Genomic DNA, 55,513 nt, shown 5'->3' with positions numbered 1-55,513 from the left:
CAGGAGCTGACCGAACTGCTGCGGCACGACCACGACGTGGTGACCTTCGACCTGCGGGGCCATGGCCTCGCCTCGGCCGCCGACCGGTACTCCTTCGAGGCGTTCCTCAGCGATCTCGCCGCCGTCATGGCCGAGCTGGAACGCGTTGACCTGCCCTCTGCGCCCGTGCTTGTGGGCTACTCGCTGGGTGCGGATCTGGCCGTGCACTATGCCTCCGAGCATCCTGGCACCGTCGCTGAGCTTGTTCTCATCGACGGGGCGAACCCGGTGCCCGAACCGTTCATCACCGAGGCCGACGTGCCGGCGTTTCTCGTGATGTGGGAGGAGCTGGCGGCGCAGCAGGAGGCCATGCGGGGTACCGCGCGTCAGGTGTTGCTTACCGCCCGAGAGATTCTCGACCTGAACGTCGAGATCGATGCAGTTCGATCCCGGGTCCTCCATCGATACAAGACGATCGACCGGCCCATCAGCATGATCATGTCGACCTCGATGGCCGGCGACAGCGGCGAGGAACATGCGCTGCGGTTCAACCAGAACTGGCGTGTCGGCGTCGAGCGGCTTCTCCGCGAGCAGCCGCACATCGCCACGTTCTGGCTCGACGCCGACCACCAGTTGGTCTTCACCCACGCCGCGGAGATCGCCCGAATCATCCGGGGCGCACAAAGCACAGCCGGCCTGGCCGACTCCTTGAATACCCTGTAGAGACTGGTCTGATGCTGACTATCGGTGAGCTGGCGTCGTATGCCGGGTGACCCGTGCGTACGGTGAGGCACTATCACGCCAAGGGGTTGCTGCCAGAGCCGGAGCGGGACCACTCCGGCTACCGCAGGTACGACGCCGGCGCCGTGGTCGAGCTGATCAAGCGCCGGAGTTCGCCAAATATTTGCCAAGTCGGCGGGCCGGCCGCTGTCGTCCCGACTCGCGCTACGTCGCTGCCAGGCAGGAGGTGACCCAGACCTACGCCGAGCGTGCGGTCGGGCAGTTCCTCGTCTTCTTGAAGGCGTACGCCGACCGTGTGGACCAGCCCGACTTCGGGATGCCTCTGCCGACCGGCGAGTCCTACCGGGTCGTGCCCACCCGGCCGGTCGACGCCGTATGGCATGCAACCCTCCAGATCAGCGAGCCCTACACCGCCGTCTGCAAGGAGATCGCCGGCCACTACGTACACCACCGGCCGATCCTGACCGAGGCCATGCAGGACGGCAGCGCCATCACCTACACACTCGCGGCGCTGCACGACACCGGCTACCGGGTCGACATGGAATTCTGGGGTGGTGAGGCCGAGTCCTGCTGCCCGCCGAACCCGCCTCAGCCCGGCAAGTAGCAGAGAAGAGAGCCGATGCGTAGCGACTGGACCGCTCTGCCTGAGAGTGTCACGGCAGGGATCGCCGAACGGATCGGCGGAGCCTTCGACGTAACCCCGGCTCCCAGTGGCAACCACGCGGAGATCGCCTCGACGGTCACCGGGCCCGCCGGACCGGTCTTCGTCAAGGCGGCCTTGGGAGAGTTGAACGTTCGGTCACTGCGCTACGAGCTGACGGCAACCCGGGCCATCGACCGGCACCCACCCGCAGTTCTGTGGCACTTCGAGTCAGATGGCTGGCTGGTGGTGGGGACCGAGCATCTTGCCGGTCCCCACCCCGACCTGTCACCCGGCAACGCGGATCTCGATCTGCTCGCAGTCACGCTGAAGGCACTTCAGGAGACTCCCGCGCCGGGCGAGCCATGGTTCACCCCGACAGCCCGACTCGGGTTCGCCCACCCGGCGATGGACGGCGAGACACTCATCCACTCCGACCTCAACCCGGCCAACCTGATCGTGACCACACACGGCCTACGGATCGTCGACTGGGCGTGGGCAACCAAGGCCGCACCATGGGTCGAACTCGCGTTGCTCGTCCAGTGGCTGATCGGCAGCGGCCACAGCGCCGAACAGGCAGAAGAATGGCTAGCGCAGTTTCCCGCATGGACGGCGACTGACCGCGACGTCCTGGACAACTTCGCGTCAAGGAACGCATCGAAATGGTCGGCGAAGTCCCGGCAGAGCACCGAGAGCTGGGTACACGACCTCGCGATGTGGACCGGCGAGTGGGCGGCCCACCGGACCGACGGCCACCAGTCACACCGGTGAGCCATAGCGGGCCACCAGTTCGTCAGGCGCGTGCCGGTCACGGTACCTCCGGCTCCACGATCAGCCGGCGGGCGCGGTCCGGGACGGTAACCAGTACCGCCGCCGGGCGGCCAACGGCGGTGGACAGCTAAGCCGAACCGCCTGCTCCCAATTTAAGGGGCAACAGCGCGGAAGCCCGTTACCGGCCGAACCGGTGACGGGCTTCCTACCTGCGTATATCTATGGTGGGCGATACTGGGATCGAACCAGTGACCTCTTCGGTGTGAACGAAGCGCTCTCCCGCTGAGCTAATCGCCCTCAGCGCCGATGACTCTACCTGATCGAGACCGCGGACCAAAAACCGGGTCTCAGTGCGTCGCGAGGTAGTGCAGGGCCCTCGCCACGAGGTCGATCCCGAGGCTGTACTTGAGCGACAGCCACAGCACGACCGACACGAACACCAGCCCGGCGGCCCCCAGGGCGCACCGCACGGGCAGCGACCGGCTGGTCGCCCACCGTGTCCACGCGTTGACGTGCCGGCGGGTGAAGGCGAGCAGCCGTCGCGCCCAGTGGAACTCGACGGCCCAGACGCCGAGGCCGGCGATCACCAGCAGCCAGCCGGGGCCGGGCAGCGGGATGAGGGCGATCCCGATGGTGACGACGATGGCGCCGAGCAGGCCGATGAAGATCTTGAGGGCGACCCGGCCGGTGGGATTGGCCCGGATCAGTTCGAGGGTGGTGTGCAGGCGCCCCCGCCATCCGGTGTGGCGCCGCTCGGCGACAGCGGTCCCCGGACCCCCTTCGACAGGCACCTCGTACCCCCGACTTTTGGCTGCTCGGGCCGCACCTTTCGGTGGGCCGGCCGTGGTCCTCGCTTCCACCGAGGAACCCCTCGTGACCATTTCCACCCCCAGTGTCGCCCGGGACCGTCACCCCTGCTGAGGACTGGACGTTACCGGAGTAAGTCGACGACTGAACCACCCGTTGCCGGGCGGGATGACGGATCGGGCGGAAGCGGAAATCCTACAAGAATTTTCATGTTCTCGAAGGCTTTCCGACCCCCTTCCCACCACTGGGTGAAGTCAGCGTATGGCGGAGCGTAGCCAGGAGCAGCACCTGAGTATGGGAAAAGCGGGACACGCGCGTTCCGCAGCGGTGCCGGGGGGAGAACGTCCATGAGTGTCATCCGACCGACGACCGTAGAGGTCGAGACGTCGCTAAGGCTCGTCGCGCCTGACGCCACCGCCTTGCCGGTGCGTGCCAGTCTGCGTTACGACCCTGCTGACCCGTATGCGGTCCATGTCCTGTTCCACGCCGAATCCGCCGGCGGCGAGGCGGTGAGCTGGTCGTTCGCGCGCGAACTGCTGGTCACCGGTCTCGACGAGCCGGCCGGCATCGGCGATGTCCGGGTCTGGCCGTGGGCCACCCCGCGCGGCGACTTCGTCGCGCTCGCGCTGTCGTCGCCGGACGGCAACGCCCTCTTCGAGGTCCCGCGCAGCGTGCTCGTGCGCTTCCTGCGCCGGACCTACGTCGTCGTCCCGCGCGGCCGCGAGGCCGAGCACCTGGACGTCGACACGGCGGTGAACCGGCTGCTCGCCGGCCGCTGACACGGCACACCCGGGGCCGCGCGGATCTGCCGAGTCCGCGCGGCCCCGGGCCGTCATTCCCGGGGTACGCCTCAGCCGTGCGTGGTGATCCCACCGTCGACCGGGATCACCGCCCCGGTCAGGTACGCGCCGGCGCGCGACGACAGGTAGATCGCCGTGCCCGCCATGTCCTCGGGACGCCCGATGCGGCCCAGCGGCACCTGCTGCTCGATGGCGGACCGGGAGGCCGGGTCGTCCAGCGCGAAGGCCATCATCTTGCTCTCGAACGGCCCCGGCGCGATCGCGTTGACGGTGATCTGCTCGCCGGCGAGCTGGTGGGCGAGGCTGCGGGTGAGCATGTGCACGGCCGCCTTGGTCGCCGAGTAGGCGTACACCTCCATCCAGGGCACCCGGATGCCGTCGATCGAGCCGATGTTGATCACGCGGGCCGGGTCGTCGGGGGTCGCCGCGGCGCGCAGCGCGGGCAGCAGCGCGGTGGTGAGCCGGAAGACGGCCTTGACGTTGACCGCCCACAGTTTGTCGAACGCGGCCTCCGGGTAGGACTCCAGCGGCGCGCCCCAGGTGGCGCCGGCGTTGTTGACCAGCACGTCGAGCCGGTCCGTGCGGTCCCGCACGGCCTGCGCCAGCCCGAGCGCGCCCCCGTCGTGGCCGAGGTCGGCGGGGATGGCCTCGCAGTGCCCCTCGGCGGAGAGCTCCTTGGCCACGGTCTCGCAGACGTCGGCCTTGCGCGAGGAGATGATGACCTTGGCGCCGGCGCGCACGAAACCCCGGGCGATCATCAGGCCGATCCCCCGTGAGCCGCCGGTGACCAGCACCGTCTTGCCTTCGACCGAGAACAGATCCGTCATGCCCATCCCATCGCCGGTGTGCGGGGCCGCGGGTCGGTCGGGCGACCCCGGCGCTACCGATCGGTAACCTAACCGTCCCTGGTCAGTGCCGACAAGACCGGCCGGAACCGTCGGGATGCAACGTGCGCGCCGGGCGGTTACCGTCGGGACGATGGTCACTACCGGTCAGCCCTCCCCGGCAATCCGCACCGACCTGTCCGCTCCCGTCGACGCCGACGAGATCGTCACCGGTGCGCTCGCCGGCCTGGCGCCCGCGTCCGGCTGGTCCCGGCCGGTCCTGCTCGACGCCGACCTGCTGATCCTGGTCACCCACGGGCACGGCACCGCCGAGCTGGACTTCCGCGCGCTGCCCTGCCGCCCGGGCACGCTGCTGCGCGCCCGCCCCGGTCAGGTGCTGCGCTGCCTCGGCCCGCAGCTCGACGCCACGGTGGTGCGGTGGGGTCCGGAGACGCTGCGCGGCCTGGACGTCGACCCGGACGCGGTGCCCGCGTACCGGCAGCTGGCCGGCGAGGACGAGGACGCGGTGATCAGCGAGGTGACCCAGCTGGCGGTGGACGCCGACCGGCACGCCGGCGTTCCGGCCGCGGTGGCGCTGCTGCGCCACCAGCTCGCCGTGCTGCTGCTGCGGTTGAGCCTGCTGCCCGGCGCCCGGGAGCGGACGACGCCGCGGTCCGAGACGGAGACCTTCCGCCGGCTGTGCCGGGAGGTGGAACGCGGCTACCGGCACACCCGGCGGGTGGAGGACTACGCCGCCCAGCTCGGCTGCTCGGTGCGTACCCTCACCCGGGCCTGCCTGGCGGTGACCGGACGCAGCGCCAAGCAGGTGATCGACGAGCGGGTGGCGTTGCAGGCCAGCCGGCTGCTCGCCGCCACCGACGAGCCGATCGCCCGGATCGGCCGCCGGCTCGGCTTCCCGGAGCCGACCAACTTCGGTCGGTTCTTCACGCGGGAGGTGGGGGTGAGCCCGGGCGCCTTCCGGGCCGCCCGGGAGCAACCACTGCCCGTCCGCATGGTGCGCCCTCGCCCGCCCGCCGACTCCCCCGCCCCCGCCGGGCGGGCATGATGGCAGGGTGCAGATCTCCGCGCGCGGCGACTACGCGGTCCGGGCCGCTCTGAGCCTGGCCACCGCGTACCCCACCCTGGTGTCCACCCAGGCCATCGCGGCCGAGCAGGACATGCCCCGCAAGTTCCTCGAGGCGGTCCTGGCCGACCTGCGCCGGGCCGGCATCGTCCGGGCCCAACGCGGCGCCGAGGGCGGCTACACGCTGGCCCGCCCGCCGCGCGACATCACCATCGGGCAGATCCTGCGCGCCGTCGACGGCCCCCTCGCCGGGGTACGCGGGCTGCGCCCCGAGGAGACGCGGTACGAGGGCGCGGCGGAGAACCTGCCCCGGCTCTGGGTGGCCGTCCGCGCCGCCGTCCGGCAGGTGGTCGACGAGGTGAGCCTGGCCGAGATGGCCAGCGGGAAGCTCCCGGGGCACGTCCGCAAGCTGATCGCCCGCCCCGACGCCTGGGAGCCCCGCTGACGCCTCAGAGGGTGCTGACCACCTCGGCGTAGTCGAGCCGGGGCAGCCGCTCCCGCCAGGCGTCCGGCGCCGGCCGGCCGATGTTCATGAGCAGCAGCACCCGGTGCCGGCCGTCCGGGAAGAACTCCCGCTCCACCCCGGCCGTGTCGAACCCGGCCATCGGGCCGGCGGCCAGCCCGGCGGCGCGCACCCCGACCAGCAGGTAGCCGATCTGCAGCGCGGCGTTGAGCCGGGCCTGGGCCTCCCGGCCGGCCGGGTCGCCGGTGAACCAGTCCCGCGCGCCGGGCCGGTGCGGGAACAGCTCGGGCAGCCGGTCGTGCCAGTCCACGTCGGCGGCGAGCACCGCGGTCAGCGGCGCGCCCGCCGTCTTGTCCCGGTTGCCGGAGCTGAGGTACGGCAGCAGCCGGGCCCGGGCCGGCGCCGAGCGCAGCAGCAGCACCCGCAGCGGCTGGGCGTTCATGGCGGTCGGGCCGTTGCGGACCAGGTCGTGGATGGCCCGGACCTGCTCCTCGTCGACCGGTTCGTCGGTGAACGCGTTGGCCGTGCGGGCCGCCCGGAACAGCAGGTCCTGGGCGGCCCGGTCGAGCGCGAGCAGCGCGGTCGCGGGTGCGTTCACCACGTCTCCGGCCAGGCCCCGAGGGTGGTGGTGTATCCGCCGCGGTGGTGCACCAGCGGGTCGCCGTCCTCGCCGGCACCGAGCGCCAGGGGCTCGGCGAGCACGAGGGTGTGGTCGCCGGCCTCGATCCGGCGGACCACCCGGCAGAGGAGCACGGCCAGGGCGTCGCCGATCAGCGGCACCCCGAGCGGTCCGGTCTCCCAGCCGGGGTGGGCGGCGAACCGGTCGATCCCGCTGGTGGCGAAGATCTTCGCGACCTCCTGCTGCCCGGAGGCGAGCAGGTGCACGGCCACGTGCTCGGCGTGGGCCACGGTCGGCCAGCTCGACGACTCCCGGCCCAGGCAGAACGACACCAGCGGCGGGTCCAGCGACACCGAGGTGAACGAGGTGGCGGTGAATCCGGCCGGGGGCAGCGCCGGCAGGCGGCGGCCGCGGTGCAGGCCGGGGGTGGTGACCACGGTGACCGTGGAGGCCTGCCGCCGCAGCAGTCCGCGGAACGTGCCGGTGTCGACCGGACGCAGCTCGACGGTGCCGGCCCCGGGCCGGTCCACGGTGGTCACGCGCCCACCAGCTCGCGGTCGGCCCAGGTGCTGGCCGGGCGGGGCAGGCCGTAGTGCTCGCGCAGGGTCCGGCCGGTGTACTCGTGCCGGAACAGGCCGCGCCGGCGCAGCAGCGGTACGACGTGGTCCACGAAGGCCTCCAGTCCGTGGGGCAGCAGGGGTGGCATGACGTTGAAGCCGTCGGCGGCGCCCTGGGTGAACCAGAGCTCGATCTGGTCGGCGATCTGCTCGGGGGTGCCGGCGACGACGCGGTGCCCGCGACCGCCGCCGAGCCGGCCGATGAGCTGCCGGATGGTGAGCTTCTCCCGCCGGGCCAGGTCGACGACGAGCTGGTAGCGGCTCTGGTGCGACTGCACCGCGGTGACGTCGGGCAGGTCGGGCAGCGGCCCGTCCAGCGGCAGGCCGGTGAGATCGAGACCGGTCATGCCGGAGAGCTGGGCGAGGGCGTGCTCGGGCACGATGAGCGCCTCCAGTTCGTCGGCGAGGGCACGGGCCTCGGACTCCGTACCCCCGATCACCGGCGCGATACCGGGCAGCACCTTGACCCCGTCGGGGTCGCGGCCGGCGGCGGCCGTCGCCCGCCGCAGCTCGGCGTAGAACGCCTGACCGTCGGCGATGGTCTGCTGGGCGGTGAACACGGCCTCGGCGTAGCGGGCGGCGAACGCGATGCCGTCGGCGGACGAGCCGGCCTGGACCAGCAGCGGCCGGCCCTGCGGCGGCCGGGGGGTGTTCAGCGGGCCGTGCACCTGGAAACGGTCGCCCCGGTGCGCGATCTCGTGCACCCGGTCGGTGTCGGCGAAGACGCCGGCCGCGGTGTCGAGGACCAGCGCGTCGTCCTCCCAGCTGTCCCAGAGCTTGATCGCCACGTCGACGAACTCGGCGGCCCGGCGGTACCGCTCGGCGTGCGCCGGGTGGTCGGCGAGGTTGAAGTTGCGGGCCTCCCGGGCCTGCGCCGAGGTGACGATGTTCCAGCCGGCCCGGCCGCCGCTGAGGTGGTCCAGCGAGGCGAACTTGCGGGCCAGGTTGAACGGCTCGTTGTAGGTGGTGGAGGCGGTGGCGATCAGGCCGATGTGCTCGGTGACCGTGGCCAGCGCGGCGAGCAGGGTGAGCGGCTCGAAGACGGCCTGGATGTTGTGCCGGACGGCCGGTCCGACGGCGAGCCCGTCGGCGAGGAACACCGAGTCGAGGGTGCCCCGCTCGGCGATCCGGGCCAGTTCCTGGAAGTGCCGGACGTCGGCGACCCGGCGCGGGTCGGTGCGCGGGTGCCGCCAGGCCGCCTCGTGGTGGCCGACGCCCATCAGGAACGCGTTGAGGTGCAGGGTTCGGGACATGGGGGGTCCTCTCAGGCGGTGACGTCGACGCGCCAGGTGGAGAAGCGGCGTTCCCCGGCGACGAGGAGCTGGTTGACGACCAGGCCGATGGCGGAGATCGTGATGATCCCGGCGTACATGTCGGGGATCGCGAAGTTGTACTGCGCGTAGTTGATGAGGTAGCCGAGACCGGCCTTGGCGCCGACCATCTCGGCGGCGACCAGCACGAGGATCGAGTACGCCCCGGCGAGCCGGACGCCGGTGAAGATGGTCGGCACGGCCGCCGGCAGGATCACCTTCTGGAACAGGCGCAGGTGGTTGAGCCCCATCGAGCGGGCCGAGCGGACCAGCAGCGGGTCCACCCCCTTGACCCCGGCGATGGTGTTCAGCAGGATCGGCCAGGAGCAGGCGTAGACCACCAGGGCGATCTTGGAGGTCTCGCCCAGGCCGAGGATGAGCACGAAGACCGGCAGCAGCGCCAGCGCGGCGGTGTTGCGGAACACCTCCAGCAGCGGGCTGAGCAGGTCGGCGAGCGGCCGGTACCAGCCGATCAGCAGGCCCAGCGGGATGGCGGCGGCCACCGCCAGGGCCAGCCCGGTGAGCGAGCGGGTCAGGCTCGCGCCGACGTGGTCGGCGAGCTGCCCGGTGCGCAGCAGCGTCCACCAGGCGGTGAGCACCTCGGACAGCGGCGGCAGGAAGACCCGGTCGACCAGCCCGGCCCGGGGTGCGGTCTCCCAGACCGCGGCCAGGGTCAGCAGCGCGACGCTGCGGTGCAGGGCCCGGCCGCCGAACCCGAGCAGCCGCCCGGGCAGGGTGGGCGCGGCGGCCGCCGGGGTCCCGGCGGTCCGGGCCGCCGGTGTCGGGGGCTGCGCGGGACGGCCCGCCGCCCCCGCGGGCCGTTCGGCGATGTCAACCAACGCGGGCCTCCTCCCGTACGGCGGACTGGGCGGCACGCACCTCGTCGCGCAGCAGCGTCCAGATCCGGTGCCGGTGGTGCCGGAACGCGTCGGAGGAGCGCAGGTCCTCCTCCGCCTCCCGGTCACCCAGTTCGATGTCGATGACCTCCTTGATCCGCCCGGGGCGGGAGGTCATCACGGCGACGCGCTGACCGAGGTGGACGGCCTCGTCGATGCCGTGGGTGATGAAGACGACCGTCTTGCCGGTGGCCTGCCAGATCCGGACCAGCTCGTCCTGGAGCGAGTCGCGGGTCTGCGCGTCGAGTGCCGCGAACGGCTCGTCCATGAGCAGCACGTCGGGGTCGTACGCGAGGCTGCGGGCGATGGCCACCCGCTGCTTCATGCCGCCGGAGAGCTCGTGCGGGTAGCGGTCGGCGAACCCGGCGAGCCCGACCAGGTCGAGGTGGTGGGCGATCAGGTCGGCGCGGTCGGCGCGCGGCACGCCCTTGGCCTCCAGTCCGAACGCGACGTTGCCGGCGGCGGTGCGCCAGGGCAGCAGCGCGTACTGCTGGAAGACGATGCCCCGGTCCAGGCCGGGCCCGGTGACCGGGCGGCCGTCGACCAGCACCTGCCCACCGGTGGGGGCGGAGAGCCCGCCCAGCAGGTCGAGCAGGGTGGACTTGCCGCAGCCGCTGGGGCCGACGACGACCAGGAACTCGCCGGGGCGTACGCCGAGGGTCAGCTCGTCGAGCGCGGTGACCGCGCCGCCGCTGCCCCGCCGGCCCGGGAAGACCTTCGTCACCCGATCGAAGAGGATCTTGTCGATGCTCACGCGCCACCCCCACCGGCGAACTCGTTGAACCTGTTCGTGTAGAGGTCGGCGGGCTTCGGCCGGTCGCCCTTCAGCTCGCCCGAGTCGGCCAGCCAGTCGATCCAGGTGCCGAACTCGCGATCGCTGATCACGCCGCCCGTGCCGGCGACGCCGGTGGACTTCCAGTACCGGACCAGCGACGGGTCCTCGTTGCGGCCGCGCTTCGCGATGATCGCCTCCAGCCGGGCCACGACGGTCTCCCGGGGCTGGGTGCGGGCCCACTCGATGGCCTTGCCCACCCCGCTGACGAAGGCCCGGACGGTTGCCGGGTTGCGCGTGATGAAGTCGTCCCGGAAGACGTAGCTGCCCCCGCTGAACGCGCCGAGCAGCTCGTAGTCGGTGAAGATGGTGCGGACGCCGCCTGCGGCGACCGCCTTGTCGCGGATGACGCCCCCGAGCACGGCGACGTCGATCTGCTTCTGCCGCAGCGACTGCTCGGTGTTGACCGGGGGCAGCGCGACCAGTTCGACCTTGGCGATCTCGGCGGGGCTCAGCCCGCCCTTGACGAGCCAGGTCTTGAGCACCGCCTCGGCGTGCGCGCCGAGGGTGTTCATGCCGACCTTCTTCCCGATCAGGTCGCGGGGACCGCGGATCGGGCTGTCGTCGAGAACGTAGTAGCCCTGGAAGGTCTGCGCGTCGGAGCCGTAGTACGCGACCACCGCGGTGATCGGCGCGTGCGCGGCCTGGAGCTTGACGATGGCGCCGTTGAAGGCGCCACCGAAGTCGGTCTGGCCGGTGGCGGTGGCCTGGATGTCGGCGGGGCCGCCGGTGACGTTGCCGATCCAGTCGAGCCTGACGTCGCCGAGGTAGCCGAGGTCGGCGGCGAGTTCGGGAAGGGTCACCTGGCCGACCGAGCCCTGGTAGCGCAGCTCGGTGGTCTGCTTGCCGCCGGCGGCGGCGTCGGCGCCGCAGCCCGCGGCGGCGGTGAGGGCGAGCAGGGTGACGGCGGCGGCGAGGGTACGCCGCGGCGACTGACGGGTCGAGGGCATGGAGAGGTCTCCTGATCTGTCCACGATGCGGTGGCGAGGGCCCGCGAGGGGCGCGAGAGCACGCCGCTGCCGGCCGGGCCACGGTGCGCCGGCGACGGGAGCGGACGAGCGGAGGAGATGTGACGACCGGAAGCGGTCAGCTCAACAGAGCGCGCTCGCGTGCCGGACCAGGTCGACGTGCACGCGAGCGGTGAGGAGAAGCTCGTCCCGCTGCGACATGACCTCATGCTGCCGACCGTTCTCCGCGCCGGTCAATGCCCTTCCACAGATTGAGACTTGCGTCGCTGGCTTTGTTACCACCCGTCACTACCAGCATTTACCGCCCCTTAACACCTACCCGTTGGATAGAGATTCTGACGGGTGGGGCAGGCACCGTCCAGACCGGATCGGAACGGGTTTCGCGAAACGCCGTTTCGGGCATGTTCGATCCCGCAGAGGCAGGGAGACGACGAGAGAGGAGCCCGGCGATGGGCATCGTGTTCCGCAAGCGGCAGAAGTACGGCCCGCTGATCTTGAACTTCACCGAGAACGGCTTCTCCTCCTGGAGCATCAAGATCGGTCGCTGGTCGTGGAACTCGCGGTCGCGCGCCCACCGCGTGGACCTGCCGGGGCCGCTCTCCTGGAAGCAGGACAAGACCCGGGCGTGACGTCCCGAGGTCGCGCGGGGTGCCGGTGGTTCACCGGCACCCCGCTCGGCGTCGGGCGGCCTTTCCCGTTCGGCCGACGGGATCCCCGCCACGACGGAGAATCGCGGAGTGGCGGAACAGTCCTTCCGGCGGGAGCGGCGGCGGGCCGCGGCGGCCGTCGCGCTGCTGCTGCTCGCCTACTTCGTGGTCCCCGTCGAGCCGGACCCGAACGGCCTGCGCCTCGCCCTGCGTTCCGCCGGCACCCTGATCCTGGTGCTCGTTGTCGCGTTCCTGGTCACCGGCCAGGTACGCCGCCAGCTCGCCGCCACCTCACCGACGGGTGACGCGGAGACCCGGGCGCTGATCCGGCTCGCCGTCGCCCTGATCGCCGGGCTGCTGGTCTTCGCCCTGGCCGACTACGTGGTGGCGAACAGCCGCCCGGCCGAGTTCAACGGCCTGCGCACCCGGATCGACGCGCTCTACTTCGCGCTCGCCACGCTCACCACGGTCGGTTACGGCGACGTCAACGCCGAGGGGCAGATCGCCCGCGTGGTGGTCTGCGCGCAGATGGTGTTCAGCATCGGGGTGATCGCCACCGGGGCGTCCATGGTGGTCAGGCAGATGACCCGGCGGCCCCGCCCGACGCGGCGCTGACCAGCACGTCCCCGCCGAGCCGGCCGTGTTCGGGGTCGCGGGACACCGCGCCGGCGGCGAGCAGCGAGGCGAGCGCCCGGTTGGCGTCGGCGGCCCGGTAGACCGTCGAGGTGGCGGCGAAGCGGCGCAGCTCGGTCACCGTACGCGGGCCCGAGCGGGCGAGTTCGGCCAGCAGTTCACGGCGCAGCGGGCCGGGTTCCGGGTCGAGGCTGATGTCGAGCAGCCGCCCCGCCGGATCGGCCGGGTCGCGGTAGCGCACCCCCGCGTACTCGTCGACCGCCCAGAGCGCGTCCTTGACCGCCTCCAGGCCGCGGTCGGAGCCGGTCGCGTAGCCGAACAGCCGGGCCGGCCCGCCGTCGGCCGGCACCAGCTCGACCTCGGTGACCAGCGGGAACCCGGCCCCGGTCAGCGCCGCGCGCAGCGACCGGCCGGGCGCGGTGACCAGCAGCACCTCGGCCGGGCGGCCGGACGCGGCGGCGGCCAGCAGGGCCGGGTCGGGCTCGCCGCCGTCGACCACGGTGAACAGCGGCGCGCCCGCCGCGCCGGCCGCCTTGAGCGCCACCGGCAGCCGGTCCGGCCGGCCGGGCACCACGTGCACGGCGACGTCCGCCGGCAGGGCGGCTTCGGCCGCGCCCAGCCGGGCCGGCAGCTCCGCGCCGCCGTCGGCGACCACGAGCACGGTCAGCCGCCGGCCGCGCAGCCGGTCGGCGAACTCGGCCACCACCCGCAGCGCGGCCTCCGCGCCACCGGCGTCGCTCCCGGCGTACGCGAGGGCGAGGGTGGCCCGCCGCGAACGGTGCAGCGCGGCGGGCAACCAGTGGTCGAGTTGCCGGACGAGCAGCTCGCGCAGGACGGCGTCGGTCGACATGCTGCCGTTCTACCGCATGGACGGTCAGGCCGGAACGGAGATCCCCACGCCGCCGCGGGTCTGACCGCCGTAGCGCTGCCGCTCGCGGTCGAGGTCGAGCGGGCCGATCCGCTTGCGGGCGGCGAGGGCCGCGTCGTCGAGCAGGTCGGCCGGGACGATCCAGACGATCTCGAACTCCAGCCCGTCGGGGTCGCGGCCGTAGAGGCTCTTGGTGGTCCCGTGGTCCGAGGCGCCCACCAGGGCGTCGGCGGCGGCCAGGCGCTCGGCGGTGGCGCCCAGCTCGTCCAGGGTGTCCAGCTCCCAGGCGAGGTGGTAGAGGCCGACGGTGGTCCGGCCGGCCGGGGAGGGACCGGCGGCCGCGCCGATCTCGAACAGCCCGAGGTCGTGGTCGTTGGTGGAGTCGGGGGCCTGGAGGAACGCGGCGCCGCGGAAGCCGTCCGGCGTCATCGACACCGGGCGGAAGCCGAGCACCTCGCGGTAGAAGGCGACGCTGCGGTCGAGGTCACGGACGTAGAGGACGGCGTGGTTGAGGCGGTGGATTCCCATGCCACCGACGGTAGCGCGGTTTTGTTGAGCGTTCAACGACTTGCGCTATGATGGCCGTCATGACCCGGTGGCTGGACCCCGACGAGCAGCGGACCTGGCGGGCGTTCCTCACCGCCTCCCGCGCGCTGATGGACACCCTCGACCGCGAGCTGCAACGCGACGCCGGGATGCCGCACGCCTACTACGAGATCCTGGTCCGGCTCTCCGAGGCCCCCGACCGGCGGCTGCGGATGAGCGACCTGGCCGACGCCACCGGCTCCTCCCGCAGCCGCCTCTCGCACGCCGCCGCCCGGCTGGAGGCCGCCGGGTGGATCCGCCGGGAGGAGTGCGCCACGGACCGGCGCGGCCAGCTCGCCGTCCTCACCGACGCCGGCTTCGCCACCCTGGCCGCCGCCGCACCCGGCCACGTCGCCGGGGTACGCCGGCACCTGTTCGACGCGCTCAGCCCGGCCCAGGTGGACCAGCTCCGGCGGATCAGCGAGACCCTCGCCGACCACCTGACCGGATCGCGACCAAACTGATCCACAGCGGGGGTTGTACTTACCGTCGTCGGATGAGCACGATGGGGCGTGTCCTCCGGCTTCGCTGACCTGACTGTCCAGGCGCACCACCTGGTGTCCGAAGGCGACCTCACCGGTGCCCAGCAACTGCTCGCCGACGCCCTGAGCGACGCCGATCCCCGCCCCGCCAACGCCTCCGCCGAGCTGGCCGAGGCCGCCGGCCTCCAGGCCCGGGTGCTCGTGGCGCTCGGCGAACCGCACTCCGCGCGCGGCTGGGCCGCGTTCGCGTACGCGGCGACCACCCGGCTGTTCGGGCGCTCCGACGAGCGCACGGTCACCGCCGCCGCGACCCTGGCCGCGGTGCTGCACCGGGTCGGCAGCGACGCCCGCGCCGCTCGGCTCTACTCCGACGTCATCATCGAGCTGACCGCCCGCGACGGGCCCGAGTCGCAGCGGGTGCTGGCCGCGCACGCCGACCTGGCCACGGTGGAGTACGCCCGCGGCCAGTGCGACGTGGCCCGCGACCGGTTGCAGGACGCCTGGGAGCTGCACCGGGAGGTCTACGGCGACGGCCACCCCAGCGGCATCAAGATGCTGGCCAAGCTCGGCGCCATGGAACGCGACTGCGGCCGCTACGCCGAGTCTCACGAACACCTGACCCTCGCCGAGGAGCTGTGCCGGGAGCACCTGGCCGCCGACGACCCGCTGGCCACCCAGGTCGCCGGGCTGGCCCGGGCCGCGGCCGACCCGGACCACGTCTGCGCGGCGGAGCCACCGCCCCGGGAGACCCCGGTGGTGCCGGCCGCCCGGGTCCCCCCGCCCGCCGAGGGGCCGCCCGACCTGCCGCCCTACCAGCCGCCGACGCTCGACGACCCGGTCGAGACGCCGCTCTACCGCCCGCCGGACCGGGCCGAGGGCCCGCACGTGCCGACGCCCCGCACCCCGCCCGAGGCGGACGACGACGCGTTCGCCGACTACCCGTGGCCGCCGGACGAGCCGGCCGACGAGCCCTGGCGGCCCGGGGAGAGCGCGCTGCCGCCGACCGTGGTCGGCCTGACCGACGCCGAGCCGGCGGGCGTACGCCGGGTGCCCCCGACCGCCGAGCCCGAGGCGCCGTCGCGCTACCTGCCGGTGCACGTGCCCCGGCCGCCCGCCGCCGAGCGCCGGAACACGCCGTGGCTGCCGCTCGTGGTGGCCGGGGTGGTGGTGGCGCTGCTGCTCGGCACCATCGCCGTGATCGCCGGGGTGTCCCGGGTGGACGGCGGGCGGGACGCCCCGGTGCCCGCGCCGACCGGGCAGGCCTCGTCGGCCGGTCCCACCGCCGACACGCCGACCGCCGCGCCGGCCGCCTCGCCCGGCACCCCACCCGGGCGGCTCACCCTGACCGACCGGCGGGACAGCATCGTGCTGAGCTGGACCTACCCGGCCGGAGCCGAGGGGCCCGTGGTGGTCGCCGGTGGCCGCTCCGGGCAGCCGCAGCGCACCTTCCTGACCCTGCCCGCCGGCTCCGTCGACTACATCGCCTACGGCCTCGACCGCACCACCGACTACTGCTTCACGGTCGCGCTGGTCTGGTCCACCGACAGCGTCGCGCGGACCGGCCCGGTCTGCACGAAACGGCGCCGCTGACCGTCGGTCCACCGCGGTTTGCGCCGTATCGGCGGTGGGCCCGCCGTGGGTCTGTGACGCTGTCGTCGTGGGCACCGGACCGGAGGGCGAAACCGTCGAGTTGAGAGTGCACGGGGTGTCCGGCGGGACCGCGGAGAAGATCCTCGACCACCCGATCGTGGACCGGGTCGCCGGGGACGGCCACGCCGGGTTCTACCGCCCCCGGCCCGGGGCCGGGCCGGCGGGCGGAGCCACCGCCGGGATCGCCGTCGAGGCGTACCGCTGGGGTGCGCTGACGGCCGGCGCCGCCGTGCGGACGGCCTCCATGCTGTTGCTCCTGCCGTTCATGCTGAGCAACCTCGCGCTCCGGCTGCGCCCGACACCGACCGACCGGTCCGCCCTGTTCGCGGTGCTGTGCCGGCTGCTGGCCGGAACCCTCACGGCCGCGTTCGTGCTCTCCGTCGTCGGGGTGACGCTGGACCTCGTCGCCTGGCAGTGCGTGCCCTACCACCGGTGCCGCGAAGGCCGCCCCTACCTGTCCTGGCTGCACGCCCTGCCGATGGGCCCCCGGCTGGCCCTGCTCGCGCTCGTCCCCCTGCTCGCGCTGCGCGTCATCTGGCGCCTGGGCGCCCGCTCGGCGCGGGCGTTCGAGGGGTTCGGCGCGCCACCGTCCCGCCCCCAGCCCTTCCGGGTCAACGAGAGCCTCAGCCTGCCGGGGTTCTGGGACGACGAGCGGACGCCGGCGTGGCTGCGGCGGATCCACGTGGCGATCGGCGCCGGCACGCTGGACGCCAGCCTGCTCGCCGGGATCTCCTCCGCGGAGGGCGTCGCCGGCCGCATCCTGTTCGTCGCCGCCCTCGGCCTGCTCGCCTGCTGCGCGGTGCTGCTCTGCCTGGCCGTGCCGGCCACCCCGCGGACGGTCCGCCGCGTGCTGCGCCCGTTGTCGGCAGCGACCGCCGCGGTGACCCTCCTGAGCCTCGGCTACGCCGCCCTGGCCCGCGACATCCGTCTGCTGCCCGGGCAGCTGCCCGGCTACGAGGGGACGGTCGGCGGCCTGATCGCGGCGCAGGGCCTCCTCCTGGTGGCGCTCGCGCTCGCCACGATCGCGCCCCGGGCGGCCGGCAGCCGGCCCTTCCTGGCCGGGCTCGGCATGCCGGTCGTGGCGGCGGCCTCGGTCACGGTCGCCGGCGCCCTCGCCGCCGCCCTGGTCTTCCGGGTCGCCGACTTCCTCGACCGCGCCTCCGTACCCGGCCCGATCCGGCCGGACCCGTCGGACGCCGCTCCCCTGGACCCGCCCGTCGCCTACTGGTGGGCCGCGCTGGCCGGCCTGGCCGCACTGGTGATCGCCACCGCCTCCGCCTCCCTCACGCTCCTGGTCACCCGGCGCCGGAGGCGGCGCCGCGCCACGCGGATCGTGGAGCGGGACTACCCGGACGTCCCGGCCCGGGAGACGCACCGGCGCGAGGAGGTCCGGGAGACCATCGCCAGATCCCGGGTGGCCGAGGAACTGGCGCCCATCCTGATCACGTTTCTCGTGATGTCCTCGCTGGGCCTGGCCACCATCGCGTTCGACGTGGTCGGCATCGGGCCCACCCAGCTCGTGGGCCGGCTCACCGCGGAACCGGAGCACGCGACCCTGCTGACCGCGTACGTCACCGACGGCGGGGTCTGGCTCATCAGCCTGCTCGTCATCGGCCTCATGATCCTCGCCTTCCGCTCCTACCGGTCGGCGCAGACGCGGCGCACCGTGGCCGCCCTGTGGGACCTCGGCGACTTCTGGCCCCGTACCGTCCACCCCTTCGCGCCACCCTGCTACGCCGCCCGGGCCGTGCCCGAACTCGCCAAGCGGGTCGCCGCGCTCGGCGCGCGCGGCACGGTGGTCATCTCGGGACACAGCCACGGCTCCGTCCTGGCCGCGGCCACGATCCTGCAGCTGCCGCCGGACGTCCTGCGCCGGGTGGCGCTGCTGACCCACGGGTCCCCGTTGAGCCGTCTCTACACGCGCCTCTACCCCGCCTACCTCGGCCCGCAGACGCTGTGCGACCTGGGCGACCGCCTCGACTGGCGGTGGCGCAACCTGTGGCGGGACACCGACCCGGTCGGCGGGCCCATCTTCCACCCGTCCCAGGGCGGGCCCGCGGCCTGCGAGGTGCCGGAGACGCGGTCCGTCGACGTCCGGCTCCGCGATCCGAGCAGCCTCACCATCGCTCCGGCGGACACCGTGCCACCACCGCTGGAACGGCACTGGCCGTACCACACCCGCACGGCGTACCAGGCCGCCGTGCGGGACCTGGCCGCCCGGATCGGCTGACGCCGGGGCGTCACTCCACCTCCGGGTCGGCGAGCGCCGGCAGCCGTACCGTCACGCGCAGCCCCGGGGCGGCCGCCGCCGGCTCGGCGTCGGCCAGCTCGACGCTGCCGCCGGCCCGGCGGACCAGCTCCCGCACAATGGCCAGGCCGAGACCGGCGCCGCCGGCGTCCCGCGCCCGGGCGTCGTCCAGCCGGGTGAAGCGGGCGAAGACCCGCTCCCGGTCCGCTGCCGGGATGCCCGGCCCGTCGTCGGTCACCGTGACCAGGTGGTACGCCGAACCGCTCCGCTGCCGGGGCACCGGCGGGCCGGCGTGCGGGCCGGTGACCGCGAGCCGCACCTCGCCGTGCGCGTGCCGCAGCGCGTTCTCCACGAGGTTGACCAGCACCCGGCGCAGCTCCCCCGGGTCCCCCTCGGTCCAGAGCGGCCCGGCCGGCGGGATGTGGCGCAGCGGCGGGGACGGATAGCGCTCCGCCACCCCGCGCAGCAGCTCCCCCAGCTCCACCGGGCCGACCGCGTGCGGCGCGGGGCGGTCCGGCCGGGCGGCCTGCTCGTCGAGGCGGGCCAGCAGCAGCAGGTCGTCGACGAGCCGGCTGAGCCGCTCCGTGTCGGCGAGCAGGTTCTCCGCCACGGCCGGCCAGTCCGGGTCGCCCAGCCGCCGGGCCACCTCCAGCTCGGTGCGCATGTTCGTGAGGGGGCTGCGCAGCTCGTGCGCGGCGTCGGCGACGAACGCCCGCTGCCGGTCCCGGGACGCGGCCAGCCGGTCCAGCATGTCGTTGAGGGTGACCGCCAGCCGCTGGATCTCGTCCCGCCCGGCCGGCACGGGCAGCCGCTCCGCGCCGGCCCGGCCGGTGATCTCGGCGGCCCCGCTGCGCAGCGCCTCCACCGGCCGCAGGGTCGCCCCCACCACCCGCCAGGCCACCACGGCCAGCCCGGCCACCAGCAGCGGGAAACCGACAAGCAGCAGGTTCCGGACCACATGGAGGCTGTGCCGGACGTCGGACATCGACTTCGCCACCAGCACGGTGCGCGGCTCGTCCGGGGTGCCCGCCGGCACCGTCACCACCCGCACCGGCCCGGTGAGGCCGACCCGCCGCCCGTCCACCACCAGCCGCTGGCGCTCCCCGGCGCGCAACTGGTCGGCGCCGAGCATCGGCACCAGCCGGTCGGCGTCGATGGAGGCGGCCCGGATCCGGCCCTGGCCGTCGATCACCTGGACGCGGAGCTGCCCGCCGGCCACCGGCAGCGGATCGGGCAGCGCGTCCTCGGTGGCCAGCATCGCGACGGCGTCCGCGGTGCGGAGCGCCTCGGCGTCGACGGAGCGCTGCAACGTCCAGCCGAGCGCGCCGAGCAGCAGCGCCCCGCCGAGCGCGAACCCGAGGACAAGCCCGAGCACCCCGAGCGCGAGCAGCCGGGACCGCAGCCCGAGGTCCGGCAGGAGCGCGCTGAGCCGGCGCCTCATGTGGCGAGCCGGTAGCCGGCGCCGCGGACCGTCTCCAGCCGGTCCCGGCCGATCTTGCGGCGCAGGTAGCCGACGTAGACCTCGACCGCGTTCGGCGCCGTCTCCACCGAGGCGTCCCAGACGTGGTCCAGCAGCTCGGTCTTGGAGACCACCTCGCCGGGGCGGCGCATCAGGTAGGCGAGCAGGGCGTACTCGCGGGCGGTCAGGGCCACCTCGGCGTCGGAACGGGTCACCCGCCGCCGCGCCGGATCCAACCGCAGGTCGCCGACCGCGAGCACGGCCGGGCGCTCCGGCGCGCCGCGGCGCAGCAGCGCCCGCAGCCGGGCCAGCAGCACCACGTACGAGAAGGGCTTGGTCAGGTAGTCGTCGGCCCCGCAGTCCAGACCGTCGGCCTGGTCGTACTCGCCGTCCTTGGCCGAGAGCATCAGCACCGGCAGCCAGCGCTCCTCGGCGCGCAGCCGGCGCACCACCTCGTAGCCGGACAACCCGGGCAGCATCACGTCGAGGATCATCGCGTCGTAGTCGCCGTGCCGGGCGGCGTCCAGCCCGCCGGGGCCGGTGGGCTCGACGTCCACCACGAAGCCCTCCGCCTGGAGACCCCGCCGCAGCGACGCGGCCAGCCGCGTCTCGTCCTCCACCACCAGCAACCGCACGGGTCAAGGGTGCCATCAGGTGACACCCCCTAGGGAATCTCCTCAGCGCTCTCACAGCGACCCTGGTGCAGCATCTACCGTCAGGAGGTGCACACCATGTCCGTACTGAAGAACCGCGCCGTGCTCCGCTGGCTGGTCCCGGTGACCGCGGGGGTCGCCGTGATCGGGGGCGGCGCCGCCGTCGGCACGTTCGCGGCCGGGGCCGACCCGGCGCTGCCGCCGCGCACCGCCGCCCAGCTCCTGGAGGACCTGCGGACGTCCCGCCTCGACGGGCTCTCCGGCACCGTCGTGCAGCGCGCCGACCTCGGGCTGCCGCCGATCGCCGGGCTGGTCGGGCAGGCCGCCGGGAACGATCTGGCCAGCCTGGTCAGCGGCACGCACACGCTGCGGGTCTGGTACGCCGGCCCGGAGCGCCAGCGGCTCGCCCTGGTCGACACGCTGGGCGAGCGGGACGTGCTGCGTGACGGGCGCGACGTCTGGACCTGGGACAGCCGGGCCAACACCGCGTCCCACCGGAAGCTGCCGGCGGACGCCAAGGACCTCGGGTCCGCGCCGGCCACCCCGGCCGACGCCGCCGACCGGGCGCTCGAGGCGATCGACCCGAGCACCGCGGTCACCGTCGGCCGCTCCGCCACCGTCGCCGGGCGCAGCGTGTACGAGCTGGTGCTGACCCCGCGCGACCGGGATTCGCTGGTGCACCAGGTGCGGGTCGCGCTGGACGCGAAGGAGCACGTGCCGCTGCGCTTCGAGGTGCTCGCCGACGGGGTGGACGAGCCGGCGTTCGAGGTGGCCTTCACGCAGGTCGACTTCCGCACGCCGGACGCCGACCAGTTCACGTTCAACCCGCCGCCGGGTGTGACGGTCAAGGAGGAGCCGGCGGGTGACGAGCGCGGGCCGGCCGGCCGGCAGCGCCCGGAGCGGGGCGGGGCCGACCCGGACGTGCGTACCGTGGGGACGGACTGGACCACCGTGCTGGTGGCGAAGCTCGACGCGGCCGGCGCCGCGGGAGCGGCGGGCGGGAAGCCGGGCGCGAAGCCGGGCGAGGCGGCCGGGCCGGACGCCGACATGATGGCGAAGGTGCTCGGCGGGCTGCAGCGGGTGAGCGGCGACTGGGGCAGCGGCCGGCTGCTCACCGGCAAGCTGTTCAGCGTGCTGCTCACCGACGACGGCCGGGTGCTGGCCGGTCTCGTGCGGCCGGAGCGGCTGTACCAGGCGGCGAAGGGCTGAGATCCGCAAGCGGACTCTCCGGGGTCCGGTCGGCGTGTGCCGGCCGGGCCCCGCTTTCGTGTGCGAGCCTGCGGGTGTGACGTGGTCGTGGGCGCCGGCGAGGCTTGGTCCGGCGGCCCGCCGCGCGGTATCTTTCTCAGTTCAAACACAAAAAGGAATGGCTCCAAAAGCCATTCCTGCCGCAATTCTAGGCGATGAGGAGCCGGCTTGTCAACCCACTCCGACGTGTCGGGTGAACTGGACCAGGACGACGAGATCGGCCGCGAGCAGACGTACGTCTCGATGCTCTACGACCGGCTGGACGACAAGCGGGACCAGGCCGCCCGGCGGCTCACCGAGGAGCTGCGCGCCACCGGCGGCACGAAGCAGGCCCGGTCGCAACGCGACCACGCCGTGCGGATGTACGCCGAGCAGGTCGAGCAGCTCTCCGCGGTGGAGAGCGGCCTCTGTTTCGGCCGCCTCGACGGCGACGACGACTCGTGCCGCTACATCGGCCGGATCGGCATCTTCGACACGTCCGGCGACTACGACCCGCTGCTGATCGACTGGCGCGCCCCGGCCGCCCGCGCCTTCTACCTGGCGACCGCCGCCAACCCGCAGGGGGTCCGCCGGCGGCGGCACCTGCGTACCCGGGAGCGGAAGGTCACCGGGCTCAACGACGAGGTGCTGGACATCGCCGCCGCCTCCCCCACCGCCCACGAGGAGGTGACGGGCGAGGCGTCGCTGCTCGCCGCGCTGAACGCCGGGCGTACCGGGCGGATGCGCGACATCGTCGAGACCATCCAGGCGGAGCAGGACCGGATCATCCGGGCCGACCTGCCGGGCGTCATGGTGGTGCAGGGCGGGCCGGGCACCGGCAAGACCGCGGTGGCGCTGCACCGGGCCGCGTACCTGCTCTACACCCACCGCCAGCAGCTCTCCACCCGGGGCGTGCTGCTGGTCGGCCCGAACCCCACCTTCCTGCGCTACATCTCCCAGGTGCTGCCGACGCTGGCCGAGACGGGCGTGCTGCTGCGCACCCAGGCGGATCTGTTCCCCGGCGTGCACGCCCGGCGCACCGAGCCGGCGGCCACCGCGGCGCTGAAGGGCCGTGCCGTGCTGGCCGAGGTGCTGGCCAACGCGGTACGGGACCGGCAGTGGGTGCCGGACGAGCCGCTGGAGATCGAACTGCCCCAGCGGGAGATCCTCACCCTCGACCCGGAGACCGTGCGCCAGGCACGGGAGCGGGTCCGCCGCACCGACCGCCCGCACAACCTGGCCCGGGCGCTGTTCGACATCGAGATCGTGCACGCGCTCGCCGACCAGGTGGCCGAGCGGATCGGCGCCGACCCGCTCGGCGGGGAGAACCTGCTCTCCGAGGCCGACCGGGCAGAGATCCGCCGGGAGCTGCGCGACGAGCCGGGGATCCGGGCCGCGCTGGACGAGCTGTGGCCGGTGCTCACCCCGCAGCGGCTGCTCGCCGACCTGTTCGAGTCACCGGAGCGGATCGCCGCCGCCGCGCCGATGCTCACCGACGCGGAGCGGGCCGCGCTGCACCGGGAGCCGGGTGGCTGGACGCCGGCCGACGTGCCGCTGCTGGACGAGGCGGCCGAGCTGCTCGGCGAGGACGAGCGCGCCGCCGCCGCCCGCCGGGAACGGATCCGGGCCCTGGAACGCGAGTACGCCGAGGGCGTGCTGGAGATCTGGCGGGGTTCGCGCTCGATCGACGTGGAGGACGAGGCGGACGGCGGCGAGATCCTCGGCGTCACCGACCTGATCGACGCCGACCGGCTCTCCGAGCGGCAGGAGGAGACCGACAACCTCACCACCGCGCAGCGGGCCGCCGCCGACCGCACGTGGGCCTTCGGGCACGTGATCGTCGACGAGGCGCAGGAGCTGTCGCCGATGGCCTGGCGCCTGCTCATGCGCCGGTGCCCGAGCCGGTCCATGACGATCGTGGGGGACGTGGCACAGACCGGGGCGCTCGCCGGCACGCCGTCGTGGCAGGAGGCGCTGGCGCCGTACGTGGCGGACCGGTGGCGGCTGGAGGAGCTGACCGTCAGCTACCGCACCCCGGCCGAGATCATGGCGGTCGCCGCCGAGGTGCTGGCCGAGATCGACCCGGCGTTGCGCCCACCCCGCTCCGTACGCGCCAGCGGCGTGCCGCCGTGGGACCGTACGGTGCCGGCGGACCGGCTCGCCGCCAACCTGGTCGAGGCGACCGCGCGGGAGGCGGCCGGGTTGGCCGACGGCCGGCTCGGGGTGATCGTGCCGGCCGGCCGGGTGGACGAGCTGGGGGCGGCGGTCGTCGCGGCGCTGCCCGAGGCGACCGTCGGCGAGCAGCCGGAGCTGGCGAACCGGGTGGTGGTGCTCACCACCGAGCAGGCCAAGGGCCTGGAGTTCGACTCGGTGCTGGTGGTGGACCCGGACCGGATCGTCGCCGAGTCCCCACGCGGCCACAGCGACCTCTACGTGGCCCTCACCCGAGCCACCCAACGCCTGGGCATCCTCCACACCGCCTGACCCACCCGACCCTTCTGACGATCATGAGGTTTGCGGCGGGAATGGAGATCAACACCGCCGCCAACCTCATGATCGACGCGGGCGCGGGCGCGGGCGGGGGCGGGCGCGGGCGCGGGCGCGGGCGCGGGCGGGGGCCGGTAGAGCGCGGCGGAGGGGGCGGCCCTGGCCGCCCCCTCCGCCGCTTGTGCCCGGGTGTCAGCCCGGGTTGGCCTGGTCGTTGGTGAAGTTGCCGACCTGGCTGCCGCTCGACGACGCGTCGCTGGTGGAGCCGCCGGCCGGGGTGCTCAGGCCGCCGGTCGTGGCGTCGCCCGTGGTCGTCGGCGCCACCGTGCCCCGGTGCTGCTCCGGCTGGCGGGCCACCCGGCGGACGCTGGCCGGACCGGCGGTGCCGCCGGTCGTGGTGACCGCGCCCTGGCCCCGGGTCGGGCCGCCGTCGCGCAACACGTTCGGGTCGACCGGGGCGTGCGCCGGGTCGTCCGGATCCTCCTCCTGGATGACCCGCAGCACGTCGGTCTGCGGCACGGTGACCTCGTCGAGCGCGCCCTCGCCGTAGACGCCGCCGGCGACGCGCTCCTCGGCCCGCCGGGCGGCCTGCTGCCGCATGTCGTCCTCACGCACGTGAACCACCTCGCAGATTTCTCGGGATCTTCCTTGCGTGCCCGACGACCGGGGGCTGAAACCGGCCGGCCCGGCCGACCCCGACCGCGCCGGCTATCCGCCTGGATGTCCGTTTCTCGCCGCCGGTCAGGCGGGCTGCCGCCGGCGCTCCTATTCGGCCGCCAGGTGGCGTTACCTCACCGGGGCCAGGGGTAGACGGAGGGTGCCCCCGCCACAGTGCGCGAACCGTGCCGTGGCCGACCTGCGGCAGCGGGGCGGGTGGTGTGCAGAGAACGACTCATCAAATCCTGAGGAGGACCAGATGAGCACGCAGGCTGCATCCGCCAGGCCGATGAACCGGCCGGCACAGGACATGTCCAACCGGGCCGCCATGCAGGAGACGCCGACCCGCCCCATGCCGATGATGCACGACGGGCATCGGGAGCAGGCGATCCAGTCGCCCGGTACGGAGACCAAGCCGTCGTTCGCGACGACCGAATTCTGGGTCTACGTCGCGTCGGTGGCGGCCGTGCTGGTGGCGTCCTTCCTGGTCGGCAAGAACTCGGTCGGGGTGGACATCTTCCGCGCACCGCAGGCCTGGTTCTTCATCACGCTGCTGACCATCGGTTACCTGGGTAGCCGCGGTCTGGCCAAGGCCGGAAGCAACTTCCGCAGCGGTGAGGAGCGCAAGGCCCGGCACTGACCGGAGCCGCTCCTGAAACGACGATGCCCCCGGGGTCACCCCGGGGGCATCGTCGCGTGTGGTCACTCCCCGCCGAAGTCGCCGAAATCGCCCTCGAAGGCGTCCTCGATCAGCTCGCCGGCGACCAGGCCGCCCGCCACGCCCAGCGCGGCACCGGCCACCATGCCGCCCATGCCCGCGCCGCGGTGGCCGTGGTGCCCGCGCGGCGCGCCGAAGCCGTGCGCGCGCAGGTTGCCGTAGCGCGAGGTGGTCTCCCGCAGCCAGCCGTCGACCACCTGGACCCAGTCGGTGCGGCCCGCGTCGCTGTGCGGGACGGCGTAGCGGCCGAAGGCGTCGTGACCGGGGGTGAGGAAGCCGCCGCGCTTGTCGCACTCCAGGATCACCTCGACGCCGTGCTGGCTGGTGACGAAGGTCAGCTCGACCTCGTTGGTCACCTGCGCGTACTGGGGCGCGGCGAAGAACTCGATCTCCTGGTAGAAGGGGAGCGTCTGCTGCACCCCGCGGATGTGCCCGCGCTCCAGGTCGGCGTGCTTGAACCGGAAGCCGAGCGCCTGGAAGGCGTCGAGGATGCGCTCGTGGATCGGCAGCGGGTGCACCGCCACCTGGTCCAGGTCGGACTTGTCCACGGCCCGGGCCACCGCCAGCTCGGTGCGCAGGCCCATGGTCATGCCGTGCAGCCGCTGGCCGTACACGTCGGTGACCGGGGTCTCCCACGGCACCGGGAGCTGGAACGGGATGGACAGCTGCTGCTTCGGGGCCAGGTCCAGCGGCCCGCTCACCGGCATCCGGTGGAACTCCATGACGCCGGCGTACTCGGTGTCGCCGCTCTCGATCTCGACCCGGGTGACCAGGCCGACGGTGATCTGCTCGATGCTCGCCGGCGCGTCGCCGCCGACCAGGTTGACGTGCCCGTCCAGGGTCAGGCCCGGCCGGGTGTTGGGGTTGGTCAGCACGGTGTCGACGCTCGGGCCGCCCACGCCGAACGCGCTCAACATCTTCTTGAAGACCATCGCCACTCCGCTTCCACCGTCGGCGCGCTCCACCCTGGAGCGCACGGGGCCACGAAGGGGACCCTAACCTGGGCGCCTGTGAAGTGCCTGAAAGCCGGGCCGGTCAGTCGACGTCGACCACTATGAGCTCACCGACCTGCTCGCCGATCTGCTGGCGCCCCTCCGGCGGCAGCCCGCCGTCGGTGACGAGCACGTCGGCCGCCTCCAGCGGGGCGATGGTGGCGATGCCGATCGTCTCCCACTTGGTGTGGTCGGCGAGCACCACGAGCCGCCGGGCCGCGCCGATCAGCCGCCGGTTGACGGCCGCCTCCAGCAGGTTCGGGGTGGTGAACCCGGTACGCGGGCTCATGCCGTGCACGCCGAGGAAGAGCAGGTCGACGTTGAGCGCCGCGATGGCCGCCTCGGCCACCGGGCCGGTCAGCGCGTCCGAGGGCGTGCGGATGCCGCCGGTGAGCACGACGGTCTGGTCGGCCCGCGGGTTCTGGTAGAGGGCGTCGGCGACCGGGATCGAGTTGGTGACCACGGTCAGCCCCCGGACGTCGGCCAGCCGGGCCGCCAGGGCGGCGGTGGTGGTGCCGGCGGAGAGCGCGATGGCCATGCCGGGCTCGACCAGGCCGGCGGCCCGCTCGACGATGGCCCGCTTCTCGGCCTGCTGCCGGATCGACTTGGCGGCGAAGCCCGGCTCCTCGGCGGAACCGGGGCCGGCCAGCGTCGCTCCCCCGTGGACCTTGTCGACCAGGCCCCGCTCGGCGAGCACCTCCAGATCCCGCCGGATGGTCATGTCCGACACCCCGAAGCGGCTGACCAGGTGGCTGACCCGGACGCCGCCGCGCTGGCGGATCAGCTCCAGGATGGCGCTCTGCCGTTGCTGGGCGAGCATCGAACTCCCTTCGGGCGGCACAAACGTCAGACCGCGTCGGTCGTCCGGCGCACCGCGGGCGCACCGGCGTCCGGCGGCCCGGGCGGCAGGGCGCGGTCGCCGGCGCCGCCGGACGTCTCGCGGACGACGGCCACCTCCCCCGCCGGGACGACCAACTCGCCGTCGCACCAGCCCCCGGCGAGCAGTTCGGCGCCGGTGACCGCCAGCCGGGCCTCGGCGTCGGTGTGGTTGATGACGAACAGCCAGCTCCGGTCGCCGGCCCGGCGGCGGACCACCTCGACCCCCTCCGGGGCGGTAGCCGCCGGGCGGACGCCCGCCTCCGCGAGCAGCCGGGCGACCAGCCGGTCGGTGGCCGCCTGGTCGAGCCGGGTGCCGAGGTACCAGGCCGCGCCCGCGCCGACCGCGTGCCGGGTCAGCGCCGGCACGCCGGGCAGCGGCCCGTCGGCGTACGCGGCGAGCACCTCGGCGCCCTCGGCGTGCAGCCACTCGGTCCACACGTCGGCGGTCGTGCCGTCGTCGAGGCGGACCGACTCGCCGGCCCGGAGCGGGAAGAACTCCTCGGTGCGGACGCCGAGCAGGTCGCGGAACGCGCCCGGGTAGCCGCCGAGCCGGATGTGGTCGTGCTCGTCGACGATGCCGCTGAAGTAGGTGACAAGCGCGGTCCCGCCGGCCTCGACGTACCGGCGCAGCGCGTCGGCGTCGGCGTCGCGGACCAGGTAGAGGGTGGGCGCCAGGACCAGCCGGTAGCGGGACAGGTCGGTGGACGGGTGCACCACGTCGGCGGTGACCCCGGCCCGCCAGAGCGCGCCGTGCAGCGCGGTGAGCCGGTCGACGTAGGTGACGTCGACGCTGGGGTGGGAGTCGAGTTCGGCACCCCACCAGGCCTCGTAGTCGAAGAGTACGGCCACGTCGGCGTCGACCCGGCTGCCGCGCACCTCGGCCAGTGCCCGCAGGTCCGCGCCGAGCCGGCAGACCTCGCGGAACACCTTGGTCTCCGGGCCGGCGTGCGGGACCAGCGCGGAGTGGAACTTCTCGGCGCCGGACCGGGAGGCCCGCCACTGGAAGAACAGCACCCCGTCGGCGCCGCGCGCCACGTGGGCGAGGCTGTTGCGGCGCAGCTGGCCGGGGGTCTTGGCGACATTGCGCGGCTGCCAGTTCACCGCGCTGGTGGAGTGCTCCATGAGCAGCCACGGGTCGCCACCGGCGACGCCCCGGGTGTGGTCGGCGGCCAGCGCCAGGCCGACCTGCGGCTGGGGGTCGGCGGCGGTGAGGTAGTGGTCGTTGGCGACCAGGTCCACGTCGGCGGCCCAGGAGTGGTAGTCGAGGTACTTGATGCCGGTGCCGATCATGAAGTTCGTCGTGACCGGCTGGGTGGTGAGCCGGGTCAGCAGCTCCCGCTCGGCGCGCAGCTGGGCGCGCTGCTCGTCGGAGGAGAAGCGCAGGAAGTCCAGCTGCTGGGTGGGGTTGGCGAAGGTCGGGGCGGTCCGCGGCGGGTGGACCTCGGCCCAGTCGTGGTAGCGCTGGCTCCAGAACGCGGTGCCCCAGGCGGCGTTGAGCGTGTCCAGGTCGCCGTACCGCTCGCGCAGCCAGGTGCGGAACGCCTCGGCGCTGACGTCGCAGTAGCAGTGCACGTTGTGGCAGCCCAGCTCGTTGGAGACGTGCCACATGACGACGGCCGGGTGGTCGGCGTACCGGCCCGCCACGGCCTCGACCAGGGCGAGCGAGCGCTCGCGGAACACCGGCGAGCTGGGGCAGTACGCCTGCCGCCCGCCCGGCCAGAGGATGGTGCCGTCGGCGCGGCGGGGCAACGTCTCCGGGTGCCGGTGGGCCAGCCAGGGCGGCGGGCTGGCCGTGGCGGTGGCGAGGTCGACGCTGATCCCGCCGGCGTGCAGCAGGTCGAGCGCCCGGTCGAGCCAGCCGAACTCGAAGCGGCCGGGAGCGGGTTCCAGCAGGGCCCAGGAGAAGATCCCGACCGAGACGAGGTTGACCCCGGCCCGGCGCATCAGCTCGACGTCCTCGGCCCAGGTCTCCTCGGGCCACTGCTCCGGGTTGTAGTCCGCGCCGTACCAGATCTGCTCGCCGTGCCAGTTCCGCATGACAGCAGAGCGTGCCGCCGAACGCCACCCAAGTCAACACTTTCCAACATCGACAGAAATTCCAACGTTTACCGAGTTCCCCCGTTGTCACAACTGGGTTATCGCTGTCCTTCTGCCCTCTTGACAGCGCCGAAGCAAGGGGTAGCTTCAACCGCCACCGGCTGTTTCTGTTCGGACGTGTGGATTCTCGGTGGATCTACGGCGGCCGGCACGAACACCTATCCCCGTCACCCATCACAGCCCTTGGGCGCAGCGCACCTCTTCCACGCAGGAGGCACAATGTCCCGTCCCCGTACCGAAGCCGAGTACCTCGCTCGACTCGTACCCCCGTCCGTCGCCGGCCTGAACCGCCGCTCGCTGCTCGCCGGCGCGGCCGGCACGGGCGCGCTGCTCGGCACGGGACTGCTCGCCGGCTGCGGCTCCGACTCCGACTCCGGTGCCGATTCGAAGACCGTGTCGGTCGGCTCGAACGCCTCGGACCCCACGCCGAAGGACGTCCTCGCCAAGCTGGCGGCCGGCTTCCAGACCAAGTCCGGGGTCACCGTCAACATCAACACGGTCGACCACAACACGTTCCAGGAGAACATCAACAACTACCTGCAGGGCAAGCCGGACGACGTGTTCACCTGGTTCGCCGGCTACCGGATGCGGTTCTTCGCCGCCAAGGGCCTGGCCGGCGACGTCAGCGACGTCTGGGGCAAGCTCTCGGGATTCTCCGACGCGTTCAAGAAGGCCTCGACCGGGGACGACGGCAAGCAGTACTTCGTGCCGGCGTCCTACTACCCGTGGGCGGTTTTCTACCGCAAGTCGGTGTGGCAGCAGCGCGGCTACCAGGTGCCGAAGACGCTCGACGACTTCACCGCGCTCGGCGCGCAGATGAAGAAGGACGGCTTGAGCCCGATCGCCTTCGCCGACAAGGACGGCTGGCCGGCGATGGGCACCTTCGACATCCTCAACCTGCGGATCAACGGCTACCAGTTCCACGTCGACCTGATGGCCGGCAAGGAGGCGTGGACCTCCGACAAGGTGAAGAAGGTCTTCGACACCTGGGCGGGGCTGCTGCCGCTGCACCAGCCGGACGCCCTGGGCCGGACCTGGCAGGAGGCGGCCCAGTCGCTGCAGCAGAAGAAGAGCGGCATGTACCTGCTCGGCCTCTTCGTCGCCCAGCAGTTCAACGAGAACGAGCAGGACGACATCGACTTCTTCACCTTCCCGGAGATCGACTCCACCATCGGGGCCAAGGCCCTGGACGCGCCGATCGACGGCTACATGATGGCCCGCAAGCCGAAGTCCGAGGCCAACGCCAAGAAGCTGCTGGAGTACATCGGCGGCGTCGACGCCGCGAACATCATGGTGAAGGGCGACCCCGGCACCCTGGTCGCCAACACCGGCGGGGACACCAGCGGCTACACCGCGCTGAAGAAGAAGGCCGCCGAGCTGGTCGGCTCCGCCACCGAGATCGCCCAGTTCCTCGACCGGGACACCCGGCCGGACTTCGCCTCGACCGTGATGATCCCGGCGTTGCAGCAGTTCATCAAGGACCCGAAGGACATCGGCGGGCTGCTCACCAGCATCGAGAACCAGAAGAAGTCGATCTTCACCAGCTGACGGCGGAAGGGGGAGGACAGTCATGTCCGACCTGCCCCTGATCCAAGCGGATCGCGCCGTGCCGCCGTCGGCCGCGACCACCACCACGCGTGGTCGCGGCCGACGGCTACGGCTCCTGTCCGGCACCGACCGCGTGGTGATCACGCTGATGGTGCTGGTGCCCCTGCTGCTCGTCGTCGGCCTGGTCTGGCTGCCGGCGGGAGCGACAGTGCTGCTCTCCGGCACCAACTGGGACGGCATCGGCCCGCTGGGCGAGATCGACTGGGTCGGTCTGAAGAACTACGACGACGTGGTGAACATCTACCCGCCGTTCGTGCCGGCCGTGCAGAACAACCTGCTCTGGTTGGCCGCGCTGTTCGTGGTGGCCACCCCGTTCGGGATGTTCCTCGCCGTGCTGCTCGACAAGGAGATCCGCGGCAGCCGGTTCTACCAGACCGCGCTCTACCTGCCGGTGGTGCTCTCGCTGGCCCTGATCGGCTTCGTCTGGCAGCTCATCTACAGCCGCGACCAGGGCCTGCTCAACGCGCTGCTCGGCACCCAGACCGACTGGTACGGCGACCCGAACGTCAACATCTGGGCGGTGCTCCTCGCCGCCGGCTGGCGGCACGTCGGCTACATCATGCTGCTCTACCTGGCCGGCCTGAAGGGCGTCGACCCGTCGTTGCGCGAGGCCGCCGCCGTGGACGGCTCCTCCGAGGCCAGCACGTTCTTCCGGGTCGTCTTCCCGGTGATGCGACCCATCAACATCATCGTGCTGGTGGTGACGGTGATCGAGTCACTGCGCGCCTTCGACCTGGTCTGGGTCATCAACAAGGGCCGCAACGGGCTGGAGCTGATCTCCGCCCTGGTCACCCAGAACGTGGTGGGCGAGGCCAGCCGGATCGGCTTCGGCTCGGCGCTGGCGACCATCATGCTGGTCGTCTCCCTGGTCTTCATCACCCTCTACCTGTTCACCGTGATGCGGGAGGACCGGCGATGAGCAGCGCGACCCTGACCCGTGCGCCCGACACCGCGCCGCCGCCCGCCCGCCGCCGGCCGCTGCGGCCGGCCCGCGTGGTCCTGCACGTCTTCCTCGCCGCGGTGGCGGTCGGCTGGCTCTTCCCGATCCTCTGGGCGGTGCTGACCTCGCTGCGCTCGTACGAGTACACCGCCACCCACGGCTACGTCTCGCTCGGCGGCTGGACCCTCGACAACTACCTCACCGCGTGGCGGACCGCCGAGTTCGGCAAACACTTCCTGAACTCGGTCTACATCACCGTCCCGGCGGTGCTGCTGACCCTCTTCCTCGCCTCGTGCGTGGCGTTCGTGATCGCCCGGTTCAGCTGGAAGTTCAACATCGCGCTGCTCGGCCTGTTCACCGCGGCGAACCTCCTGCCGCAGCAGGCCCTGCTCATCCCGCTGTTCCGGATGTTCACCGAGATCCCGCTCCCGCCCTGGATGAGCGACTCGGAGCTGCTCTACGACAGCTACTGGGGGCTGATCCTGGTCAACGTCGCCTTCCAGTGCGGCTTCTGCGTCTTCGTGCTGAGCAACTACATGAAGGCCCTGCCGCACGAGCTGTACGAGGCGGCCATGGTGGACGGGGCGAGCGTCTGGCGGCAGTACTGGCAGGTGACCATGCCGCTGTGCCGGCCGGCCCTGGCCGCGCTGGCGACGCTGGAGGTGACCTGGATCTACAACGAGTTCTTCTGGGCCACCGTGCTCATGCGCACCGGCGACAAGTTCCCGGTGACCAGCTCGCTGAACAACCTGCGCGGCGAGTTCTTCACCGACAACAACCTCGTCTCGGCCGGCTCGGTGCTGGTCGCCATCCCCACCCTGGTCATCTTCTTCCTGTTGCAGAAGCAGTTCGTCCGGGGCCTCACCCTGGGAGCCAGCAAGGGATGACCATCGTCCACCTGCGCCGCGCGCGGACCAGCCTGGTGCTCGACGCGCGCGGCCCCGGCCTGCCCCGGGTCGTGCACTGGGGCGCCGACCTCGGGCCGCTCCCGACCGCCGACCTGCCCGCGCTGGTCGACGCCACCGTCCCGCCGGTGGTGCCGAGCAGCTTCGACGCGCCGACCGTGCTGTCGGTGCTGCCCGAACCGAGCGCCGGCTGGAGCGGCCGCCCCGGCCTGGCCGGGCACCGGGACGGCCGGGACTGGTCGACCGCCTTCCGGCTCACCGGGCTGGACGTCGCCGACGACGCCCCGGAATCGGGCAGCGTGGCCGGGGGTGGGGAGGCTGCCCGGGTATCCGAGGAGGAGCGGGACCACGGCGGGGCCGGTGCCGCGCGGGTGACCGTGCGGGCCGCGGACCCGGGCGCCGGGCTGTCGCTGACCGTCGAGATCACGCTGGGCGCCGCGGGGCTGCTGACCGTGCGGCACCGGCTGCGCAACGACGGCGACCGGCCCTACGAGGTACGCGAGCTGACGCCGGTGCTGCCGGTGCCGGCGGTCGCCACCGAACTGCTCGACCTGACCGGGCGCTGGTGCCGGGAGCGCGCGCCGCAGCGGCACCCGTGGCCGATGGGCGCCTGGGTACGCGAGGGGCGGCACGGCCGGACCGGGCACGACGCCACCCTGCTGCTGGTCGCCGGCACCGCCGGGTTCGGCTTCGGGCACGGCGAGGTGTGGGCGGTGCACACCGCGTGGAGCGGCGACCACGTCACGGTCGCCGAGCGCCGGCCGACCGGGGAGGCCACCCTCGGCGGCGGTGAGCTGCTCGCCCCCGGGGAGGTCCTGCTCGGGCCGGGCGAGGAGTACGCCACTCCCCTGCTCTACGCGGCGCACTCCGCCGACGGTCTGGACGGGCTCAGCGACGTGCTGCACACCCACCTGCGCGCCCGCCCGGAGCACCCGCGCGGCCCGCGCCCGGTGACCTTGAACGTCTGGGAGGCGGTCTACTTCGACCACGACCTGGACCGGCTCCGGGGCCTCGCGGACCGGGCCGCCGAGGTGGGCGTGGAACGCTTCGTGCTGGACGACGGCTGGTTCCGCGGCCGGCGGCACGACCGGGCCGGGCTCGGCGACTGGTGGGTGGACGACGAGGTGTGGCCGGGCGGGCTGCAACCGCTCATCGACCACGTCCGGAAGCACGGCATGCAGTTCGGGCTCTGGGTCGAGCCGGAGATGGTCAACCCGGACTCGGACCTGTTCCGGGCCCATCCGGACTGGGTGCTCCAGGCCCCCGGCCGGCTCCCGCCGGAATGGCGGCACCAGCAGGTGCTCGACCTCGCGCACCCGGACGCGTACGCCCACCTGCTCGGCCGGCTGGACGCGGTGCTGAGCGAGCACGACGGGATCGCGTACCTGAAGTGGGACCACAACCGGGACCTCACCGAGGCCGGGCACGGCGGGCGGCCCGGCGTGCACGCGCAAACCGTGGCCGTCTACCGGCTCCTCGACGACCTGCGCGCCCGGCACCCGGGCGTGGAGATCGAGAGCTGCTCCTCCGGGGGCGCCCGGGTCGACCTGGAGATCCTGCGCCGCACCGACCGGGTCTGGGCCAGCGACTGCAACGACGCCCTGGAGCGGCTGTCCATCCAGCGCTGGACCGGCCTGCTGCTGCCGCCCGAGCTGATCGGCACCCACATCGGACCGGAGCGCTCGCACACCACCCACCGCGTGCACGACCTGGGCTTCCGGGCGGTCACCGCGCTCTTCGGCCACCACGGCATCGAGTGGGACATCAGCGGGATCGGCGCGGCCGAGCGCGCCGAACTCGCCGCCTGGGTGGCGCTGCACAAGCGGCTCCGCCCGCTGCTGCACGGCGGCCGGGTGGTCCGGGTCGACCACCCGGACCCGGCCGTCCAGGCCCACGGCGTGGTCGCCCACGACGGCTCCCACGCGGTGTACGCGGTGTCCCGGCTGGCCACCTCGGCGGCGCAGGTGCCCGGCATGGTGCGGCTGCCGGGTCTGGATCCGGCCCGGCGCTACCGGGTCCGGCCGCCCGCCGGGGTGCCGGAGCCGGCCCTGTTGGAGCTGGCCCCACCGGCCTGGCTGGCCACGGGCGGCGGGGTGACGCTGAGCGGGTCGGTGCTGGGTTCCGTGGGACTTCAGCTGCCGGCCCTGCACCCGGAGCAGGCGCTGCTGCTGGAGGTCGACGCCGCCGGGTGAGGACGGCGCCAGGGGGCGACCGGAACAGGCGCGAAATTTCCGGGGTGGCGATCCGCGCGAGGGCCTGCCGGTCACCGCCTGTCGCGGCTCGGACGGCGCCTGGGACTTCCGGAAATTCTTGACTCCGCATCGGCGGCGGGCCAATACTTGCGCCGCCCGCCGGACCTCGACGGCTGTCGATGCGAGGACCGGCAACCCGCCACCACGAGGAGGGCTCAGCCGCATGTGGAGCAGAACACCGTCGAAGCGATCCCTGGCCGCGGGACTCGCCGCGGCCGCGCTGGTCGCGGCGAGCAGCCTGGCCGTCACGCTCACCGTGGCGGCCGCCCCGGCCCGGGCCGCCGCCTGCACCGGGTACGTCGGGCTCACGTTCGACGACGGCCCGTCCAACGACCACACCCCCGCCCTGCTCAACGCGCTCCGGCAGAACGGGCTGCGGGCCACGATGTTCAACGAGGGCCAGTACGCGGCCGCCTACCCCGCCCAGGTGCGGGCGCAGGTCAGCGCCGGCATGTGGGTCGGTAACCACAGCTACACGCATCCGCACCTGGTCCAGCAGAGCCAGTCGCAGATCGACTCCGAGGTCTCCCGGACCCAGCAGGCCATCGCCAGCGCCGGCGGCGGCACACCCCGGCTGTTCCGTCCCCCGTACGGCGAGACCAACTCGACACTGCAGTCGGTCCTGGCCAGGTACGGCCTGACCCAGACCATCTGGGATGTCGACTCGCAGGACTGGAACGGGGCGAGCGTCGACGCGATCGTGCAGGCCAACGCCCGGCTGACCAACGGCCAGGTCATCCTCATGCACGAGTGGTCCGCCAACACGCTGGCGGCGATCCCCCGTATCGCGCAGGGGCTGGCCAGCCGCGGCCTGTGCGCCGGCATGATCTCCCCGCAGACCGGCCGCGCCGTGGCGCCCGACGGCGGTGGCGGGGGCGGCGGTGGCGGTGGGGGCAGTTGCACCGCGACGCTCTCGGCCGGGCAGCAGTGGAGCGACCGCTACAACCTCAACGTCTCGGTGTCCGGCTCCAACACCTGGACGGTCACCATGAACATCCCGAGCCCCGCGAAGGTCATCGCCACCTGGAACGTCAACGCCACCTGGTCCAACGCCCAGACGATGGTCGGCCGGCCGAACGGCAGCGGCAACACCTTCGGGGTCACCATCCAGCACAACGGCAACCGGACCTGGCCGACCGTCTCCTGCGCGGCCGGCTGACGCCGGAAATTTCTTCTGTACGGATGTCGAGGAGCGGGGTGGCAGCTTCTACCGGAGGGTGGAAGCACCGACAATCGGTGCTCGGGCGTGAGGAGCCAATCGTGAAGTACATGCTGCTGATGCAGTTCAGCGCCGCCGGGACCGACTTCCCCTCGATCGACACCTGGACGCCGGAGGAGATCCGGGCGCACATCGGGTTCATGGGCGAGGTCAACGCGAAGCTCGTCGCCGACGGGGAGTTCGTGCAGGCCGAGGGCCTGGGCGGGCCGCAGCAGGCGCGGATCGTCCGGGCCGGCGAGAACGGCGCGCCGGTGGTCACCGAGGGGCCGTTCGCCGAGACCAAGGAATTCCTGGCCGGGTGGTGGATCGTGGACTGCGAGACGCCGCAGCGGGCCGTCGAGATCGCCGCGCACATCTCCACCGCGCCCGGTCCCGGTGGCCGTCCCCTCGGCATGCCCATCGAGGTGCACCCCGTCATGTCGGCGCCAGCGCAGGAGCTGTGACCCCTGGGCATCCCGGACCACACCGTCGAGGACCTGCTGCGCGAGCTGGCGCCGCAGGTCCTCGGCGTGCTCGCCCGCCGGTTCGGTGACTTCGCCACGGCCGAGGACGCCGTGCAGGAGGCGCTGCTGGCCGCGGCCACGCAGTGGCCCGTCGAGGGGCTGCCCGACAATCCGCGCGGCTGGCTGGTGCAGGTCGCGTACCGCCGGATGATCGAGTTGGTCCGCGGCGAGGCGGCCCGCCGGGACCGGGAGGACCGGGCCGCCCGGCGCGGCGGTGACGACCGGCGGACCGCACCGGCCGCCGACGAGCCGCTGACCACGGACCGGGACGACACCCTGGTGCTGCTCTTCCTCTGCTGCCACCCGACGCTCTCCACGGCGTCGGCGATCGCGCTGACCCTGCGCGCCGTCGGCGGGCTCAGCACCGCCGAGATCGCCCGCGCCTTCCTCGTTCCCGAGGCCACGATGGCGCAGCGGATCAGCCGGGCCAAGCAGCGCATCAGATCCTCCGGCCTGCCGTTCCGGATGCCGGCGGCGGAGGAACGTCAGGCCCGGCTGGCCGCCGTGCTGCACGTGCTCTACCTGGTCTTCACCGAGGGGCACACCGCGAGCCTCGGCGACGACCTGCGCCGGGTCGACCTCTCCGAGGAGGCGATCCGGCTGACCCGGGCCATGCACGCGCTGCTGCCCGACGACAGCGAGGTGGCCGGGCTGCTCGCCCTGATGTTGCTCACCGAGGCCCGGGCCGCCGCCCGCACCGGCCCGTCCGGTGAGCTGATCTCCCTGGCCGAGCAGGACCGCTCCCGGTGGGACGCCGCCGCGATCGCCGAGGGGACCGCGCTGGTCACCCGTGCCATGGCCCGGGGGCCGGTCGGGCCGTACCAGATCCAGGCCGCCATCGCGGCCCTGCACGACGAGGCGCCGACCGCCGGGCGGACCGACTGGCCGCAGATCCTCGCCCTCTACGAGGTGCTGGAGCGGCTGGCGGAGAGCCCGGTGGTGTCGCTCAACCGGGCGGTGGCGACCGCCATGGTGCACGGCCCGGCCGCCGGGCTGGCGGCCCTGGCCGCGCTGGCCGCCGATCCCCGGCTCACCGAGCACCACCGGCTCGACGCGGCGCGGGCCCACCTGCACGAGATGGCCGGGGACCGGGACGCGGCGGTGGCGCACTACCGGGCCGCCGCCGGCCGCACCACCAGCCGCCCCGAGCAGGAGTACCTCCGGATGCGGGCCGCCCGCCTGGCGAACCCGGGCTGAGCCGGCGGCCAGTGGACGGCCAGCCTGAGGCCCGGGCCGGCAAGGAGCGCGGCCAGCACCGGGCCGGGTAGAGGAAACGATCACGCCGGACGTACCCGGAAAGGGGTGGTGGCCGGGTCCGCGCGGACCCGGCCACCGGTGGTGCCTCAGCTCGCGGCGCAGGTCACCGCGGGGGCCGGGTTGCTGCCGTTCCAGCTGCCGATGAAGCCGAACGAGGTGCTGGTCCCGGCGCCGAGCCGGCCGTTCCAGTCGACGTTGCGGGCGGTGTACGCCGAGCCGCTGCCGCTGACCGTGGCGTTCCACGCCTGGCTGACGGTCTGGCCGTTGGCGAACGTCCACTTCGCCGTCCAGCCGGTGATCGCCGCCGTGCCCGCGGTCACCCTGACCTCACCCTGGAAGCCGCCCTGCCAGGAGTTGACGATCGTGTAGCTGGCGGTGCAGCCACCGGGCGGCGGCGCGGTCGTCGGGCTGGTCGTCGGGCTCGGGCTGGTCGTCGGGCTCGTCGTGGGGCTCGTGGTCGGGCTCGGTGAGGTGCCGGCGTAGACCGAGGCCTCCCGGGCGGTGGCCTTGATGCCGTTCGCCCCGTTGAAGATCCGCTGGCCCCAGGTGGTCAGCTGGTTCGGGTCGAAGTTGGTGACCATGTCGAGGTACTCGACGCCGCCGCCGTTGCCGCTCCACGACCAGCCGAGGTAGCCGATCCCGTTGGCCTGGCTGTAGGCCAGGATGGTGTCCTCGTCGGGGTTGCCGTCGGAGTGGTTGAAGCCGAACTCGCCGACCACGATCGGCAGGCCGGCGGTGCGGAAGCGGCCCAGGTAGTCGGTGATCTCCGCGGCGGTGTCGAAGACGCCGTACATGTGGATCGAGAAGAGGGTGTTCTTCTGCGGGTCGGCGGCGAAGACAGACGCGGCGTTGTCGCGCATGGTGAAGGACCAGTCCTGGCCCCAGTTCGGGGCGTCCACCATGATCGTGTGGGTCAGGCCGCCGGCGCGCAGCCGCTTGACGGCGTTGGCCGTGTCGGTGGCCCAGGTGGCGTAGCCCTGGTTGCCGTACGGCTCGTTGCCGATGTTGACGATGACGTACTTCTCCTGGCCCTGGAGGGCGCTCGCGATGCTGAGCCAGTAGTCCACCGCCCGGTCCAGGGTGATGGCGCCGCTCTGCTCGCCGTACCCGGTGGTGTCGTGCACCTCCAGGACACAGATCAGTCGGTTGGCCTTGCAGAGCGAGATGACGTTGGTGACGTCGGCGGCGGTGTTCTTCGGCCAGCGGTCGCCAGTGGCCAGCACCACCCGCACGGTGTTCGCGCCGAGCGCCTTGATGTTGGCGAAACTGGTGGTCTGCTGCGGGTACCAGGTGTGCGCGTGGTTGACCCCGCGCATGACGAACTCGGTGCCGTTGGCGTCGTAGAGCCGGCCGTTCGCGACGGAGAAACCGGCGGCGGCGTGGGCCGGCTGCCCGAAGGCGAAGACGGCGGCCAGGACCGTCAGCAGGGCGGCGCCCGCGACGGAGAGCAACTTCTTCATGGCTGTCCTCAGGGAGGTCTCCCCCGTGCCCAGGTGGGGGTGCGGTGATGGTGACGAGGGCGTGGCGGCTGAGCCCGGCAGCCGCCGCCCGACTCCGGCGGACGCACGCATCAGCGTAGGGCGATGGAACGGGGAAGGCAACCGGTTAAGCAGATCGGCCGTGCGGCCCGGAAGCCTGCGGCGGCCCATGTCGCCACGGGCCGCCGCAGGGGCGGTCATCCCCACCACAGGATGGTGCGCCACCGGAGTCTGAACCGGTTAAGCCGGACTGTAGGCAGCATCCTCAGCGGCGTCAAGAAGCCCGGCCGGCGAAGCGGACACCAGGGTTGACCGTCGCCGGGCGGGGTATCCGGTGACGATCCGCCCGGAAGGAGAGGTGTCATGGTCCACGTCGGCTACACCCTCATGTGCGAGCAGGCCGGCCCCAAGCAGCTGGTCGACCACGCCGTCCGCGCCGAGGCCGCCGGCTTCGACCACCTCGTCATGTCCGACCACTACTCCCCCTGGCTCGACTCGCAGGGCCACTCCCCGTACGCCTGGTCGGTGCTCGGCGCGGTCGCCCACGCCACCAGCCGGGCCGAGCTGCTCTCCTTCGTGACCTGCCCGATCCGGCGCTACCACCCGGCGGTGGTGGCGCAGAAGGCCAGCACGATCGGGGTCCTCTCGGACGGGCGGTTCACCCTGGGCCTCGGTGCCGGGGAGAACCTCAACGAGCACGTGGTGGGCGGGTGGCCGCACGTGCAGCAGCGGCACGAGATGTTCGAGGAGGCGCTGCAGATCATCCGGCCGCTGCTCAACGGCGAGACGCTGACCTTCTCCGGCAACCACTTCGACGTGCCCGACGCCTACGTCTGGGACCGGCCGGAACGGCCGGTGCCGATGGCCGTGGCCGCCTCGGGCCGGCAGTCCGCCACCCTCGCCGCCGACTACGCCGACGCCATGATCGCCACCGACCCGTTGCCGCACCTGGTCGAGATGTACGAGGAGGCCGGCGGCGCGGGCCGCCCCCGCTACGGGCAGGTGGCCATCTGCTACGGCCCCGACGAGGCCGAGTGCCGCAAGATCGTGCACGACCAGTTCCGCTGGTTCGGCATGGGCTGGAAGGTCAACGCCGACCTGCCCGGCCCGGACGCCTTCGCCGCGGCCACCCAGTTCGTCCGCGAGGAGGACGTGGCCGAGGGCATCTCCTGCGGGCCGGACGTGGACCGGCACGTCGAGGCGTTCAAGAAGTTCGTCGACGCGGGGTTCACCCACGTGGCGCTGGTCCAGGTCGGCGGGGACAGCCAGCCCATGTTCCTGGACTGGGCGCAGGAGGAACTGCTGCCCCGGCTCCGCGAGCTGTGACCGGTCGCGAGGTCCGGCTCACGCCACCGGGACGCTTCGGGCCGGCGGAGCTGCGGCTGGCCCTGGCCGCGCCCCACCCGGCCGCGGGCCTGACCAGCGAGTTCCGGCTGGTCGACGGCCTGCGGACGCACACCCGCCGGTCGGCCGACCCGGGCGGCGACGGGCCGCCCGTCGTGCTGGTGCACGGCCTGGCCGTCTCGCACCGCTACCTCACCCCGCTGGCGGTCGCCCTGTCGGCCACCCATCCCGTGTACGTGCCGGACCTACCCGGCTTCGGGCTGACCGAGCGCCCCGGCACGGCGTACGACGTGCCCCGGCACGCCGCGTTCCTGGCGGACTGGCTGGCCGCGTACCGGCTGGGCCCGGTCTGCCTGCTCGGCCACTCGTTCGGCGCGGAGGTGGCCGCGGCGCTCGCCGCCCGCCGCCCCGACCTGGTGAGCGCGCTGGTGCTGGCCGGCCCGACCAGCGACCCGGCCGCCCGTTCCCGGCGCGGTCAGGTCGGGCGGTGGCTGCTGGACACCCTGCGGGAGGCGAAGTGGCAGGCCCCGATCCTGCTGCGCGATGTCCTCGACGCCCGCCCCTGGCGGGTGTTCGCCACCCTGTCCCACTCGGTGCGCAACTCGATCGAGGCGGACCTGGTCCGGGTCACCGCGCCGACCCTGGTGCTGACCGGCGGCCGGGACCCGGTCGTCCCGGCCGGCTGGCGCGTGGAGGCGGCCCGCCTGGTCCCGGGCGGCCGGACGGCAGCCGTGCCGGGAGCCGCGCACAACGTCGCCACCACCGCCCCCGGCCAGGTTGCCGACGCGATCCGCGACCTGCTGGCGCCCGTCCTGCGAAGGTGAGTCCATGCGCATCGGAAACACGGAGATCCGGCCCCTCGGCGGGGGTCTCGGCTGCCTGCTGATGATCCTCTTCTCGATCGTCGCCTCGATCGTGCTGACGGTGCTGCTGAACCTGCTCGTCTGAACGGGTTGCCACCGGGCGAGCCGGCCGCCGTCGCGGTCAGCCGGGCGCGAGCGCCAGGTCGGCGACGACCGGGTAGTGGTCGGAGGCGCGGTCCGCGTCGCCGCCGCGGACCACCCGGACCGCGCGCGCCGTCGCGGCCAGCGCCGGGGTGGCGAGCAGGTAGTCCAGCCGCATCCCGGCGAACTCGGCGCCGCCGTGCCGGGTCGGCACGGTCAGCCCGGCCGGCTCGCCCCCGCCCGTGTGCGGCCAGAGGTCGACCAGGCCCGCGTCGAGCAGCCGGGCCACCGCGCGGGTGTCGACGGTACGTCCGTCGCGGCGCAGGTGACGCCGCCGGTGCCGGGGGTCCAGACCGGCGAGCCGGGCGCCGTGGTCGACGGCCGGCTCCAGGGTGTTCAGGTCACCGGCGAGCAGGGTCAGGTCTCCCGCGGCCCGCCGCACGGCCACCGCCAGCCAGTCGGCCTCCATGCGCCGCCGCCCACCCGAGTACGGGTCCAGATGGGCGCTGAACACGGTCAGCGGGCCGTCCGCCGTGGCCACCTCGATCCGGGCCGCGGCGTGGTGGAATGGGCGGCGTACCCGGCCCGCGCGGAGCACCCGCAGCGGCGGGCGGACCAGCACCGCCACCGGCTGCCCGAAGCAGGACCGGGCGAGGTGCGGCACCATGCCCACCCGCTGCGCCAGCTCGGCCAGCCCGCCGTCGGTGTGCAGTCCGCGCAGCTCCTGCAGGGCCAGCAGGTCGGGACGCTGGTCGGCGACCACGGCGACGATCCGGTCCCGGCGGTCGGTGCCGTCACGGTCCCGCCCGCCGGTCCGGATGTTCCAGGTCATGACCCGCAGCATCGGCGCCTGATCACTCCTCGCGGCCGGCCCGGGCCAGCTCGTCGTCCAGCTCGTGCACCTGCTCCGACTCGATGGCCGGCCGGTTGCCCTCGCGCACGTCCGCGTTGGGGCGCACCACCCACCAGAGCAGCGTGAGCCAGAGCGCGCTGAGCAGGATCGCGCCCATGAAGTCGGTCGGGTGGTGCATGCCCCGGTACATCCGGGAGGTGGCCACCCCGACCGGCATGAGCACGGCCAGCGCCACGAAGAGCCAGCGCCACCACCGGTCGGTGCGGGGCAGCACGATGATCGCCATGGCCGTCCAGAGGCAGATGGTCGCCGCGATGTGCCCGGACGGGAACGACGAGGTGGGCATCTGCCCGTCCAGGTTCTCCACCGGCGGGCGCGGCCGCTCGACCACCCGGGCCGTGGCCAGGAACAGGCTCAGCTCGCCGAACATCGCCAGCACCACGAACAGCACCGGTCGCCACCGCCGCCAGATCGCCAACACGATCGGGCAGAACACCAGCGAGACGAGCAGGATGGCGTGGGTGTCGCCGAACTTGCTCCACCACCAGCTCAGGTCGGTGAGCGCGTCGGTGCGCCGGTCGGCGAACCAGCGCGGCACCTGGGTGTCCAGGGTGTCGAAGATCGTGCCCTTGGCGTGGTAGCTGACGTACATGCCGAAGGCGTAGAGGGCGCCGAACACGAGCACCCAGCCGACCAGCAGCTCGGCCACCGACGAGCGGGGATGCTCCAGCACGTGCTCCTCGGCCGGGGCGGGCGTGATCTCCTCCCCCGCCTCCGGCTCCAGGCCCTCGGTCAGCGGCGGCACCGGCCGGCCGCGCTCGCGCCGCCACAACCGGAAGGCGTACGCGGTGACGCCCAGCCAGGCCGCCCCGAGCAGCCAGCCGCCGAGCACGTCCGAGACGAAGTGCACGCCCAGCGCGATCCGGGTCAGCCCGATGAGCACGACCAGCAGGCCGGCGACGGCGATGGCCGGCTTGCGCCAGCGCGGCGGCACCGCCGGCAGGAACACCAGCAGCAGCGCACCGTACGCGACGAACGAGCCGAGCGCGTGCCCGCTCGGGAAGCTGTTGCCGGGTGCGCTGGCCACCGGCACGTCCACCACCGGGCGCAGCCGGCCGACCAGCGCCTTGAGCGACGGGTCGAGGATCAGCCCGCCCACCCCGGTGATGATCAGGTAGACGGCCAGCCGGGACCGGCGGCGGATCAGCAGGCCGACCACCGCGATGGTGACCAGCCAGATCAGCACCGGCCGCCCGCCCAGGTCGGTGACCGCCTGGAGCACGGTGACCAGCGGGTGGTGCGGCGCCACGAGGCCGTTGAACCACTCGGCCGCCTCGTGGTCGGCGCGGTAGAGCGGGCCCCAGTGGAACCGGACGAGCATGAGCAGCACGCCGAACCCGACGCCCGCGCCGGCCACGACGAACAGCCCCGCCACGCTCCGCTCGGCGAAATGGCCGAGCGGGCGGCGCGTCGCCTCCTTGACCGCGGTCACCCCGCACCTCCCTTGTCTTCTGCGAGGCGCGCTGTACCCGATTCGCGCCCCCCGTACACGCTCGGGAGGTCGGCGCGGCGTCAGAGGGCGGTCATGTCCCCGGTGTCGACGAGCTCCTCGCGCTCGGCCTCCGGCTCCCAGAGGTCGGGCTGGGCGGGTTCCTCCACGCCGATCCGCATCGCCTCCAACTGGGCGGCGAAGGCCAGCCCGCCGAACAGCGCCATCCCGGTCAGGTTGGCCCAGAGCAGCAGGGCCATCATCCCGGTCAGCGCGCCGTACGTCTGCCCGAATCCGCCGCTGTTCTTCACGTAGGCGGCGAGCAGCAGGCTGGCCAGCCACCAGAGCGCGGTGGCGATGCCGGCGCCGAAGAGGAGCCAGGACAGGCCGGGCTGGTTGCGCCGGGGGGCGTGCCGGAACAGCACCGCCACGGCGAGCACGGTCAGGCCGAGGCTGAGCGGCCAGCGGATCACGTCCCAGGCACCGTGGGCCACGTCGCCCCACTCGTAGTGCCGCCGTACCGAGTCGCCCATGGCCCGGCCGCCGACCAGGATCAGGAACCCGGCCAGCGCGGGCACGCCGGCGACCAGCGCGAGGATCGCCGCGCGCAGGTACTTGAACAGGGCCGGTCGGTCCCGCTCGACGCCGTAGATCCGGTTCGCGCCCCGCTCGATCTGCGCCATGGTGGTGGTGAGCGCGACCAGGCCGGTCAGCAGGCCGAGGGTCAGCGCCAGTTCGCCGGCGTCCTCGGTGCGCTCGGTGTCGACCAGCAGCTCCTGCACCATCGACTCGCTCTGGCCCGGGGTGATCGCCAGCACCGTGTCGGCGACGACCTTGCCGCCCTCGTCGGCGCCCAGGTCGGTGATCAGGCCGGTGAGGGCGATGAGGAACGGCACCACGGCCAGGCAGAGCTGCAACGCGAAGGCCCGGGAGTGGCTGAAGCCGTCGCCGTAGCGGAACCGGATGAAGGCGTCCCGGAGCAGGCGCCAGCCGCCGTGGCGACGCAGGGTGTGCCAGGCGTCGTCGGCGGACAGCTCCTCCTTCGCCATCAGCCGGGTCTCGGGGACGAGCTTGGTGCTACTCATGGCGCGCCTCCTCGACCAGCCGTTCGCCCCGCTGCGCGGCGGCGTCGGCGTCGACCGACAGGTCCGGGTGGCCCGCCGGCCGCGGCACGCAGAGCCAGAGCGACCCGGGACGGATCTCGGCCTTGAGCGACCGGCCGGGCTCGATGAGGTCGCCGTCGAGCTGCCGCGGCTGGGCCCGGTTGCTGGTGATCTCGACGGTGCGGCCCCGGAACACCTCCATCCGGGGCACGCTGCCGCGCCGCCGCAGCACCGCCCAGCCGAGGGCGAGCCAGTGGCCGAGGGTCCGCGGGGTCAGCACCGCCACGTCGAGCCAGCCGTCGTCCGGCTCGGCGTCGGTGAGCAGGCGTACCCCGCCCTGGAGCCGACCGACGTTGCCGACCAGGACCGAGCGGGCCCGGCGGCGCAGCGGCGGCCCGCCGTCGATCCGGATGGAGACCCGCATGGGCCGGTCCCGCAGGTGCTTGGCCGCCCCCACCACGTAGGCGGGCCAGCCGAACCGCTTCTTGGTCGTCTCGGAGGTGGAGTCGAGCATCTGCGCGTCGAAGCCCATCCCGGCCATCACGGCGAAGCACCGGTCGCCGACCGCGCCCACGTCGAGCCGCCGCACGCCGCGCTCGACGGCGATCTCCAGCCCGGCGGCGAGGTCGCCGGAAAGCCCGAGGTTGGCGGCGAGCAGGTTGCCGGTGCCCTGGGGCAGCACGGCGAGCGCCACGTCGGTGCCGGCCAGCGCGGTCACGCAGGCCATCACGGTGCCGTCCCCGCCGCAGGCGAAGACCACCTCCGCGCCGGCCTCGACGGCCGCCTCGGTCTGGCCCCGGCCCGGGTCCTCCACCGTCGTCTCGTACCAGGCGGGCTCGGGCCAGCCGGCGGCGGCGAGGGCGCCGTCCACCGTCCGGCGGAACTCGTCGAGATCGGTCACCTTGACCGGATTGACCACCACGGCAGAGCGTGGTGCCGGGTTGTCCGCGGTCAACGGGCGCTTCTCGTCTCCACCGTCCACGGCGCAAGTGTGCAGCAAGCGGGGCGGCTGGGCGACCCGACGGCGGCGGACGTCACGAGGACCGCAATCAGGTTTGAAACCCGGCCGGCCCCGTGACGGCGCCCGGCCGGGTCCGGTCAGGCCGCCGTGCGCAGCGCCGCCTCGACCCGGCGGCGCAGGTCGTCGAGGTCCGCTCCGGCCTCGGTGAGCACCAGCGCGGCCAGCCCGTTGCCCTCGCGCAGCAGGCCGAGCAGGATGTGCTCGGTGCCGATGTGGTGGTGGCGCAGCCGCAACGCCTCCCGCAGGGACAGCTCCAGCACCTTCTTGGCCCGGGGTGAGAACCGGCCGTTCGCCGGGCGGCGGCCCCACCACCGGCGCGGCGCGGGCGCCGCCTCGCGCAGCGCGTCCGGGCCGAAGGACTCCTCGATCCGGGCGACGATCGCGGCGAGGTCGATGCCGATCTCGCGCAGCGCCGCCGCGTCCGCCGCACCGAGGCCGTCGACCCCGTGCGCGGTGTGCCGGGCCACGGCGGCGCGCAGGTCCTCGGCCCGGATGCCGCCGGCCGAGAGCACCCGGACGGCCAGGTTGTCGCCGTCGGCGAGCACGCCGAGCAGCAGGTGCTCGGTGCCGACCGGGCGCCGGCCCTCGCTGCGCGCCTCGTCGACCGCGTGGTGCACCACCGCGCGGGCCCGGTCGGTGAATCGTTCGAACATCACGCCTCCCAGCTTCCGCGGACCGCCGGCCGCCCGGCGTGCTTCTTGTGGACCGCCTGCCGGCTGACCTCGAGGGCGTCGGCGATCTCCTGCCAGGACCAGCCCTGCCGTCGGGCGTTGTCCACCTGGACCACCTCCAGCCGTTCGAGCAGCCGGCGCAGGGCGAGCACCGCCCGCAGCCCGACCTTGGGGTCGGTGCTGCCGGCCGCCGCCGCGAGTTCCGTCGCCTGACTCATGCTGTCAACTTAGGTTGACGGGGCCACGCTTGTCAACCCCGGTTGACAGGCCGACACGTCACCGCGACCTGCCGATCCGCGGCCCGGACCGGTGCTACGGTCCGCAGGTGTTCCGCCGCCGCCCGCTGGACCAGCCGGTCCAGGCCACCCGCCGGCTGACCGTCGGCCGGCTCACCCTGGAGATCGCCGGGGGCAGCGTGGTCGGGCACCGCTACGCGGAGAACTTCGACGTGCTGCACGTCGACCCGGAGCTCCCACTGGCCGCGGTCGCCGACGGCATGGGCGACGGCGAGGGCAGCCGGGTCGCCGGCACCACCGCCATGACCACCTTCGTGGCGCAGGTCCGCGCCGGCTGGCCGGCCGTCGACGCCGCCCGGCTGCGCGCCGCGACGGCCGAGACCCAGCTCCGGGTACGCCGGGCCGGGGCGGGACTCGCCGGGCTGACCGGCTGCACGCTCACCGCCCTGGTCGCCGAGCCCGACGGCGGGCAGGGCTGGCTGGTCCAGCTCGGCGACTCGCGGGCGTACCGGCTGCGCGACGGCCTGCTGGAACTGGTGACCGTCGACCACACCATGGCCTGGCTCGGCCTGCTGCACGGGTGGTGGCCACCCGACTCGCCGGAGGCGGCCCGGGCCCGCTACCAGCTGCTGCGCTACGTCGGCCACCCGGACAAGCCCGAGCCGGACCTGCTCGCCGTGCCGCTGCGCAGCGGGGACACCTGGCTGCTCTGCACCGACGGGGTGAGCGACCAGCTCGGCTACCACCGGCTGCGCGACCTGCTGGCCGCACGCCGCGACCCGGCCCGGACCGCGCAGGCGCTGCTCGCCGCCAGCCTGACCGAGGGCGGCGAGGACAACGCCACCGCCGTGATCGTCCGCGTCCACCCGGCCCTGCCCGGTCCCCGCTGACCGCTCCCGCCGGCCCCAGTTCCGCCGACCCGGTCCGCGCGGGCACCCGCACGACTACCGTGGGTGAGGAGATCGCGGTCGGGAGGTGAGCCGGGATGCCCGCACCCAACCACGGCGCGGTGGTGGTCGGCGTGGGCAGCTCGGCGGAGGACCTCCAGCTGGTCCGGACGGCCGCCGGGGAGGCCGCCGCGCACGACCGGCCGCTGCACCTGCTGCACGCCTTCAACTGGGCGGCGGCCCTGGAGTCGTTCTCGGTGAGCGGCCCGCGCGCCGCCGCCGAGGAACTGCTGGAACAGGCCGGCCGGGTGGCCGCCGAGGCCGCGCCCGCGGTGCCGGTGACCGACGAGATCGTCGAGGGCGACCCGATCGAGGCGCTGGTCCGCGCCTCCGACTCGGCCTTCCTGCTGGCGGTCGGTGACGGCGGCGTGGCCGGCTGCCCGTCCTGCGTACCGGCCAACGCACCGTCGGTGCAGCTCGCCGCCCGGGCCGGTTGCCCGGTGCTGGTCGCCCGGGCCGAGCCGCCCCCGCAGGGGCCGCTGCTTGTCGGTTTCGACGGGTCGGAGAGCTCCTACGCCACCCTCGCGTACGCCCTCGACTGCGCCGAGGGCCGGGGCGCCCGGCTGCTCGCCATCCGGGTGCTGGAGCCCGACGACCACCCCGACGGCGACGACGGCCTGCTCGACGAGGCCGTCGCCCGGTACGGCAGCCGGCATCCCCGCGTGGCCGTCGAGTGCCACACGGTCCGCGGCGACCCCGGTGCCGTCCTCGTCGAACAGTCCCGCTCGGCGCAGGTGGCGCTGGTCGGGGCGCGCGGCGACGAGCCGCTGCGGGGCATGCTGGGCGCGGTCAGCCAGACGCTGCTCTACCACTCGCCGGCCCCGGTGATCGTCGTCCGTGGACTCGACCCCGACGACGAGGACGAGCCGTGACGCCTGCCCGGCCCGGGACCCACGGCCCTGCTCGACCCGCCGGCCCACGGACCAGGCTGGACGTGCCGGGGGCGGCCGATCCGCTCCCGGGTGGCAGAAGACCCCGAGCCGCGAGAGGCTGACGCAGCATGGACACCGCGCTGGACGTGCACAGCCCACTGACCGAGGACGAGCTGCGCCGGCTCGACGCCTACTGGCGGGCGGCGAACTACCTCACGGTCGGGCAGATCTACCTGCTCGACAACCCGCTGCTGCGTGAGCCGCTGAAGCCCGAGCACATCAAGCCACGGCTGCTGGGGCACTGGGGCACGAGCCCCGGCCTCAACCTTCTCTACGCGCACCTCAACCGGATCATCGTCGGCCGTGACCTGTCCGCCATCTTCATCACCGGCCCGGGCCACGGCGGCCCCGCCCTGGTGGCGAACACCTGGCTGGAGGGCACCTACAGCGAGCTCTACCACCACATCGCCCGCGACGAGACCGGCATGCAGCGGCTGTTCCGCCAGTTCTCCTTCCCCGGCGGCATCCCCAGCCACGTGGCGGCGGAGGTGCCGGGTTCGATCCACGAGGGCGGCGAGCTGGGGTACGCGCTGAGCCACGCGTACGGCGCCGCGTTCGACAATCCGGACCTGCTGGTCGCCTGCGTGATCGGCGACGGCGAGGCGGAGACCGGGCCGCTGGCCGGGAGCTGGCTGTCCAACGTCTTCCTCAACCCGGCCCGGGACGGTGCGGTGCTGCCGATCCTGCACCTCAACGGCTACAAGATCGCCAACCCGACGGTGCTCGACCGGATCCCCGCCGAGGACCTGCTCGACCAGATGCGCGGCTTCGGCTACCAGCCGTACGTCGTCGAGGGCGACGACCCGGCCCGGGTGCACCAGGCTCTCGCCGCCACGCTGGACCGGGCGGTCGACGAGATCGCCGAGATCCAGCGCCGGGCCCGCTCCGGCGGCGAGATCGGGCGCCCCCGCTGGCCCATGATCATCCTTCGTACGCCCAAGGGCTGGACCGGGCCGGCGGACGTCGACGGCAAGCAGGTCGAGGGCACGTTCCGCGCCCACCAGGTGCCGATCGACGGGGTCCGCGACAATCCGGCGCACCTGGCCGAGCTGGAGCGGTGGCTGCGCAGCTACCGGCCGGAGGAGCTGTTCGACGCCACCGGCGCGCCGGTCGCCGAGCTGGTCGACCTGCCGCCGCGCGGCGACCGGCGGATGAGCGCGAACCCGGTGGCCAACGGCGGGCTCCTGCTGCGCGACCTGGAGCTGCCGGACTTCCGCGACTACGCGGTCGACGTCAAGGAGCCGGGCTCGCCGATGGCCGGCGCCACCGGCACGCTGGGCCCGTGGATCCGGGACGTGATCACCCGCAACCCGCAGACCTTCCGACTGTTCGGCCCCGACGAGGTCGCCTCGAACCGGTTGGGTGCCGCCTTCGAGGTCACCGACCGCGCGTTCGTCGGCCGCCGGCTCCCCGGCGACGACCACCTCTCCCCCGACGGCCGGGTCATGGAGGTCCTCTCCGAGCACCTGTGCCAGGGCTGGCTGGAGGGCTACCTGCTGACCGGGCGGCACGGGATCTTCACCAGCTACGAGGCGTTCATCCACATCGTCGACTCGATGGTCAACCAGCACGCCAAGTGGCTCAAGGTGACCCGGCAGATCCCGTGGCGCGCCCCGGTCGCCTCGCTGAACTACCTGCTCTCCAGCCACGTCTGGCGGCAGGACCACAACGGCTTCTCCCACCAGGACCCGGGCTTCATCGACCACGTGGTCAACAAGAAGGCCGAGGTGGTGCGGGTCTACCTGCCGCCGGACGGCAACACGCTGCTCTCCACCATGGACCACTGCCTGCGCAGCCGGCAGTACATCAACGTCGTGGTGGCCGGGAAGCAGCCCGCGCCCAACTGGCTGACCATGGAGGAGGCGATCCAGCACACCCGGCGCGGGCTGGGCATCTGGGCCTGGGCCAGCACCGACGACGGCAGCGAGCCCGACGTGGTGCTCGCCTGCGCCGGCGACGTGCCGACCCTGGAGACCCTGGCCGCGGCCGACCTGCTCCGCCAGCACCTGCCCGACCTGAAGGTCCGGGTGGTCAACGTGGTCGACCTGATGCGCCTGCAGCCGCCCTCGGAGCACCCGCACGGCCTGCCGGACAGCGAGTTCGACACCATCTTCACCCGCGACAAGCCGGTCATCTTCGCCTACCACGGCTACCCGTGGCTGATCCACCGCCTCACCTACCGCCGCACCAACCACGACAACCTCCACGTCCGCGGCTACAAGGAGGAGGGCACCACCACCACGCCGTTCGACATGGTGATGCTCAACGACCTGGACCGCTTCCACCTGGTCATCGACGTCATCGACCGGCTGCCCGGCCTGCGCTCGCGCGCCGCCCACCTCCGCCAGGAGATGGTGGACCTCCGGCAGTCCTGCCGCGACTACACCCGCCAGCACGGCGAGGACGACCCCCGGGTCGCCGAGTGGCGCTGGATCCGGGAGACCGACCCGGGCGTGCGGGGCGGACAGTGAGCGCGAGGAGTGAGCCTGCGAGCCCCGCAGTCGCGAACGAAAGGCCAGCACAGTGAACGGCGACGAGATCCTGGTCGGCTACGACGGCTCCGCCGACGCGTCGGTGGCCCTGGACTGGGCGCTGGACGAGGCGGGCCGCTCGGGCCGGCCGGTGCGGCTCGCGTACGTCTTCGAGTGGCTGACGGTGGCCGGCTGGATCGGTCCCGGAGTGGCCCCCGGCGTCTGGCCCGACGAGACCGCCCGGCGGCAGGTCGAGGACCTGGTCCGCCGGGCGGCGGCGGACGCCGCCGCCGACCGGCCCGGGCTGACCGTGCAGGGCGAGGTCTTCGACGGCCCGCCCGCGCTGGTCCTCCAGGAGCGTTCCGCCGAGGTGGCCATGCTGGTGCTGGGCAGCCGGGGCCACGGCGGGTTCGCCGGGCTGCTCGCCGGCTCCACCGCCGTCTCCGTCAGCGCCCACGCGCACTGCCCGGTCATCGTGGTCCGGGACGGCCGGCCCGTCACCTCCGGGCCCGTGGTGGTCGGCGCGGACGGCTCGCCGTCCTCGGTGCAGGCGCTCGGCTTCGCCGTCGAGCGGGCCGCGCAGCGCGACGTGCCCGTGCGGGCGCTGCGGGTGTGGGAGCCGCCCGCCGAGGGGCGGGTGCCGCCGGGCTTCGACCCGGAGGAGGCCGCCGCCACCGAGCGGGCGGCCGTCGAGGCCGACCTGGCCCCCTGGCGGGAGTCCTTCCCGGACGTGCCGGTCGAGGTGCTGGCGAACCCGGGCAACCCCGCCGCGCTGCTGGTCGAGGAGAGCCGGACGGCACAGCTCGTGGTGGTCGGCAGCCGGGGCCGGGGCGGGCTGCGCGGGATGCTGCTCGGCTCGGTCAGCCAACAGCTCATCCACCACGCCCAGTGCCCGGTCGCCGTGGTCCGCGAACGCTGACCGCCCACCGGCCTCGCCCGGTACGGCGCCACCGAGGGCGGCACTGCCGCCGCCGGAACTGCCGCGGCGTGCAGACGGGTCGAAGGGCCCAGGGGCGCGGGACGTGCGACGCGTGCGACCACCGCGGACATGGCCGAGGATGGAGCGGGCACGCCCACCCGGACGACCCGGGCCTGGGCCACGATGGGGAGACAGGAGAGGTCGTGACGATGAGCCACGAGACGCCGGCCACGGACCGTCCGCTGACCACCGCGCTCGCGGAGGCCGCCGGGATGGCCGGCCACGCTCCCTCGGTGCACAACACGCAGCCGTGGCACTGGACGGTGCTGCCCGACGCGCTGGAGCTGCGCCTGGTCCGGCAGCGTCACCTCAGTGCCCTCGACCCGGAGGGCCGGCTGCTGGTGCTGAGCTGCGGCGTCGCCCTGCACCACGCCCGGGTGGCGCTGGCCGCCGAGGGCTGGACGCCGGTGGTGGAGCGCCTGCCCGACCCCGGCCAGCCCGACCTGCTCGCCCGGCTGACCGGCTTCAAGCCCGCCGGCGCCGATCCGGACGCCATGCGCACCGTCCAGTGCATGCAGGTCCGGCGCACCGACCGCCGGCCGGTCAGCGACGAGCCGATCCCGACGGCCGTGCTGAGCGAGATCGACCAGGCGGCCACCCGGGAGGGCGCCAACCTGCAGGTGCTCGACGACGACCAGAAGATCGAGCTGGCCGCTGCCGCCCAGCAGGCGGCGGCGGTCGAGAAGGGCAGCCCGGACCTGCAGGAGGAGCTGGCCTACTGGACCAGCCGGGCCGCCCCCGGCACCGGGGTGCCGCCGGAGGTGCTGCCGGAGCGCGCCCCCGAGACCACCGTTCCGTCCCGCGACTTCGGCCCCGGCACCCTGCCCGTGGGCCACGGGCACGACCGGGCCGCCGTCTACGGGATCCTCTGGGGCGCCGAGGACGAGCCGGACAGCTGGCTGCACGCCGGCGAGGCGCTCTCCGCCGCCTGGCTCACCGCCACCCGGCACGGCGTGTCCCTGGTGCCGCTGTCCGGCGTGGTGGAGGTCGAGAGCACCCGCCAGACGCTCCGGCAGATGCTGTCCGGCCTGGGCTTCCCGTACATCTCGATGCGCCTCGGCCTGGTCGACCCGACGCACGCCGGCCCCCCGCACACCCCGCGGCTGGAGATCGCGCAGACCGTCGACACCTCGGCGGTGCGCGACCAGCTCTCCTGACGATCTCGGCCCGCCGGCCACCGGGGAGCATCGCCCGGCGGCCGGCACACCGGCCGGGGGCGGCGTTCCGCGCCGGCCGTCAGGCCGGCAGGGCGGCCAGGAGGGCCGCCTCCCGCTCCGGGGCCAGACCGACCGCCGCCCGCGCCGGGCGTCCCGCCCGGGCCGGCACCCGGCCGACCTCGCGCAGCCAGCGCCAGGTGTCCGCGACCGTCTCGACCGCCGGCCGGCAGACCAGGCCCGCCGCGTGCGCCCGCTCGACGTCCCGCTCCTGCAACCAGCGGTACTCGTGCCCGAGCGGGACCCAGATCGGCAGGTCGTTCCACGGCTCGACGCCCGCCGCCAGGAGCGCGTCCGGCTCCGTCCAGCGCAGCGTCGCGTCCGCGCCGGTCACCGCCACGGCCGCGTCGAGCAGCTCGCCCATCGTCGTGTGCCCGGTCCGACTGACCACGTTGTACGCCCCGCCGGCGCCCTCGACCCCGCGGTCCAGCAGCCAGATCGCCAGGTCCCGCGCGTCGACGTACTGCACCGGCAGGTCACGCGGGCCGGGCGCGAGCACCTCCCCGCCCCGGGCCACCCGGTGCAGCCACCAGGGCAGCCGCCCGATGTCCTCGCCCGGCCCGAGGATCAGCCCGGCCCGCACCAGCAGGGCCCGGTCGCCGAACACCTCCACGGCGGCCCGCTCACCGCCGGCCTTGTTCTGCGGGTAGTCCCCGTCGGCCGCGTCCGCCTCGGCCGCGACGACCGGCGCGTCCTCGCCCGTGCCCAGCCCGACCGGCGGCGCGTAGACCGAGCCGCTGGAGACGTAGACGTAGTGCGGCACGGCCCCGGTCAGGGCGCGCGCCGCGTCCCGGACCGCCCGGGGCGCCCCGTCCCAGGTGTCGACCACCAGGTCCCACTCGCCGCCCGCGAGGGCCGCCAGCCCGTCCGCCGCGGTGCGGTCACCCCGCAACCGGTGTACGCCCTCCGGCACGTCACCGTGCAGCCCCCGGTTGAACACCGTCACCGACCAGCCCCGGCGTACCGCCTCGGACACCACGGCCCCGCCGACGAATCCGGTCCCACCGAGCATCAGAAGTCTCATGCGTCCCACCCTGCCGCCTGGCACCGGCTCCGGTAACGCTGTTCACGGTGAGCGGATCTGCCCAGGGCAGAAGGCCGCCCGCCTGACCCCTGGATGGTCGCGGTTCTGGGGTTTATGTCCGTTTCATGCCCGGCTTCCGGCGGTGAGTGGAGCTATGGATGTCTCCGGCGCCCGGATACCTCCATGGCGCTCCACTGACCGTGCGCGGGTGGGTGTGGTGTCCGGTTCGGCGGGTGACCGGCGGCATCCCGGCGGTGGAATGGCCGGTGGGTGGGGGTCGCTGTACCCGGTGCACGACCGAGGACCACGGCCCCGCCCGACGGGGTGACCGGCCCCGCTACCCGTCGAGGTGGCTGCCTGGCCGCCGGGAATGATGGTGGCCGGCCGGTCGTTGGACATGGTCCCGGCGCGACGAAGAGGCCTTCGCCCCGTGCGCCGGATGATCCCCCCAAGACTTTGTTGAGCGCCTGACGGTGCTTGCGCACAGCCG

The 55,513-nt window shown here is 73.6% G+C and carries 52 protein-coding genes, 1 tRNA gene and 3 pseudogenes (1 of these 56 cut by a window edge); 29 read left to right on the top strand and 27 right to left on the bottom strand.

Annotated features, from left to right (window positions below; all coding sequences use genetic code 11):
* From ACZ6PY_RS29900 to ACZ6PY_RS29885, 4 genes and pseudogenes are all read left to right on the top strand, one after another.
* Positions 1–702, top strand: the 3' portion of a protein-coding gene (locus ACZ6PY_RS29900; RefSeq protein WP_466078463.1) for an alpha/beta hydrolase. Its footprint begins 213 nt before the window's first position; 702 of the gene's 915 nt are visible here — the last part of the coding sequence; the start codon falls outside the window, past its left edge; its stop codon occupies positions 700–702.
* Between the two features lie 53 nt (positions 703–755).
* Positions 756–914, top strand: a pseudogene (locus ACZ6PY_RS29895) (MerR family DNA-binding transcriptional regulator); the annotation flags it as partial.
* 32 nt (positions 915–946) lie between these two features.
* A complete protein-coding gene (locus ACZ6PY_RS29890) occupies positions 947–1,324 on the top strand; it encodes a glycine-rich domain-containing protein (protein WP_466078460.1) in 378 nt (125 codons plus the stop codon).
* 15 nt (positions 1,325–1,339) lie between these two features.
* Positions 1,340–2,131, top strand: coding sequence for a phosphotransferase family protein (locus tag ACZ6PY_RS29885; RefSeq protein WP_466078458.1), 792 nt, complete (start codon positions 1,340–1,342; stop codon positions 2,129–2,131).
* A 222-nt stretch (positions 2,132–2,353) separates the two neighbouring features.
* Here ACZ6PY_RS29885 and ACZ6PY_RS29880 read toward each other — a convergent pair.
* Positions 2,354–2,428: transfer RNA gene (locus tag ACZ6PY_RS29880), tRNA-Val, on the bottom strand.
* Between the two features lie 50 nt (positions 2,429–2,478).
* On the bottom strand, positions 2,479–3,012 hold the full coding sequence (locus ACZ6PY_RS29875; protein WP_466078455.1) for a TIGR02611 family protein: 534 nt from the start codon (positions 3,010–3,012) through the stop codon (positions 2,479–2,481).
* A 273-nt stretch (positions 3,013–3,285) separates the two neighbouring features.
* On the opposite strand from ACZ6PY_RS29875, the gene ACZ6PY_RS29870 reads away from it, so the two are divergent.
* Positions 3,286–3,717 (top strand): SsgA family sporulation/cell division regulator, encoded by a 432-nt coding sequence (locus ACZ6PY_RS29870; RefSeq protein ID WP_007457244.1) that lies wholly within the window; start codon positions 3,286–3,288, stop codon positions 3,715–3,717.
* A gap of 71 nt (positions 3,718–3,788) precedes the next feature.
* Here ACZ6PY_RS29870 and ACZ6PY_RS29865 read toward each other — a convergent pair whose 3' ends face one another.
* Positions 3,789–4,565, bottom strand: coding sequence for an SDR family oxidoreductase (locus ACZ6PY_RS29865; RefSeq protein WP_466078452.1), 777 nt, complete (start codon positions 4,563–4,565; stop codon positions 3,789–3,791).
* Between the two features lie 193 nt (positions 4,566–4,758).
* Here ACZ6PY_RS29865 and ACZ6PY_RS29860 point away from each other — a divergent pair, with 193 nt between their 5' ends.
* Both ACZ6PY_RS29860 and ACZ6PY_RS29855 read left to right on the top strand, forming a co-directional pair.
* Entirely contained in the window at positions 4,759–5,628 is an 870-nt protein-coding gene (locus ACZ6PY_RS29860) for a helix-turn-helix transcriptional regulator (protein WP_466078584.1), read from the top strand.
* Between the two features lie 7 nt (positions 5,629–5,635).
* Positions 5,636–6,091, top strand: coding sequence for an RrF2 family transcriptional regulator (locus ACZ6PY_RS29855; protein ID WP_262284371.1), 456 nt, complete (start codon positions 5,636–5,638; stop codon positions 6,089–6,091).
* A 4-nt stretch (positions 6,092–6,095) separates the two neighbouring features.
* On the opposite strand, the gene ACZ6PY_RS29850 is transcribed toward ACZ6PY_RS29855, so the two are convergent.
* The 7 genes from ACZ6PY_RS29850 to ACZ6PY_RS29820 all read right to left on the bottom strand — a co-directional run bounded on the left by ACZ6PY_RS29850 (position 6,096) and on the right by ACZ6PY_RS29820 (position 11,552).
* Entirely contained in the window at positions 6,096–6,707 is a 612-nt protein-coding gene (locus ACZ6PY_RS29850) for a malonic semialdehyde reductase (protein WP_466078449.1), read from the bottom strand.
* On the bottom strand, positions 6,704–7,267 hold the full coding sequence (locus ACZ6PY_RS29845; RefSeq protein WP_466078446.1) for a flavin reductase family protein: 564 nt from the start codon (positions 7,265–7,267) through the stop codon (positions 6,704–6,706). Before ACZ6PY_RS29845 ends, ACZ6PY_RS29850 begins: the two co-directional genes overlap by 4 nt.
* A complete protein-coding gene (locus tag ACZ6PY_RS29840) occupies positions 7,264–8,598 on the bottom strand; it encodes an LLM class flavin-dependent oxidoreductase (RefSeq protein ID WP_466078443.1) in 1,335 nt (444 codons plus the stop codon). The genes ACZ6PY_RS29845 and ACZ6PY_RS29840 overlap by 4 nt, the downstream gene beginning before the upstream one ends.
* Positions 8,599–8,609: 11 nt before the next feature.
* On the bottom strand, positions 8,610–9,494 hold the full coding sequence (locus tag ACZ6PY_RS29835) for an ABC transporter permease (protein ID WP_466078440.1): 885 nt from the start codon (positions 9,492–9,494) through the stop codon (positions 8,610–8,612).
* The gene (locus tag ACZ6PY_RS29830; protein ID WP_466078437.1) at positions 9,487–10,305 is read right to left on the bottom strand and encodes an ABC transporter ATP-binding protein; all 819 of its coding nucleotides are present in this window, start codon (positions 10,303–10,305) and stop codon (positions 9,487–9,489) included. Before ACZ6PY_RS29830 ends, ACZ6PY_RS29835 begins: the two co-directional genes overlap by 8 nt.
* Positions 10,302–11,333: an ABC transporter substrate-binding protein gene (locus ACZ6PY_RS29825; RefSeq protein WP_466078434.1), complete on the bottom strand. Its 1,032-nt coding sequence runs from the start codon at positions 11,331–11,333 to the stop codon at positions 10,302–10,304. The genes ACZ6PY_RS29830 and ACZ6PY_RS29825 overlap by 4 nt, the downstream gene beginning before the upstream one ends.
* A gap of 141 nt (positions 11,334–11,474) precedes the next feature.
* Positions 11,475–11,552, bottom strand: a complete 78-nt coding sequence (locus ACZ6PY_RS29820) for a putative leader peptide (protein ID WP_349881247.1) — start codon at positions 11,550–11,552, stop codon at positions 11,475–11,477.
* Positions 11,553–11,800: 248 nt separating this feature from the next.
* On the opposite strand from ACZ6PY_RS29820, the gene ACZ6PY_RS29815 reads away from it, so the two are divergent.
* Both ACZ6PY_RS29815 and ACZ6PY_RS29810 read left to right on the top strand, forming a co-directional pair.
* Positions 11,801–11,980 (top strand): DUF4236 domain-containing protein, encoded by a 180-nt coding sequence (locus ACZ6PY_RS29815; RefSeq protein ID WP_151462021.1) that lies wholly within the window; start codon positions 11,801–11,803, stop codon positions 11,978–11,980.
* 108 nt (positions 11,981–12,088) lie between these two features.
* A complete protein-coding gene (locus ACZ6PY_RS29810; RefSeq protein ID WP_466078431.1) occupies positions 12,089–12,613 on the top strand; it encodes a potassium channel family protein in 525 nt (174 codons plus the stop codon).
* Here ACZ6PY_RS29810 and ACZ6PY_RS29805 read toward each other — a convergent pair.
* Both ACZ6PY_RS29805 and ACZ6PY_RS29800 read right to left on the bottom strand, forming a co-directional pair.
* The gene (locus ACZ6PY_RS29805) at positions 12,573–13,481 is read right to left on the bottom strand and encodes a hypothetical protein (RefSeq protein ID WP_466078428.1); all 909 of its coding nucleotides are present in this window, start codon (positions 13,479–13,481) and stop codon (positions 12,573–12,575) included. The genes ACZ6PY_RS29810 and ACZ6PY_RS29805 overlap by 41 nt on opposite strands.
* Before the next feature lie 24 nt (positions 13,482–13,505).
* A complete protein-coding gene (locus ACZ6PY_RS29800; protein WP_466078425.1) occupies positions 13,506–14,027 on the bottom strand; it encodes a VOC family protein in 522 nt (173 codons plus the stop codon).
* Positions 14,028–14,077: 50 nt separating this feature from the next.
* Here ACZ6PY_RS29800 and ACZ6PY_RS29795 point away from each other — a divergent pair, with 50 nt between their 5' ends.
* The 3 genes from ACZ6PY_RS29795 (at position 14,078) to ACZ6PY_RS29785 (ending at position 18,446) form a co-directional block, all read left to right on the top strand.
* On the top strand, positions 14,078–14,548 hold the full coding sequence (locus ACZ6PY_RS29795; protein WP_151462027.1) for a MarR family winged helix-turn-helix transcriptional regulator: 471 nt from the start codon (positions 14,078–14,080) through the stop codon (positions 14,546–14,548).
* Between the two features lie 48 nt (positions 14,549–14,596).
* Positions 14,597–16,156 (top strand): tetratricopeptide repeat protein, encoded by a 1,560-nt coding sequence (locus tag ACZ6PY_RS29790; protein ID WP_466078422.1) that lies wholly within the window; start codon positions 14,597–14,599, stop codon positions 16,154–16,156.
* Positions 16,157–16,223: 67 nt separating this feature from the next.
* Entirely contained in the window at positions 16,224–18,446 is a 2,223-nt protein-coding gene (locus tag ACZ6PY_RS29785) for a hypothetical protein (protein ID WP_466078419.1), read from the top strand.
* Positions 18,447–18,456: 10 nt separating this feature from the next.
* On the opposite strand, the gene ACZ6PY_RS29780 is transcribed toward ACZ6PY_RS29785, so the two are convergent.
* A complete protein-coding gene (locus ACZ6PY_RS29780) occupies positions 18,457–19,905 on the bottom strand; it encodes a sensor histidine kinase (protein WP_466078417.1) in 1,449 nt (482 codons plus the stop codon).
* A complete protein-coding gene (locus tag ACZ6PY_RS29775) occupies positions 19,902–20,558 on the bottom strand; it encodes a response regulator transcription factor (protein WP_262284381.1) in 657 nt (218 codons plus the stop codon). The genes ACZ6PY_RS29780 and ACZ6PY_RS29775 overlap by 4 nt, the downstream gene beginning before the upstream one ends.
* 96 nt (positions 20,559–20,654) lie before the next feature.
* Between ACZ6PY_RS29775 and ACZ6PY_RS29770 the strand changes: the two genes are divergently transcribed.
* Both ACZ6PY_RS29770 and ACZ6PY_RS29765 read left to right on the top strand, forming a co-directional pair.
* Positions 20,655–21,785, top strand: coding sequence for a LolA family protein (locus ACZ6PY_RS29770; RefSeq protein WP_466078414.1), 1,131 nt, complete (start codon positions 20,655–20,657; stop codon positions 21,783–21,785).
* Between the two features lie 282 nt (positions 21,786–22,067).
* A complete protein-coding gene (locus ACZ6PY_RS29765) occupies positions 22,068–24,287 on the top strand; it encodes a HelD family protein (protein ID WP_466078579.1) in 2,220 nt (739 codons plus the stop codon).
* Positions 24,288–24,482: 195 nt separating this feature from the next.
* On the opposite strand, the gene ACZ6PY_RS29760 is transcribed toward ACZ6PY_RS29765, so the two are convergent.
* Entirely contained in the window at positions 24,483–24,905 is a 423-nt protein-coding gene (locus tag ACZ6PY_RS29760; RefSeq protein ID WP_466078412.1) for a hypothetical protein, read from the bottom strand.
* Between the two features lie 301 nt (positions 24,906–25,206).
* Here ACZ6PY_RS29760 and ACZ6PY_RS29755 point away from each other — a divergent pair, with 301 nt between their 5' ends.
* Positions 25,207–25,587, top strand: a complete 381-nt coding sequence (locus tag ACZ6PY_RS29755; protein WP_262284384.1) for a hypothetical protein — start codon at positions 25,207–25,209, stop codon at positions 25,585–25,587.
* A 62-nt stretch (positions 25,588–25,649) separates the two neighbouring features.
* Here the strand turns inward: ACZ6PY_RS29755 and ACZ6PY_RS29750 are convergent, their stop codons facing one another.
* The 3 genes from ACZ6PY_RS29750 to ACZ6PY_RS29740 form a co-directional block, all read right to left on the bottom strand.
* The gene (locus ACZ6PY_RS29750; protein WP_466078410.1) at positions 25,650–26,597 is read right to left on the bottom strand and encodes a sporulation protein; all 948 of its coding nucleotides are present in this window, start codon (positions 26,595–26,597) and stop codon (positions 25,650–25,652) included.
* A gap of 103 nt (positions 26,598–26,700) precedes the next feature.
* Complete coding sequence (locus ACZ6PY_RS29745; protein ID WP_466078407.1) at positions 26,701–27,477, bottom strand: DeoR/GlpR family DNA-binding transcription regulator; 777 nt, start codon at positions 27,475–27,477, stop codon at positions 26,701–26,703.
* Positions 27,478–27,503: 26 nt separating this feature from the next.
* The gene (locus tag ACZ6PY_RS29740) at positions 27,504–29,573 is read right to left on the bottom strand and encodes a beta-galactosidase (protein ID WP_466078404.1); all 2,070 of its coding nucleotides are present in this window, start codon (positions 29,571–29,573) and stop codon (positions 27,504–27,506) included.
* Between the two features lie 279 nt (positions 29,574–29,852).
* On the opposite strand from ACZ6PY_RS29740, the gene ACZ6PY_RS29735 reads away from it, so the two are divergent.
* The 7 genes from ACZ6PY_RS29735 to ACZ6PY_RS29705 all read left to right on the top strand — a co-directional run bounded on the left by ACZ6PY_RS29735 (position 29,853) and on the right by ACZ6PY_RS29705 (position 38,257).
* On the top strand, positions 29,853–31,181 hold the full coding sequence (locus ACZ6PY_RS29735; protein ID WP_466078401.1) for an ABC transporter substrate-binding protein: 1,329 nt from the start codon (positions 29,853–29,855) through the stop codon (positions 31,179–31,181).
* Positions 31,182–31,203: 22 nt separating this feature from the next.
* Complete coding sequence (locus tag ACZ6PY_RS29730) at positions 31,204–32,160, top strand: carbohydrate ABC transporter permease (protein ID WP_466078398.1); 957 nt, start codon at positions 31,204–31,206, stop codon at positions 32,158–32,160.
* Positions 32,157–33,068, top strand: a complete 912-nt coding sequence (locus tag ACZ6PY_RS29725) for a carbohydrate ABC transporter permease (RefSeq protein ID WP_466078395.1) — start codon at positions 32,157–32,159, stop codon at positions 33,066–33,068. The genes ACZ6PY_RS29730 and ACZ6PY_RS29725 overlap by 4 nt, the downstream gene beginning before the upstream one ends.
* On the top strand, positions 33,065–35,278 hold the full coding sequence (locus tag ACZ6PY_RS29720) for an alpha-galactosidase (protein ID WP_466078392.1): 2,214 nt from the start codon (positions 33,065–33,067) through the stop codon (positions 35,276–35,278). The genes ACZ6PY_RS29725 and ACZ6PY_RS29720 overlap by 4 nt, the downstream gene beginning before the upstream one ends.
* A 223-nt stretch (positions 35,279–35,501) precedes the next feature.
* Entirely contained in the window at positions 35,502–36,497 is a 996-nt protein-coding gene (locus ACZ6PY_RS29715; RefSeq protein ID WP_466078389.1) for a polysaccharide deacetylase family protein, read from the top strand.
* Positions 36,498–36,607: 110 nt separating this feature from the next.
* Positions 36,608–37,000, top strand: a complete 393-nt coding sequence (locus ACZ6PY_RS29710) for a YciI family protein (RefSeq protein WP_466078576.1) — start codon at positions 36,608–36,610, stop codon at positions 36,998–37,000.
* Positions 37,001–37,066: 66 nt separating this feature from the next.
* A complete protein-coding gene (locus ACZ6PY_RS29705) occupies positions 37,067–38,257 on the top strand; it encodes an RNA polymerase sigma factor (protein ID WP_466078386.1) in 1,191 nt (396 codons plus the stop codon).
* A gap of 146 nt (positions 38,258–38,403) precedes the next feature.
* Here ACZ6PY_RS29705 and ACZ6PY_RS29700 read toward each other — a convergent pair whose 3' ends face one another.
* Positions 38,404–39,777, bottom strand: coding sequence for a cellulase family glycosylhydrolase (locus ACZ6PY_RS29700; protein ID WP_466078383.1), 1,374 nt, complete (start codon positions 39,775–39,777; stop codon positions 38,404–38,406).
* Positions 39,778–40,158: 381 nt separating this feature from the next.
* Between ACZ6PY_RS29700 and ACZ6PY_RS29695 the strand changes: the two genes are divergently transcribed.
* The gene (locus ACZ6PY_RS29695; protein ID WP_466078380.1) at positions 40,159–41,121 is read left to right on the top strand and encodes a TIGR03557 family F420-dependent LLM class oxidoreductase; all 963 of its coding nucleotides are present in this window, start codon (positions 40,159–40,161) and stop codon (positions 41,119–41,121) included.
* Positions 41,118–41,963 carry an alpha/beta fold hydrolase gene (locus tag ACZ6PY_RS29690; protein WP_466078377.1) on the top strand — a complete coding sequence of 282 codons (846 nt, stop codon included), beginning with the start codon at positions 41,118–41,120 and terminating at the stop codon, positions 41,961–41,963. Before ACZ6PY_RS29695 ends, ACZ6PY_RS29690 begins: the two co-directional genes overlap by 4 nt.
* A 160-nt stretch (positions 41,964–42,123) precedes the next feature.
* Here the strand turns inward: ACZ6PY_RS29690 and ACZ6PY_RS29685 are convergent, their stop codons facing one another.
* The 7 genes and pseudogenes from ACZ6PY_RS29685 to ACZ6PY_RS29655 all read right to left on the bottom strand — a co-directional run bounded on the left by ACZ6PY_RS29685 (position 42,124) and on the right by ACZ6PY_RS29655 (position 47,438).
* Complete coding sequence (locus ACZ6PY_RS29685; RefSeq protein WP_466078374.1) at positions 42,124–42,927, bottom strand: endonuclease/exonuclease/phosphatase family protein; 804 nt, start codon at positions 42,925–42,927, stop codon at positions 42,124–42,126.
* A 10-nt stretch (positions 42,928–42,937) separates the two neighbouring features.
* Entirely contained in the window at positions 42,938–44,428 is a 1,491-nt protein-coding gene (locus ACZ6PY_RS29680; RefSeq protein WP_466078371.1) for a phosphatase PAP2 family protein, read from the bottom strand.
* An 80-nt stretch (positions 44,429–44,508) separates the two neighbouring features.
* Positions 44,509–45,510, bottom strand: a complete 1,002-nt coding sequence (locus ACZ6PY_RS29675) for a YihY/virulence factor BrkB family protein (protein ID WP_466078368.1) — start codon at positions 45,508–45,510, stop codon at positions 44,509–44,511.
* Positions 45,503–46,510, bottom strand: coding sequence for a diacylglycerol/lipid kinase family protein (locus ACZ6PY_RS29670; RefSeq protein WP_466078365.1), 1,008 nt, complete (start codon positions 46,508–46,510; stop codon positions 45,503–45,505). The genes ACZ6PY_RS29675 and ACZ6PY_RS29670 overlap by 8 nt, the downstream gene beginning before the upstream one ends.
* Before the next feature lie 131 nt (positions 46,511–46,641).
* Positions 46,642–46,830 (bottom strand): annotated as a pseudogene (locus tag ACZ6PY_RS29665) (Clp protease N-terminal domain-containing protein); the annotation flags it as partial.
* A gap of 168 nt (positions 46,831–46,998) precedes the next feature.
* Positions 46,999–47,202: pseudogene (locus ACZ6PY_RS29660) on the bottom strand (Clp protease N-terminal domain-containing protein); the annotation flags it as partial.
* Positions 47,202–47,438, bottom strand: a complete 237-nt coding sequence (locus ACZ6PY_RS29655; RefSeq protein ID WP_089010418.1) for an HTH domain-containing protein — start codon at positions 47,436–47,438, stop codon at positions 47,202–47,204. The gene ACZ6PY_RS29655 and the pseudogene ACZ6PY_RS29660, both read right to left, overlap by 1 nt.
* Positions 47,439–47,545: 107 nt before the next feature.
* Between ACZ6PY_RS29655 and ACZ6PY_RS29650 the strand changes: the two genes are divergently transcribed.
* The 5 genes from ACZ6PY_RS29650 to ACZ6PY_RS29630 all read left to right on the top strand — a co-directional run bounded on the left by ACZ6PY_RS29650 (position 47,546) and on the right by ACZ6PY_RS29630 (position 53,942).
* Positions 47,546–48,346: a PP2C family protein-serine/threonine phosphatase gene (locus tag ACZ6PY_RS29650; protein WP_466078362.1), complete on the top strand. Its 801-nt coding sequence runs from the start codon at positions 47,546–47,548 to the stop codon at positions 48,344–48,346.
* 95 nt (positions 48,347–48,441) lie between these two features.
* On the top strand, positions 48,442–49,275 hold the full coding sequence (locus tag ACZ6PY_RS29645) for a universal stress protein (protein ID WP_466078359.1): 834 nt from the start codon (positions 48,442–48,444) through the stop codon (positions 49,273–49,275).
* Between the two features lie 128 nt (positions 49,276–49,403).
* Positions 49,404–51,806, top strand: a complete 2,403-nt coding sequence (locus ACZ6PY_RS29640) for a phosphoketolase family protein (RefSeq protein WP_466078357.1) — start codon at positions 49,404–49,406, stop codon at positions 51,804–51,806.
* Between the two features lie 52 nt (positions 51,807–51,858).
* A complete protein-coding gene (locus ACZ6PY_RS29635; protein ID WP_466078355.1) occupies positions 51,859–52,725 on the top strand; it encodes a universal stress protein in 867 nt (288 codons plus the stop codon).
* Positions 52,726–52,934: 209 nt separating this feature from the next.
* Complete coding sequence (locus ACZ6PY_RS29630) at positions 52,935–53,942, top strand: Acg family FMN-binding oxidoreductase (protein WP_466078573.1); 1,008 nt, start codon at positions 52,935–52,937, stop codon at positions 53,940–53,942.
* A gap of 79 nt (positions 53,943–54,021) precedes the next feature.
* On the opposite strand, the gene ACZ6PY_RS29625 is transcribed toward ACZ6PY_RS29630, so the two are convergent.
* The gene (locus ACZ6PY_RS29625) at positions 54,022–55,023 is read right to left on the bottom strand and encodes an NAD-dependent epimerase/dehydratase family protein (protein ID WP_466078353.1); all 1,002 of its coding nucleotides are present in this window, start codon (positions 55,021–55,023) and stop codon (positions 54,022–54,024) included.
* Positions 55,024–55,513: the final 490 nt, after the last annotated feature.

The organism is Micromonospora sp. NPDC048907 (assembly GCF_055586885.1).
The sequence above is the reverse complement of the archived record's forward strand: the minus strand, read 5'-3'. Positions and strand labels throughout refer to the sequence as shown.

Excerpts from the sequence above, each read along its gene's own strand:
- ACZ6PY_RS29630 (WP_466078573.1), top strand. The coding sequence starts at position 52,935 with ATGAGCCACGAGACGCCGGCCACGGACCGTCCGCTGACCACCGCGCTC.
- ACZ6PY_RS29640 (WP_466078357.1), top strand. The coding sequence starts at position 49,404 with ATGGACACCGCGCTGGACGTGCACAGCCCACTGACCGAGGACGAGCTG.
- ACZ6PY_RS29685 (WP_466078374.1), bottom strand. The coding sequence starts at position 42,927 with ATGCTGCGGGTCATGACCTGGAACATCCGGACCGGCGGGCGGGACCGT.
- ACZ6PY_RS29700 (WP_466078383.1), bottom strand. The coding sequence starts at position 39,777 with ATGAAGAAGTTGCTCTCCGTCGCGGGCGCCGCCCTGCTGACGGTCCTG.
- ACZ6PY_RS29840 (WP_466078443.1), bottom strand. The coding sequence starts at position 8,598 with ATGTCCCGAACCCTGCACCTCAACGCGTTCCTGATGGGCGTCGGCCAC.
- ACZ6PY_RS29885 (WP_466078458.1), top strand. The coding sequence starts at position 1,340 with ATGCGTAGCGACTGGACCGCTCTGCCTGAGAGTGTCACGGCAGGGATC.
- ACZ6PY_RS29675 (WP_466078368.1), bottom strand. The coding sequence starts at position 45,510 with ATGAGTAGCACCAAGCTCGTCCCCGAGACCCGGCTGATGGCGAAGGAG.
- ACZ6PY_RS29815 (WP_151462021.1), top strand. The coding sequence starts at position 11,801 with ATGGGCATCGTGTTCCGCAAGCGGCAGAAGTACGGCCCGCTGATCTTG.
- ACZ6PY_RS29795 (WP_151462027.1), top strand. The coding sequence starts at position 14,078 with ATGGCCGTCATGACCCGGTGGCTGGACCCCGACGAGCAGCGGACCTGG.
- ACZ6PY_RS29805 (WP_466078428.1), bottom strand. The coding sequence starts at position 13,481 with ATGTCGACCGACGCCGTCCTGCGCGAGCTGCTCGTCCGGCAACTCGAC.
- ACZ6PY_RS29730 (WP_466078398.1), top strand. The coding sequence starts at position 31,204 with ATGTCCGACCTGCCCCTGATCCAAGCGGATCGCGCCGTGCCGCCGTCG.
- ACZ6PY_RS29710 (WP_466078576.1), top strand. The coding sequence starts at position 36,608 with ATGCTGCTGATGCAGTTCAGCGCCGCCGGGACCGACTTCCCCTCGATC.
- ACZ6PY_RS29765 (WP_466078579.1), top strand. The coding sequence starts at position 22,068 with ATGCTCTACGACCGGCTGGACGACAAGCGGGACCAGGCCGCCCGGCGG.
- ACZ6PY_RS29750 (WP_466078410.1), bottom strand. The coding sequence starts at position 26,597 with ATGGTCTTCAAGAAGATGTTGAGCGCGTTCGGCGTGGGCGGCCCGAGC.
- ACZ6PY_RS29780 (WP_466078417.1), bottom strand. The coding sequence starts at position 19,905 with ATGAGGCGCCGGCTCAGCGCGCTCCTGCCGGACCTCGGGCTGCGGTCC.
- ACZ6PY_RS29695 (WP_466078380.1), top strand. The coding sequence starts at position 40,159 with ATGGTCCACGTCGGCTACACCCTCATGTGCGAGCAGGCCGGCCCCAAG.
- ACZ6PY_RS29820 (WP_349881247.1), bottom strand. The coding sequence starts at position 11,552 with ATGTCGCAGCGGGACGAGCTTCTCCTCACCGCTCGCGTGCACGTCGAC.
- ACZ6PY_RS29865 (WP_466078452.1), bottom strand. The coding sequence starts at position 4,565 with ATGACGGATCTGTTCTCGGTCGAAGGCAAGACGGTGCTGGTCACCGGC.
- ACZ6PY_RS29735 (WP_466078401.1), top strand. The coding sequence starts at position 29,853 with ATGTCCCGTCCCCGTACCGAAGCCGAGTACCTCGCTCGACTCGTACCC.
- ACZ6PY_RS29715 (WP_466078389.1), top strand. The coding sequence starts at position 35,502 with ATGTGGAGCAGAACACCGTCGAAGCGATCCCTGGCCGCGGGACTCGCC.
- ACZ6PY_RS29875 (WP_466078455.1), bottom strand. The coding sequence starts at position 3,012 with ATGGTCACGAGGGGTTCCTCGGTGGAAGCGAGGACCACGGCCGGCCCA.
- ACZ6PY_RS29800 (WP_466078425.1), bottom strand. The coding sequence starts at position 14,027 with ATGGGAATCCACCGCCTCAACCACGCCGTCCTCTACGTCCGTGACCTC.
- ACZ6PY_RS29755 (WP_262284384.1), top strand. The coding sequence starts at position 25,207 with ATGAGCACGCAGGCTGCATCCGCCAGGCCGATGAACCGGCCGGCACAG.
- ACZ6PY_RS29870 (WP_007457244.1), top strand. The coding sequence starts at position 3,286 with ATGAGTGTCATCCGACCGACGACCGTAGAGGTCGAGACGTCGCTAAGG.
- ACZ6PY_RS29770 (WP_466078414.1), top strand. The coding sequence starts at position 20,655 with ATGTCCGTACTGAAGAACCGCGCCGTGCTCCGCTGGCTGGTCCCGGTG.
- ACZ6PY_RS29655 (WP_089010418.1), bottom strand. The coding sequence starts at position 47,438 with ATGAGTCAGGCGACGGAACTCGCGGCGGCGGCCGGCAGCACCGACCCC.
- ACZ6PY_RS29625 (WP_466078353.1), bottom strand. The coding sequence starts at position 55,023 with ATGAGACTTCTGATGCTCGGTGGGACCGGATTCGTCGGCGGGGCCGTG.
- ACZ6PY_RS29740 (WP_466078404.1), bottom strand. The coding sequence starts at position 29,573 with ATGCGGAACTGGCACGGCGAGCAGATCTGGTACGGCGCGGACTACAAC.
- ACZ6PY_RS29720 (WP_466078392.1), top strand. The coding sequence starts at position 33,065 with ATGACCATCGTCCACCTGCGCCGCGCGCGGACCAGCCTGGTGCTCGAC.
- ACZ6PY_RS29725 (WP_466078395.1), top strand. The coding sequence starts at position 32,157 with ATGAGCAGCGCGACCCTGACCCGTGCGCCCGACACCGCGCCGCCGCCC.
- ACZ6PY_RS29745 (WP_466078407.1), bottom strand. The coding sequence starts at position 27,477 with ATGCTCGCCCAGCAACGGCAGAGCGCCATCCTGGAGCTGATCCGCCAG.
- ACZ6PY_RS29825 (WP_466078434.1), bottom strand. The coding sequence starts at position 11,333 with ATGCCCTCGACCCGTCAGTCGCCGCGGCGTACCCTCGCCGCCGCCGTC.
- ACZ6PY_RS29645 (WP_466078359.1), top strand. The coding sequence starts at position 48,442 with ATGCCCGCACCCAACCACGGCGCGGTGGTGGTCGGCGTGGGCAGCTCG.